Source organism: Streptococcus sp. k-402 (assembly GCF_013277515.1).
GTDB lineage: Bacteria > Bacillota > Bacilli > Lactobacillales > Streptococcaceae > Streptococcus.
In genome coordinates this window covers 74,910-120,858 of the sequence record NZ_VMNB01000008.1, presented here as the reverse complement: position 1 = coordinate 120,858, position 45,949 = coordinate 74,910, and the positions used below count along the sequence as shown (strand labels likewise).

At 37.8% G+C, this 45,949-nt stretch carries 47 protein-coding genes and 4 pseudogenes (1 of these 51 running past the window's edge); 36 read left to right on the top strand and 15 right to left on the bottom strand.

Annotation, left to right across the window (positions count from 1 at the left end; genetic code table 11):
* Positions 1–270: 270 nt before the first annotated feature.
* Both dhaQ and dhaS read right to left on the bottom strand, forming a co-directional pair.
* On the bottom strand, positions 271–1,260 hold the full coding sequence (gene dhaQ, locus HT724_RS06675; protein WP_173276709.1) for a DhaKLM operon coactivator DhaQ: 990 nt from the start codon (positions 1,258–1,260) through the stop codon (positions 271–273).
* On the bottom strand, positions 1,257–1,787 hold the full coding sequence (gene dhaS, locus HT724_RS06670) for a dihydroxyacetone kinase transcriptional activator DhaS (protein ID WP_070527476.1): 531 nt from the start codon (positions 1,785–1,787) through the stop codon (positions 1,257–1,259). The genes dhaQ and dhaS overlap by 4 nt, the downstream gene beginning before the upstream one ends.
* Before the next feature lie 153 nt (positions 1,788–1,940).
* On the opposite strand from dhaS, the gene dhaK reads away from it, so the two are divergent.
* From dhaK to pdrM, 11 genes are all read left to right on the top strand, one after another.
* The gene (dhaK, locus tag HT724_RS06665; protein ID WP_173276710.1) at positions 1,941–2,930 is read left to right on the top strand and encodes a dihydroxyacetone kinase subunit DhaK; all 990 of its coding nucleotides are present in this window, start codon (positions 1,941–1,943) and stop codon (positions 2,928–2,930) included.
* 21 nt (positions 2,931–2,951) lie between these two features.
* The gene (gene dhaL, locus HT724_RS06660) at positions 2,952–3,527 is read left to right on the top strand and encodes a dihydroxyacetone kinase subunit DhaL (RefSeq protein ID WP_173276711.1); all 576 of its coding nucleotides are present in this window, start codon (positions 2,952–2,954) and stop codon (positions 3,525–3,527) included.
* A complete protein-coding gene (gene dhaM, locus HT724_RS06655) occupies positions 3,527–3,901 on the top strand; it encodes a dihydroxyacetone kinase phosphoryl donor subunit DhaM (RefSeq protein WP_173276712.1) in 375 nt (124 codons plus the stop codon). The genes dhaL and dhaM overlap by 1 nt, the downstream gene beginning before the upstream one ends.
* A 595-nt stretch (positions 3,902–4,496) precedes the next feature.
* Positions 4,497–5,498, top strand: coding sequence for a hypothetical protein (locus HT724_RS06650; RefSeq protein WP_173276713.1), 1,002 nt, complete (start codon positions 4,497–4,499; stop codon positions 5,496–5,498).
* A complete protein-coding gene (locus HT724_RS06645; RefSeq protein WP_000658758.1) occupies positions 5,495–5,692 on the top strand; it encodes a hypothetical protein in 198 nt (65 codons plus the stop codon). The genes HT724_RS06650 and HT724_RS06645 overlap by 4 nt, the downstream gene beginning before the upstream one ends.
* 37 nt (positions 5,693–5,729) lie before the next feature.
* On the top strand, positions 5,730–6,422 hold the full coding sequence (locus HT724_RS06640; RefSeq protein ID WP_173276714.1) for a YjjG family noncanonical pyrimidine nucleotidase: 693 nt from the start codon (positions 5,730–5,732) through the stop codon (positions 6,420–6,422).
* Between the two features lie 61 nt (positions 6,423–6,483).
* The gene (locus HT724_RS06635; protein ID WP_173276715.1) at positions 6,484–7,137 is read left to right on the top strand and encodes a uracil-DNA glycosylase; all 654 of its coding nucleotides are present in this window, start codon (positions 6,484–6,486) and stop codon (positions 7,135–7,137) included.
* A gap of 9 nt (positions 7,138–7,146) precedes the next feature.
* Positions 7,147–7,611: an 8-oxo-dGTP diphosphatase gene (locus tag HT724_RS06630; protein ID WP_001135768.1), complete on the top strand. Its 465-nt coding sequence runs from the start codon at positions 7,147–7,149 to the stop codon at positions 7,609–7,611.
* A gap of 12 nt (positions 7,612–7,623) precedes the next feature.
* The gene (locus tag HT724_RS06625) at positions 7,624–8,892 is read left to right on the top strand and encodes a dihydroorotase (protein WP_173276716.1); all 1,269 of its coding nucleotides are present in this window, start codon (positions 7,624–7,626) and stop codon (positions 8,890–8,892) included.
* A gap of 13 nt (positions 8,893–8,905) precedes the next feature.
* Positions 8,906–9,166: a hypothetical protein gene (locus HT724_RS06620; protein WP_001105920.1), complete on the top strand. Its 261-nt coding sequence runs from the start codon at positions 8,906–8,908 to the stop codon at positions 9,164–9,166.
* Between the two features lie 10 nt (positions 9,167–9,176).
* Positions 9,177–10,535: a sodium-coupled multidrug efflux MATE transporter PdrM gene (pdrM, locus tag HT724_RS06615; protein ID WP_173276717.1), complete on the top strand. Its 1,359-nt coding sequence runs from the start codon at positions 9,177–9,179 to the stop codon at positions 10,533–10,535.
* 74 nt (positions 10,536–10,609) lie between these two features.
* Here the strand turns inward: pdrM and HT724_RS06610 are convergent.
* The 3 genes and pseudogenes from HT724_RS06610 to ltrA form a co-directional block, all read right to left on the bottom strand.
* Positions 10,610–11,161, bottom strand: a pseudogene (locus HT724_RS06610) (transposase); the annotation flags it as partial.
* A 155-nt stretch (positions 11,162–11,316) separates the two neighbouring features.
* Positions 11,317–12,842, bottom strand: a pseudogene (locus tag HT724_RS10480) (IS1182 family transposase).
* A 125-nt stretch (positions 12,843–12,967) separates the two neighbouring features.
* Positions 12,968–14,245: a group II intron reverse transcriptase/maturase gene (ltrA, locus tag HT724_RS06600; RefSeq protein ID WP_173276718.1), complete on the bottom strand. Its 1,278-nt coding sequence runs from the start codon at positions 14,243–14,245 to the stop codon at positions 12,968–12,970.
* A gap of 578 nt (positions 14,246–14,823) precedes the next feature.
* On the opposite strand from ltrA, the pseudogene HT724_RS10260 reads away from it, so the two are divergent.
* The 11 genes and pseudogenes from HT724_RS10260 to rlmD form a co-directional block, all read left to right on the top strand.
* Positions 14,824–15,272 (top strand): annotated as a pseudogene (locus HT724_RS10260) (transposase); the annotation flags it as partial.
* Positions 15,273–15,444: 172 nt separating this feature from the next.
* Complete coding sequence (locus tag HT724_RS06590; protein ID WP_001227091.1) at positions 15,445–16,704, top strand: UDP-N-acetylglucosamine 1-carboxyvinyltransferase; 1,260 nt, start codon at positions 15,445–15,447, stop codon at positions 16,702–16,704.
* A 15-nt stretch (positions 16,705–16,719) separates the two neighbouring features.
* Positions 16,720–17,271, top strand: coding sequence for a GNAT family N-acetyltransferase (locus HT724_RS06585; RefSeq protein ID WP_173276720.1), 552 nt, complete (start codon positions 16,720–16,722; stop codon positions 17,269–17,271).
* Positions 17,264–18,541 (top strand): CBS-HotDog domain-containing transcription factor SpxR, encoded by a 1,278-nt coding sequence (spxR, locus tag HT724_RS06580; RefSeq protein WP_173276721.1) that lies wholly within the window; start codon positions 17,264–17,266, stop codon positions 18,539–18,541. The genes HT724_RS06585 and spxR overlap by 8 nt, the downstream gene beginning before the upstream one ends.
* Before the next feature lie 15 nt (positions 18,542–18,556).
* Positions 18,557–19,417, top strand: a complete 861-nt coding sequence (locus tag HT724_RS06575) for a methionyl aminopeptidase (protein WP_173276722.1) — start codon at positions 18,557–18,559, stop codon at positions 19,415–19,417.
* Between the two features lie 445 nt (positions 19,418–19,862).
* The gene (locus tag HT724_RS06570) at positions 19,863–20,087 is read left to right on the top strand and encodes a YSIRK-type signal peptide-containing protein (protein WP_173276723.1); all 225 of its coding nucleotides are present in this window, start codon (positions 19,863–19,865) and stop codon (positions 20,085–20,087) included.
* A gap of 965 nt (positions 20,088–21,052) precedes the next feature.
* Positions 21,053–22,030 (top strand): annotated as a pseudogene (locus HT724_RS10255) (DUF1542 domain-containing protein); the annotation flags it as partial.
* A gap of 426 nt (positions 22,031–22,456) precedes the next feature.
* On the top strand, positions 22,457–22,873 hold the full coding sequence (locus HT724_RS06555; RefSeq protein ID WP_173251698.1) for a hypothetical protein: 417 nt from the start codon (positions 22,457–22,459) through the stop codon (positions 22,871–22,873).
* 229 nt (positions 22,874–23,102) lie between these two features.
* Positions 23,103–23,810: a thiol-disulfide oxidoreductase-associated membrane protein CcdA2 gene (ccdA2, locus tag HT724_RS06550; RefSeq protein WP_173276724.1), complete on the top strand. Its 708-nt coding sequence runs from the start codon at positions 23,103–23,105 to the stop codon at positions 23,808–23,810.
* A gap of 11 nt (positions 23,811–23,821) precedes the next feature.
* On the top strand, positions 23,822–24,379 hold the full coding sequence (gene sdbB / locus HT724_RS06545; RefSeq protein WP_173251673.1) for a thiol-disulfide oxidoreductase-associated lipoprotein SdbB: 558 nt from the start codon (positions 23,822–23,824) through the stop codon (positions 24,377–24,379).
* Between the two features lie 96 nt (positions 24,380–24,475).
* Positions 24,476–25,831: a 23S rRNA (uracil(1939)-C(5))-methyltransferase RlmD gene (rlmD, locus tag HT724_RS06540; RefSeq protein WP_173276725.1), complete on the top strand. Its 1,356-nt coding sequence runs from the start codon at positions 24,476–24,478 to the stop codon at positions 25,829–25,831.
* Positions 25,832–26,106: 275 nt separating this feature from the next.
* Here rlmD and HT724_RS10250 read toward each other — a convergent pair whose 3' ends face one another.
* The 4 genes from HT724_RS10250 to HT724_RS06525 are packed head-to-tail and all read right to left on the bottom strand — an operon-like array spanning position 26,107 to position 29,431.
* A complete protein-coding gene (locus HT724_RS10250; protein WP_240156728.1) occupies positions 26,107–26,226 on the bottom strand; it encodes a S24 family peptidase in 120 nt (39 codons plus the stop codon).
* A 22-nt stretch (positions 26,227–26,248) separates the two neighbouring features.
* Entirely contained in the window at positions 26,249–28,048 is a 1,800-nt protein-coding gene (locus HT724_RS06535; protein WP_173276726.1) for an AAA family ATPase, read from the bottom strand.
* 5 nt (positions 28,049–28,053) lie between these two features.
* Positions 28,054–28,491, bottom strand: coding sequence for an ABC-three component system middle component 2 (locus tag HT724_RS06530; RefSeq protein WP_001059494.1), 438 nt, complete (start codon positions 28,489–28,491; stop codon positions 28,054–28,056).
* Positions 28,484–29,431 carry an ABC-three component system protein gene (locus tag HT724_RS06525; protein ID WP_045615963.1) on the bottom strand — a complete coding sequence of 316 codons (948 nt, stop codon included), beginning with the start codon at positions 29,429–29,431 and terminating at the stop codon, positions 28,484–28,486. Before HT724_RS06525 ends, HT724_RS06530 begins: the two co-directional genes overlap by 8 nt.
* A 371-nt stretch (positions 29,432–29,802) precedes the next feature.
* Here HT724_RS06525 and HT724_RS06520 point away from each other — a divergent pair, with 371 nt between their 5' ends.
* Positions 29,803–30,402, top strand: a complete 600-nt coding sequence (locus tag HT724_RS06520) for a hypothetical protein (protein ID WP_173276727.1) — start codon at positions 29,803–29,805, stop codon at positions 30,400–30,402.
* A 40-nt stretch (positions 30,403–30,442) separates the two neighbouring features.
* Here HT724_RS06520 and HT724_RS06515 read toward each other — a convergent pair whose 3' ends face one another.
* The 6 genes from HT724_RS06515 to HT724_RS10410 all read right to left on the bottom strand — a co-directional run bounded on the left by HT724_RS06515 (position 30,443) and on the right by HT724_RS10410 (position 34,821).
* On the bottom strand, positions 30,443–32,398 hold the full coding sequence (locus HT724_RS06515) for a DNA polymerase (protein ID WP_173276728.1): 1,956 nt from the start codon (positions 32,396–32,398) through the stop codon (positions 30,443–30,445).
* 171 nt (positions 32,399–32,569) lie between these two features.
* Positions 32,570–32,713, bottom strand: coding sequence for a hypothetical protein (locus HT724_RS06510; RefSeq protein WP_173276729.1), 144 nt, complete (start codon positions 32,711–32,713; stop codon positions 32,570–32,572).
* A gap of 17 nt (positions 32,714–32,730) precedes the next feature.
* Positions 32,731–33,276 (bottom strand): DUF2815 family protein, encoded by a 546-nt coding sequence (locus HT724_RS06505; protein WP_173276730.1) that lies wholly within the window; start codon positions 33,274–33,276, stop codon positions 32,731–32,733.
* A gap of 4 nt (positions 33,277–33,280) precedes the next feature.
* A complete protein-coding gene (locus tag HT724_RS06500; RefSeq protein WP_173276731.1) occupies positions 33,281–34,402 on the bottom strand; it encodes a DUF2800 domain-containing protein in 1,122 nt (373 codons plus the stop codon).
* Positions 34,395–34,712, bottom strand: a complete 318-nt coding sequence (locus HT724_RS06495) for a hypothetical protein (RefSeq protein WP_173276732.1) — start codon at positions 34,710–34,712, stop codon at positions 34,395–34,397. Before HT724_RS06495 ends, HT724_RS06500 begins: the two co-directional genes overlap by 8 nt.
* Positions 34,687–34,821 (bottom strand): hypothetical protein, encoded by a 135-nt coding sequence (locus HT724_RS10410; protein WP_275690537.1) that lies wholly within the window; start codon positions 34,819–34,821, stop codon positions 34,687–34,689. The genes HT724_RS06495 and HT724_RS10410 overlap by 26 nt, the downstream gene beginning before the upstream one ends.
* A gap of 305 nt (positions 34,822–35,126) precedes the next feature.
* Between HT724_RS10410 and HT724_RS06490 the strand changes: the two genes are divergently transcribed.
* The 13 genes from HT724_RS06490 to HT724_RS06430 all read left to right on the top strand — a co-directional run.
* Positions 35,127–37,400: a phage/plasmid primase, P4 family gene (locus HT724_RS06490; RefSeq protein WP_173276733.1), complete on the top strand. Its 2,274-nt coding sequence runs from the start codon at positions 35,127–35,129 to the stop codon at positions 37,398–37,400.
* A 279-nt stretch (positions 37,401–37,679) separates the two neighbouring features.
* The gene (locus HT724_RS06485) at positions 37,680–37,961 is read left to right on the top strand and encodes a VRR-NUC domain-containing protein (protein WP_173276734.1); all 282 of its coding nucleotides are present in this window, start codon (positions 37,680–37,682) and stop codon (positions 37,959–37,961) included.
* Positions 37,942–39,309: a DEAD/DEAH box helicase gene (locus tag HT724_RS06480; RefSeq protein ID WP_173276735.1), complete on the top strand. Its 1,368-nt coding sequence runs from the start codon at positions 37,942–37,944 to the stop codon at positions 39,307–39,309. Before HT724_RS06485 ends, HT724_RS06480 begins: the two co-directional genes overlap by 20 nt.
* Before the next feature lies 1 nt (position 39,310).
* Complete coding sequence (locus HT724_RS06475) at positions 39,311–39,793, top strand: hypothetical protein (RefSeq protein WP_173276736.1); 483 nt, start codon at positions 39,311–39,313, stop codon at positions 39,791–39,793.
* 185 nt (positions 39,794–39,978) lie between these two features.
* The gene (locus tag HT724_RS06470) at positions 39,979–40,206 is read left to right on the top strand and encodes a hypothetical protein (RefSeq protein ID WP_173276737.1); all 228 of its coding nucleotides are present in this window, start codon (positions 39,979–39,981) and stop codon (positions 40,204–40,206) included.
* A 55-nt stretch (positions 40,207–40,261) separates the two neighbouring features.
* A complete protein-coding gene (locus HT724_RS06465; protein ID WP_049520278.1) occupies positions 40,262–40,456 on the top strand; it encodes a hypothetical protein in 195 nt (64 codons plus the stop codon).
* Between the two features lie 49 nt (positions 40,457–40,505).
* Positions 40,506–41,543 (top strand): methionine adenosyltransferase, encoded by a 1,038-nt coding sequence (metK, locus tag HT724_RS06460; RefSeq protein ID WP_173276738.1) that lies wholly within the window; start codon positions 40,506–40,508, stop codon positions 41,541–41,543.
* 1 nt (position 41,544) lies between these two features.
* The gene (locus tag HT724_RS06455; RefSeq protein ID WP_173276739.1) at positions 41,545–41,910 is read left to right on the top strand and encodes an HNH endonuclease signature motif containing protein; all 366 of its coding nucleotides are present in this window, start codon (positions 41,545–41,547) and stop codon (positions 41,908–41,910) included.
* Between the two features lie 266 nt (positions 41,911–42,176).
* The gene (locus HT724_RS06450; RefSeq protein WP_173276740.1) at positions 42,177–42,608 is read left to right on the top strand and encodes a helix-turn-helix domain-containing protein; all 432 of its coding nucleotides are present in this window, start codon (positions 42,177–42,179) and stop codon (positions 42,606–42,608) included.
* A 1-nt stretch (position 42,609) separates the two neighbouring features.
* Positions 42,610–43,866: a site-specific DNA-methyltransferase gene (locus HT724_RS06445; protein ID WP_173276741.1), complete on the top strand. Its 1,257-nt coding sequence runs from the start codon at positions 42,610–42,612 to the stop codon at positions 43,864–43,866.
* The gene (dcm, locus tag HT724_RS06440; protein ID WP_173276742.1) at positions 43,863–45,035 is read left to right on the top strand and encodes a DNA (cytosine-5-)-methyltransferase; all 1,173 of its coding nucleotides are present in this window, start codon (positions 43,863–43,865) and stop codon (positions 45,033–45,035) included. Before HT724_RS06445 ends, dcm begins: the two co-directional genes overlap by 4 nt.
* A 59-nt stretch (positions 45,036–45,094) precedes the next feature.
* Entirely contained in the window at positions 45,095–45,304 is a 210-nt protein-coding gene (locus HT724_RS06435) for a DUF4314 domain-containing protein (RefSeq protein WP_173276743.1), read from the top strand.
* Between the two features lie 280 nt (positions 45,305–45,584).
* On the top strand, positions 45,585–45,949 hold the 5' portion of the coding sequence (locus HT724_RS06430) for a phage terminase small subunit P27 family (RefSeq protein WP_001007670.1). 109 nt of this gene lie beyond the right edge of the window; only the first 365 of its 474 coding nucleotides appear in the window; it begins with the start codon at positions 45,585–45,587; its stop codon lies beyond the right edge, outside the window.

Sequence of the window (45,949 nt, the reverse complement as noted above, 5' to 3'; positions counted from 1 at the left end):
TTTACTACTATATCAAATAAAAATCAAACCATAAAGTTATACTCAAATACAGTCTAATACTCTTTGAAAATCACATCAACCAGTTCAGCTTCCATCTGCTACCTCAAAACAGTGTTTTGAGCTGTCGTCGTCAGTCTTATCTACATCCTCAATTCAGTGATTTTCGCTGCCTGCGGCTAGTTTCCTAGTTTGCTTTTTGATTTTCATTGAGTATAAGATAAAAACAAAGGGCCATCAAGTGATGGATCCCTTTTGAGTTATACAAGCAAATTACCATGCAAAAGCTGTCGTTGAAGCATTGAGCGCTTCTAACCACTGTTTATTTTTTACGGGGCAAAGAGTTACGGATATACCTGCCATATCCAGACTGGTCATAAATGTTCCTGATTTTATAAAGGGAATAGTGACTCCTTCAATTTCTAAGAGTTGAAGGAGATCATTGAGAAATATGCCCATTTCTAGGTTGGTAGTAGGGCCTAGATTATTTACAAGCAATATAAATTGATCACCCTTTTTCCAATGATAGTGCAATCTTAATTTACTTATAATTTCATTTGCAAGGATTTCCGATGATTGGAATGGGACGATACGATAGCCTTCTTCGCCATGTATCCCAATACCATAAGAAATATTTCCTTCTTCCAAGTTAAATAGTGGAAAGGTGGCTTGGGGGAGACTAGCAGCTTTCGTTGCAAAGCCAATTGTTGCGATTTCGGGAGCAAGTTCATGACCTAAATCAGTTAGTTGCTCTATGTCGGCACCATTTTGAGCTGCATATCCTAGAACTTTATGAAGTAAAATTGTCCCTGCAAGCCCTCTTCCTCTAATTTGAAATCTATTGTGAGGTTCAATAGAAATATCGTCGTGTGCTAGACTATAGCCGACCTTAATTCCTTCTTGTCTAGCAGTATTAATGGCCCAGCTAAATTCTTTGATGTCTGCTTCGAAATTTTTTACAATGATGAAGACACCGTGACCATTGTTTAAAAAACGAATGGACTCTAAGATTTCAGTTCTTGTAGGAGGAGTAAATAATTGGCCATAGATAGCAGCAGTAAGCATTCCTTCTCCCACATATCCAATATGCGCAGGTTCGTGACCGGAACCTCCACCCGACAATATTGGAACCTGATGGGGATTACGATTTTTTTGATAGACTAATGGTAAGGTAGGGTGTTTTTCTAATTCGAGATGACTGCTGACAGTTGCCGAAATGTAACTTGAAATAATTTTCTGTTTATGATTTGAAATAAATGTCATTGTGGTCTCTTTCCAATAATTGTCATGATTAGAAAGTCTGGTTGTGGAACTGGACTTTTTTTATTGACGTAAGCCTTCACGATTTCTGCTAGAGCATGTGAATGATAGTCTAACAAAAAACAAGTATAAGCAGATGAATCGATATCAATCTGACCGTATTCTCTTAAAATTTTTGATACAAGCAAGCGACAGTAGCTGATAAATTGGTCATAGAAGTTATTTTGCCCTTGAATATCAAAAAGTTGAATATAAAAGTCACGCTCTTGTTCGAAATAAAAAAATAATTCTTGTAATAGTTTTTGGCCTGAAATGAAGTCCAAGTTATTGGTGATATACTCGGTTAAGTCATTTTCAAATATCCAGTCTAGCAGTTCATATTTGTCAAGAAAGTGATTATAAAAGGTCTGTCTACGAATGCCAGCTGATTCCATGATATCTACAATGGAGATTTTGTCAAATTCTCTAGTAGCTAATAGGTCTCTAAATGCCTTGGCAATCCGTTTTTTTGTAATAAGTGATGATGCCATAGGAAGCCTTTCTTTTACTTACTTCATTTTACCAAAAAAATGTTTTAAACGGGTTTAAAAGGGGACAAATAATAGAATCTGTCCCTTATCATCTAGCAATAAAAAATATATAATGAAAGCGAAAACAAAGATACATGCCGAAAGGAGTTTCTCATGAAAAAAATTATAAATGAACCGACACAAGTTGTTGATGAAATGTTGCAGGGATTGTCATTCATGCATGATGACTTGGTAGAACGCTTAGATGGTTTTGATGTCATCGTTAGAAAGGCAGAAAAGACAGGAAAAGTTGGACTCATTTCAGGTGGAGGTTCAGGACATGAACCAAGTCATGCTGGATTTGTAGGAGATGGAATGTTGTCTTCTGCCATTTGTGGAGCAGTCTTTACCTCACCTACTCCGGACCAAATTTTAGAAGCCATTAAGGCGGCTGATGAAGGTGCTGGAGTTTTCATGGTCATTAAGAACTATTCTGGGGACATCATGAACTTTGAAATTGCACAAGAACTTGCTGAAATGGAAGGTATTGATGTAGCAAGTGTTGTGGTTGATGATGATATCGCTGTTGAAAATAGTCTCTATACCCAAGGCCGTCGAGGTGTTGCAGGTACTATTTTAGTTCATAAAATTTTGGGTAATGCGGCTCGTTCTGGTAAATCATTAGCTGAAATGAAGGACTTGGCCGACAAACTTGTCTTAGAAATTAAAACAATTGGGCTGGCCCTGTCTGGAGCAACCGTTCCTGAAGTTGGGAAACCAGGTTTTGTTTTAGAAGATGATGAATTTGAATATGGAGTTGGTATTCATGGTGAGCCAGGATATAAGAAAGAGAAAATGCAACCCTCAGCACAATTTGCCTCAGAATTGGTTGAAAAACTATCTGAAGGTTTCCAACTTAAAGCTGGTGAACGCTATGGGCTTCTCATTAATGGTTTAGGAAGCACGCCTCTTATGGAGCAATATGTATTTGCAAATGATGTGGCAAAATTGCTCCATGAAAAAGGTGTTCAGTTGGCATTTAAGAAAATTGGAAACTATATGACTTCAATCGATATGGCTGGTTTGTCATTAACATTGATTCGATTGGCAGATGATGAATGGTTGGATGCACTAAATGCGCCTGTTACTACCCCAGCTTGGTAAGACTCAAGGAGGAAATGTCGCATGAATGTTGAACAAGCTCTTGAATGGATGAAGCTTTTTAATGAAAAGATTCAAGAACAGAAAGATTACCTTAGTGAGCTAGACACCCCTATAGGAGATGGAGACCACGGTGGAAATATGGCGCGTGGCATGGCTGCAGTTATGGAAAACTTAGAAGGAAAGCAATTTGAGACCAGCAGTGATGTGTTTAAACTTGTCTCAATGCAACTACTGAGTAAGGTTGGTGGTGCTTCTGGTCCCTTGTATGGCTCTGCTTTTATGGGCATGGCCAAGTGTGATTCAAATTCGAAAATAGAGGAAATCTTACAAAGCGGTTTGGATATGATTGTCAAACGTGGGAAAGCAGAAGTTGGAGAAAAGACAATGGTTGATGTTTGGACTCCTGTTATTGCTGCCTTATCTGTTGACCAGTTGACTCAAGAGGTTATTAATCAGGTAGTGAATACTACCAAAGATTTACTTGCAACTAAAGGAAGGGCATCTTATGTAGGAGAACGTTCTCTTGGACATATTGATCCTGGATCATTCTCATCAGGATTACTCTTTACTTCTCTTTTAGAAACTGGGGTGGTTTAATGGGAAGTATTGGTCTTGTTATCGTTTCACATTCCAAACACATTGCACAAGGTGTCGTTGAACTGATTAGTGAAGTAGCTAAAGATGTTCCGATTACTTATGTAGGAGGAACCGAAGATGGAGGAATTGGAACGAGTTTTGATCAAGTAGATAGGGTTGTTTCCGAAAATCCAGCAGATGCTTTATTAGCTTTTTTTGATCTAGGCTCTGCTAAAATGAACTTAGAAATGGTGGCTGATTTCAGTGATAAAAGTATCGTCATCAATAGGGTTCCGATTGTAGAAGGTGCCTATACTGCAGCTGCTCTTCTTCAGGCTGGTGCAGAACTGTCAGTTATTCAAACACAGTTGTCGGATCTTGAAATCAATAAATAAGGAATTTTACTATAACTCTTTTTATAGGTGGGCTATTGATTATCTCAACTATCAAAGTTTAATACTCAATGAAAATTAAAGAGCAAACTAGGAAGCTAGCCGCAGGCTGTACTTGAGTACGGCAAGGTGAAGCTGACGTGGTTTGAATTTGATTTTCGAAGAGTATAAGTAAATAATTTCAAAATCAGAAAAGGATTGCTTTATGCAGTTCCTTTTTATTTTAACAGGAGTAAAGCTAGAGTGTTTCTAAATTGTGAATCATTCAAAACAGATTGTGATGGGACTATTCTAGCTTTAGAATCCTTCAAAAATTAACATTTAAGGTAATCAATGGCTTAGAATAGTGCGAAAACATTTAATTTATAGGGATTCTAGGTCTAGAATTGCATATATATTTATGAAGCTGGGGTGTTCGATAGTTAGGATTGTTCTATTCTGAAGGATTTGAGCTGTCAATTGTATAGAATAGTATTATTCTATGTTAGATTCCAGTAAAAATGATTGGATAAATAATATTAAAGAAAAATCAAAATCATAATTTTGTTTAATATGGTATAATATCTCTAATAATTTAAACATAATGAGGTAGTAGTTTATGGATGAAGTTTTATTTTTTGGCGAAGATGACTTTGATATTCTTGATATTGACGGTTATGAACTAAAACCCTCATCGTTTTTTAATAAGTTACCAGAAATAGCCAAACCTTTAGTCAAAAATGCAAATAAAATCTTATCTGAAGTAGAAAAAATGTTATATTCTGCTCCAGCCTTTATCAATGTTGTCCAATCTAGTATACCTGAAGAGGTTTTTCAGGCAATTCTTTCTCCAGAACAACGGGAAGCAATTGCTCAAGGAGTGTTAAAATTAATGACAAAGAAAGATGGCTCTCTCTTGGCTGTATTAGTAAACACTAATACTAATAAAGTCATTGGAAATGTGCCATTGAAATCTGTTAAGTTGACACCAGAATTAAATAAAGCGTTAGCCGATTATTCGTCACAAATTCAAATGGCTCAGATTGCAGAGGAGATTCAAAATGTACAATATGCTATTGAAGACGTCAGAAAAGGACAGGAGTCAGATAGACTTGCAATAGCCTATAGTTGTCAACAGAAACTCTTGCAAGCTAGAGAGATATCAGATTCAAACATTAGAACAATGATGTTACTGCAAGTTATTTCAGATGCAGAAGATAGTCGAAATCTCTTAATGCTTAGTCAAAAATCAAATGTAAATTTTATTAAAGAACAACCAGATTCTACTTGGGGTAAGTTATTAAAAGGAGATAAACCAGATAAAATTGAAGCTCGTATGAATGAAATTAGAGATGGATTAGCAGCTGTAAATATCGTTTCACTATCAGCAGCAATAGCCTATAATGAGTTGGGCGAGAAAAAAGCTGCTCAAAAAAGTTTGAATTACTTTGGGAAATTTATTAACGAAACTTATCTCAGTTCTCAGGAATTAGTAGAGAGACTTGATTTACTTGATCCTTCTCCTACAAATTACTGGACAAAAGAATTGCCAAAAATTGAAACTTCTATAATGAAATTACCAAATAAACCAGAATCTATTGAGACAGAGGTGCTAGAATGAAAGAAATAAAAAAATGCAAGACATGTACTAGGGATTTACCATCAAGTTATAAGCACAATAAGTGCGAATCGTGTAGAAACAAAAAAATAGATGAAGCAAAAAAGATACTTAAAGTTGTTGGACAAGTTGGAAGTGTGGTTACTCCAGTTGTAGTTGGTATGTTGATGAATAAAACTAAGAAAAAGAAGAAATAAACTAATCTATTAAGTACCTAGAAAGGAAAACCTCAAATTGTCTTACAAATTTCTATTCTTCGACCTTGACCACACCTTGCTTGATTTTGATGTTGCTGAAGATGTGGCTCTAACGCAACTCCTAAAAGAAGAAGGAGTTGCAGATATTCAGGCCTACAAAGACTTTTACGTTCCTATGAACAAATCTCTCTGGAAGGACTTGGAGCAAAAGAAAATTAGTAAACAAGAGCTGGTTAACACGCGCTTTTCTCGTTTATTTGCTCATTTTGGGCTGGAGAAAGATGGTACATTTCTAGCCCAGCGTTACCAATTTTACTTAGCCCAACAGGGACAAACGATTTCGGGCGCTCATGAACTCTTAGACAGCCTTATCGAGAGAGATTACGAGCTATATGCTGCGACAAATGGCATTACTGCTATCCAGACAGGGCGTTTGGTTCAATCGGGTCTAGCGCCTTATTTCAATAAAGTCTTTATCTCTGAACAGTTACAATCACAAAAGCCTGATGCCCTCTTTTATGAAAAAATCGGTCAGCAGATTGAAGGATTTAGCAAAGAAAAGACGCTGATGATTGGAGATTCCCTAACTGCCGACATTCAAGGTGGCAATAATGCGGGGATTGACACTATCTGGTACAATCCTCATCACCTCGAAAATCACACACAAGCCCAGCCAACCTACGAAGCCCATTCTTACCAAGACTTGCTGGATTGCTTAGATAAACTGTAAAAAGTGGTTTCCATAGCCACTTTTTGCTATAATAGAGGCAGTAAAAACGAAGGAGTCAGCTATGGAACACTCGTCTTGGCATGATTTGATAAAGGAACAATTACCTGAAGGTTATTTCGGGAAAATCAATCAGTTTATGGAGCAGGTCTATTCTCAAGGAACTGTTTATCCACCTAAGGAGAAGGTTTTTCAGGCTCTCTTGACAACACCGCTTGAAGAGGTTAAGGTGGTGATTCTGGGACAGGATCCCTATCACGGGCCAGGTCAAGCGCAGGGCTTGAGTTTTTCTGTACCCGACTCTATCCCAGCTCCACCATCCTTGCAAAATATCTTGAAAGAATTGTCAGATGATATCGGGGTTAAGAAATCTCATGATTTGACAGCTTGGGCTGAGCAAGGAGTCTTGCTTCTCAATGCTTGCTTGACGGTTCCTGCTGGACAGGCCAATGGTCATGCTGGTCAGATATGGGAGCCTTTTACTGATGCTGTGATTCAGGTGGTCAATCATCTAGATAGACCAGTTGTTTTTGTACTCTGGGGAGCTTATGCACGCAAGAAGAAGACCTTGGTTACCAATCCTCATCACCTGGTTATCGAATCAGCCCATCCCAGTCCTTTGTCGGTTTATAGAGGATTTTGGGGTTCCAAGCCTTTTTCCAAGGCCAATGCATTCTTAAAAGAGATAGGACAAGAGCCAATCGATTGGCTTAGATAAGGAGAAAATATGCCTCAGTTAGCGACAATTTGCTACATTGATAACGGGAAAGAACTGCTTATGCTCCACCGTAATAAGAAACCCAATGATGTCCATGAAGGGAAATGGATTGGTGTGGGTGGTAAGCTGGAGCGTGGTGAGACACCTCAGGAATGCGCGGCGCGTGAAATCCTCGAAGAGACGGGACTGAAAGCCAAGCCAGTTCTAAAAGGTGTTATCACTTTTCCTGAATTTACGCCAGATTTAGACTGGTACACATATGTTTTTAAGGTGACGGAGTTCGAGGGTGATTTGATTGACTGTAATGAGGGAACGCTAGAATGGGTTCCCTATGACGAGGTTTTGAGCAAGCCTACTTGGGAAGGTGACCATACCTTTGTTGAGTGGCTTTTAGAGGATAAACCCTTCTTTTCAGCCAAGTTTGTCTATGATGGGGATAAATTGTTGGATACCCAAGTTGATTTCTATGAATAAAGGAGAAAGCAGATGCTACTAATCAAAAATGGTCGTGTAATGGATCCTAAGTCTGGTTTGGATCAGGTATGTGATGTTTTGGTCCGAGATGGGAAAATTGTCAAAATTGCACCTGAGATTAAAGAAGAAGGGGCAGAGGTGCTTGATGCTACTGGTCTAGTCGTTGCTCCTGGCTTGGTCGATATTCATGTGCATTTCCGTGAACCTGGTCAAACCCATAAGGAGGATATTCATACTGGTGCCCTAGCGGCCGCTGCAGGTGGTTTTACAACGGTTGTCATGATGGCTAATACTAGTCCAACCATTTCGGACGTGGAGACTTTGCAAGAAGTTCTCCAGTCAGCTGCCAAAGAGAAGATTAATGTTAAGACGGTTGCGACCATTACTAAGAACTTTAATGGCCAAGACTTGACTGACTTCAAGGCACTCTTAGAAGCTGGAGCTGTTGGTTTTTCTGATGATGGTATTCCGCTTGAAAGTAGTAAAGTTGTAAAGGAAGCCATGGAGGAAGCTAAAAAGCTTAATACCTTTATTAGTCTTCATGAGGAAGATCCAGGTTTGAACGGTATTCTTGGATTTAATGAAAATATCGCTAAAGAACATTTCCATATCTGCGGTGCGACTGGGGTAGCTGAGTATGCTATGATGGCGCGTGATGTCATGATTGCCTATGCAACCAAGGCTCATGTCCATATTCAGCATTTGTCTAAGGAAGAAAGTGTTAAAGTAGTGGAGTTTGCTCAAGGGCTGGGAGCGCAAGTCACAGCAGAAGTAGCGCCACAGCATTTTTCTAAGACCGAAGCGCTCCTTTTGACACAAGGAAGTAATGCCAAGATGAATCCGCCGCTTCGTTTGGAATCAGACCGTCGTGCCGTGATTGAAGGTCTCAAGTCAGGTGTCATCACAGTTATTGCGACTGACCATGCGCCTCATCATGCAGATGAAAAAAATGTCGAGGATATTACCAAAGCACCATCTGGTATGACTGGTTTGGAAACATCCCTATCTCTTGGCTTAACCTATTTGGTGGAAGCTGGTGAGTTAAGCTTGATGGAATTACTTGAAAAAATGACATACAACCCATCCAAGCTTTACAACTTTGAAGCAGGTTACTTGGCTGAGAATGGTCCGGCGGACATCACTATTTTTGATGCTAAGGCTGACCGACTTGTGGACTCCCATTTTGCTTCGAAAGCAGCTAATTCACCCTTTATCGGTGAAACCTTAAAAGGGCAGGTTAAATACACCATATGTAAGGGACAAATCGTCTATCAAGCTTGATAGGAGTTAGAATATGAATTATTTTCGAAAACGTAGGGAGAGAAAAGCAAAATCTAATAGCGGAATTTACTGTCCCGCATCTAATCGTTCTAAAATTCAATATGAAACTAAAGAAAAAGCTGATCATGCGGTTCAATATGATAATGGAGGTTTAGTTAGAAGCTATTATTGTCGTACATGTGCGTGTTGGCATACTACTTCAAAATCTAATAACCCTCCGCTAAGTTTGAAAAACTATGGTCTGAAACTCTTTGGTTTAGATAAATCAGAATAGAAAGAGAAGTATGTATAAGACAAAGTGTTTACGAGAGAAGTTAGTATTATTTTTAAAAATTTTCTTCCCAATCCTGATCTACCAATTTGCCAATTATTCTGCCTCTTTTGTTGACACTGCAATGACAGGTCAATACAATACTATGGACTTGGCTGGTGTGTCTATGGCCACCAGTATCTGGAATCCTTTCTTTACCTTTCTGACAGGGATTGTATCAGCCTTGGTGCCCATCATTGGTCACCATCTTGGTCGAGGTAAAAAGGAAGAAGTTGCGTCAGATTTTTACCAGTTCATCTATCTGGCCTTGGGCCTATCCGTAGTCTTGCTGGGGATGGTGCTTTTCTTGGCACCACCAATCTTGAATCATATTGGGTTAGAGGCACCAGTGGCAGCAGTAGCGGTTCGCTATCTCTGGTTTTTATCTATCGGGATTATCCCTTTGTTGCTTTTTAGTGTCATTCGTTCCTTGCTGGATTCGCTGGGCTTGACCAAACTGTCTATGTACCTTATGCTTTTGTTACTTCCTCTCAATAGCGGATTTAACTATCTCTTGATTTACGGTGCCTTTGGTGTTCCAGAACTGGGAGGTGCTGGTGCTGGTTTAGGTACTTCCTTGGCTTATTGGTTTTTGCTTGGGATTTCTGTTCTGGTTTTATTTAAACAGGAGAAGCTCAAAGCCTTACATCTTGAGAAACGAATTCCGCTTAATATGGATAAAATCAAAGAAGGAGTTCGTTTAGGTCTGCCTATTGGGGGAACTGTTTTTGCGGAAGTGGCTATCTTTTCCGTGGTTGGCTTGATTATGGCTAAGTTCTCGTCCTTGATTATCGCTAGTCACCAGTCAGCAATGAACTTTTCAAGTCTCATGTACGCCTTTCCTATGAGTATCTCATCTGCTATGGCTATTGTCGTTTCCTATGAAGTTGGAGCCAAGCGATTTGATGATGCGAAAACCTATATTGGTCTAGGAAGATGGACTGCCCTCATTTTTGCGACCTTCACCTTATCTTTCCTTTACATTTTTAGGGGAAATGTGGCCAGTCTTTATGGTAACGACCCAGAATTTATCGATTTGACAGCGCGTTTTTTGACTTATAGCCTTTTCTTTCAGTTAGCAGATACCTTTGCGGCACCCCTCCAGGGAATTTTGCGTGGTTATAAGGATACCGTTATTCCTTTTTACCTTGGTTTGGTTGGTTACTGGGGGGTGACACTCCCAGTAGCTATAGTATTCGACTCTCTAACAGATTTTGGAGCTTATTCTTACTGGATCGGCTTGATTATTAGTCTAATTGTGAGTGGGGTTCTCTACCGTTGGCGTTTAACTGTGATTATGAAGAGATTTGAATCTTTAGCAAAATCTAAATGATAAAAAGTTTGTGAAAAAATATTCTTGATAAGGAAATCCCGGCTCTTTGTCAACTGTAGTGGGTTGAAGAAAAGCTAATATCTAGAAAGGACAAATTTCGTCCTTTCTTTTTTTATATTTAGAGCGATAAAAATCCGTTTTTTGAAGTTTTCAAAGCTCTGAAAACCAAAGGTATTTCGTTTGATAAGCTTAACGAGATTATTCGTTGCTTCCAATTTGGCGTTAGAATAGTGTAGTTGAAGGGCGTTGACGATTTTCTCTTTATCTTTGAGGAAGGTTTTAAAAACAGTCTGAAAAATAGGATGAACCTGCTTAAGATTGTCCTCAATAAGTCCGAAAAATTTCTCTGGTTCCTTATTCTGAAAGTGAAAAAGCAAGAGCTGATAGAGATTATAGTGGTGTTTCAAGTCTTCTGAATAGCTCAAAAGCTTGTCAAGAATCTCTTTATTGGTTAAGTGCATACGAAAAGTAGGGCGATAAAATCGCTTATCACTGAGTTTACGACTATCCTGCTGGATGAGCTTCCAGTAGCGCTTGACGGCCTTGTATTCATGGGATTTTCTCTCAAATTGATTCATGATTTGGACACGAACACGACTCATAGAACGACTTAAGTGTTGGAGTAAAACAGTTCAGTGGACTGTTTTAGCCTGAGTTTAGAAATGTAATAACGAAGGATGAAAACGATCAAGTACAATTTTTGCATTAGGGAGTGAGCCTGAGACAAAATAGTTCTCGATCACAAAAAGCTAGAGATTTCCAATTGCGGAACGCTAGCTTTTTAATTTTGAGTCGTTCTCTTATTGTATTTTAGGAGGTTATTGGCCATAAGTACCAATCCCATGTCAATTTTCACTTTACGCTTCCCTCTCAGATTACATCTCTTGTAACCCAAACAAGCCTTTATCTGCCCAAAGACAGGTTCCACATCAATCTTGCGTTGAGCGAAAATCTGTCTACCTTCAGGAGATAAAAGCGCCTGACATTCTTTAGCTTTCAAGTTTTGATAGCGTTCGTTCATATACAGTCCCTTTTGAGGGGCTGATTCAGGTTCGTCGGCGTAGTAAACCTTGATTTCTTGTTGAAAGTCCGTCTGTGTTTTCTGATGTTTAATATGGTGAAAACGATAATACCAGCCATCAGGATGTGTGTAGCTATCCTCCTTGTCATTATAGTGCCAATTCGCTAAGTTTATAGCTGACTGTTTATATCCTCTCTTTTGTTCCTTATCAAACATGGCATATTTAATCAGATGGTTTACCTGCTTTTCATCTAAACGAAGGAGATTCTCTTCACTTCCATATCCAGCATCTGCGACAACTGTTTTCAAGTCATGCGGATAGGTTTCAAGGAAGGGCAGAAGAGTCTTGGTGTCTGTCGGATTTGAGAAGACATCATAGTGAAGAACAAATTGGTTTTCAGTAGCGATTTGAAGATTATAAGCAGCCTTGAGTTGACCATTTTTCATATGATCCTCCTTCATCCGCATAAAATGGCCTCTGAATCGGTTTTGGAAAAACTGTTACGCCCTTCAAATGTCTCCTGATAGTTCTCATATTTTTCAGCACGTACTGAAAAATCGTCTTTGACTTTACGCAAGACTTTCTTGAGTTTACGACGTTGGGTCTTACGTTCGTCCTTTCCTTTAACAGGTGTCTCCTCAATGTCCTGGCTCAGTTTTTCCAATTCTTCTTCAAGTACTTGAGAGAATTCAATCAACTGATCTGAGGAGATAGGCTCTTGTGTATCCAGTTCGATAGCTTGATGGATAAGGGGAGTGATTTCTTCTTGAAAATAGACCTGTATCTGTTCTTGAAGTTTGACGGAAAACTTGTCCGTTGCTTTTTTCCACACGAAACTATACTTGTTTGCATTGGCTTCAATCTTAGTCCCATCAATAAACAAGCAATCTAAGGTCACTAACTCTTCCATTTTTAAACGAAGATTGAGGTCGATGAAAAGATCACGAATGAATTCTTCCATCCCTTCAGCGACACGAAAACGATTGATGGTGCGGTAGCTGACAACCAACTGTCCTGTTAGGTACTGCATAGCCAGATTTTCAATCATCATTTTTTCAATTTTTCGACCAGAGAAAATCCCTTGTGAATAGGCAAATAGAAGAGCAGATACAAGCATTTTAGGGTGATAAGACGGGCGACCAAAGGCATGATAGAAGGCGTGGAAGTGACTATCCTCCAAGGTATTTACCACTTTTTCAATAGTAAAGACGAGATGGTCTTGTGGCAAGAAAGAACTGATTTCTAGTGGTAAAGTTGTTTGATTTGTGTTATAGTGAATATGCATGGGATAGTCTTTCTAAATGGTTTATTGTGCAATTCTATTTTACTAAGACTATCGCAACCAATCGAGTAGGGGATAATCTCTAGCCCCTCTCACACCACCGTACGTGCCGTTCGGCATACGGCGGTTCAACTAACTTTTAACGCATGTCGTTCAAGGTAATAATCCAAACACGAAACCAGTCCACGTTTTTCAAGGACTGGTTTTGATATATCACGTTTAAGTACCGACTTCTGAGCTACTAATTGGTAGTGGTCGCCCCAGCCAGATACCTTATCTGCTATCCATTTAGGAACTCCTAACTTAAGCAATCCCCATAATCGTCTCGATTTCTTCTTCCATTGCTTCCAGATAATCACTCGTAGGCGAGTACGCAAGCGCTCATCTATGCTGGCGACTATACTTTTCATATTTCCCAATGAGAAATAGTTTATCCATCCTCGAATAGACAAATTCAGTTGCTCAATACGTCTTGTTAAGTCTATACTCCATTTCCTCTGTGTTAGTTTCTTCAATTTAAGCTTAAATCTCCGAACACTATCTTGATGGGGACGACTTTTCCAACCATCTGATGATTTCCAGAACCCAAAACCTAGATATTTCAACTCTCTTGGTCTGGTAATCTTAGTCTTGGTCATGTTTACTTTCAAACCTAGCCGTTTCTCAATAAAACGACTGACTGAATACATCACACGCTTAGCGGCTGCCTCGCTTCCGACCGTAATCACACAATCATCTGCGTAGCGCACAAATCGAAGTCCCCTCTTTTCTAATTCCTTGTCCAATTCATTAAGCATGATATTGGATAAGAGAGGAGATAAATTTCCTCGCTGTGGCGTGCCAACTAGTGTTTTATAACGTTGACCATTAATGATAACACCTGAATGAAGATACTTACGAATCAAGGATTCCGTATCTCCGTCTTCGATAATGTTATGTACTAAGGACATCAATCTATCTTGAGGAACTGTATCGAAAAATTTCTCTAGGTCTATATCCACTATCCACTCATAGCCGTCATTTAAGTAGTCTAAGAGCTTTATGATGGCTTTTTCACATGACCTATTTGGTCTGAAACCATAACTCGTATCTGAGAAATGGGGTTCACAAATGGGGCTCATGACTTGGACAATGGCCTGTTGAATCATTCTATCCATAACTGTTGGAATTCCTAGTTTACGGATGCCTCCGTTTGGTTTAGGAATCTCAACTCTAAGAACTGGTTGAGGCTTATATTTTCTCTGTTTTATCAGTTCCTTAGTCAAGCGCCAGTTTTGTCTGAAATAATTATCCATCTCTTCGATAGTCATTCCATCAATCCCAGCTGAGCCTTTATTGGATTTTACTTGATTGTAGGCTTCAAGCATATTTTCGCGTGATAATATCTTATCTAGCAATTTTGACATGTGCATATTCCTTTCTTGTTTTGGTGCCTGAGGGACATCTTATATTGGTGAACCTTCATCTAGTCAATACGTGACAGAGGCCAGTTCTATCAGACCGCTTGTTTTACAGACACAAGTGAAGTAGGATTACTTCAATTAGTTGTTCACCCCTTCGCTCCACTTCCATTACAGAAGTTCCCTCACTACTATGGGTTCGGCTGACTTCTCATGATTCGTTGTTACTACGCTTTCAGCGCTCATGAGACCTCACGGGATAAGTCATACATCTTTCCTCGTTTACTCTCGTGATTTACGCATATAGGTTACGACTACCTTTTTGGACTTTAGAGTTTGAAGCCCCCTTATCCGCTATATACGCCTTACTATCACGTTCCTGTTCGTAGAGCCACGATTTCGCTATCCCTTCCTCTCCCCGCTACCTCACGATAGTCAGGCTTGGGAATCGCTATTGGGTTCACCGGTAGCGGGTGCCCACGGAGGACTTACACCTCAGATGCACGACATGCCCGTCGTACTTCAAAAAAGCAACGGAAAATCCGTTGCTTTTTTGGAGATGAGAGACTATTGTCCCAGACTCATATATTGACGAAACGGGAATCGACCGCTACCTCTATCGTCCTTATGCACGGGTTCCTAGAGGGTAAAAAGTCTACGAAAAGATTAGCGGACGGCATTTTGAACGGACTTCGATTGTTGCAGGACAGGTAGACGGATAGTTTATAGCTCCCATGATTTACAAGGAAAGTATGACAAGCGATTTCTTTGTGGAGTGGTTTAAAACGCAACTCCTGCCTGCTTTGAAGACACCTCATGTCATTGTTATGGACAATGCTAGTTTTCATCCCAAGCATATCTTGGATGAACTTTACTTTCAAGATAAACACTTTTTCTTACCTTTACCACCTTATTTACCAGATTTGAATCCTATTGAGCAAGCTTGGCTATCTTGAAAAAGAAAGTGACTGATTTATTAAGGGAAGTTCCAAATATTTTTGAATGTTTAGAGCGCTTTTTAAAAACTAAATGACTATAGTATCAAAAGATGTTTCATAAAATATAGACTCAATCTTTCAACTTAATCCTATTTATTACTTACTATCTCCAATAAAATTGAAAAGGATGGAAAAAAGGATAAATTTATGATATACTTTATTTTAAAGACCTTATTAGAAATCTTGAAAGAGTATTGAAAACTTAGAATGAGAAAAATTGTTATCAATGGTGGATTACCACTGCAAGGTGAAATCACTATTAGTGGTGCTAAAAATAGTGTTGTAGCCTTAATTCCGGCTATTATCTTGGCTGATGATGTGGTGACTTTAGATTGCGTTCCAGATATTTCGGATGTAGCAAGTCTTGTCGAAATCATGGAATTGATGGGAGCTACTGTTAAACGTTATGACGATGTCTTGGAGATTGATCCAAGAGGTGTTCAAAATATTCCAATGCCTTATGGAAAAATCAATAGTCTTCGTGCATCTTACTATTTTTATGGGAGCCTCTTGGGGCGTTTTGGTGAAGCGACAGTTGGTCTACCGGGAGGATGTGATCTTGGTCCTCGTCCGATTGATTTACACCTTAAGGCGTTTGAGGCTATGGGTGCCACTGTTAGCTACGAGGGAGATAACATGAAGTTATCTGCTAAAGATACAGGACTCCATGGCGCAAGTATTTACATGGATACGGTTAGTGTAGGGGCAACGATCAATACCATGATTGCTGCGGTTAAAGCAAATGGTCGTACTATTATTGAAAATGCAGCCCGTGAGCCTGAGATTATTGATGTAGCTACCCTCTTGAATAATATGGGTGCCCATATCCGTGGGGCAGGAACCAATATCATCATTATTGATGGTGTTGAAAGATTACATGGAACTCGTCATCAGGTAATTCCAGACCGTATCGAAGCTGGAACATATATTTCTTTAGCTGCTGCAGTCGGCAAGGGGATTCGTATAAATAATGTACTATACGAACACTTAGAAGGATTCATTGCTAAGCTGGAAGAAATGGGAGTGAGAATGACTGTATCTGAAGACAGCATTTTTGTCGAAGAGCAGTCTAATTTGAAAGCAATCAATATTAAGACAGCTCCTTACCCAGGCTTTGCAACTGATTTGCAACAACCGATTACCCCACTTTTACTAAGAGCGAATGGTCGTGGTACAATTGTCGATACGATTTACGAAAAACGTGTAAATCATGTTTTTGAACTAGCAAAGATGGATGCAGACATTTCGACAACAAATGGTCATATTTTATACACAGGTGGACGTGATTTGCGTGGGGCAAGTGTTAAAGCGACTGACCTACGAGCTGGGGCTGCACTAGTCATTGCTGGGCTCATGGCTGAAGGTAAAACTGAAATTACAAATATCGAGTTTATATTACGTGGTTATTCTGATATTATTGAAAAATTACGTAATCTAGGAGCGGATATTACACTTGTTGAGGATTAAACCGTAGAGGTGTTTATGAATATTTGGACCAAATTAGCAATGTTTTCTTTTTTTGAAACGGATCGCTTGTATTTGCGTCCTTTCTTTTTTAGTGATAGTCAAGACTTCCACCAGATAGCCTCAAATCCTGAAAATTTACAATTTATTTTCCCAACTCAGGCAAGTCTGGAAGAAAGCCAGTATGCACTGGTCAATTACTTTATGAAGGCTCCTTTGGGAGTGTGGGCAATTTGTGACCAGAAAAATCAGCAGATGATTGGTTCTATTAAATTTGAGAAGTTAGATGAAATCAAAAAAGAAGCTGAGCTTGGCTATTTTTTGAGAAAAGATGCTTGGGCGCAAGGATTTATGACAGAGGTTGTTAGAAAAATTTGTCAGCTTTCTTTTGAGGAATTTGGCTTAAAACAATTATCTATCATTACCCACCTCGAAAATGAAGCAAGTCAAAATGTTGCTCTTAAGTCTGGATTTAGTTTGTTTCGTCAGTTTAAGGGAAGTGATCGCTACACAAGAAAAATGCGGGATTATCTTGAATTTCGGTATGTAAAAGGAGAATTCAATGAGTAAGCATCAGGAAATTCTAAGCTATTTGGAAGAATTACCTGTCGGAAAGAAGGTTAGTGTTCGTAGTATTTCCAACCATCTGGGAGTCAGTGATGGAACGGCCTATCGCGCTATCAAGGAAGCTGAAAATCGTGGAATTGTAGAGACTCGTCCAAGAAGTGGTACTATCCGTGTTAAATCTCAGAAAGTTGCTATCGAAAGATTAACATTTGCAGAAATTGCAGAAGTGACTTCTTCTGAGGTTCTAGCTGGACAAGAAGGTTTAGAAAGAGAATTTAGTAAGTTCTCAATCGGTGCCATGACTGAACAAAATATTTTGTCTTACCTTCATGATGGGGGACTCTTGATTGTCGGAGACCGGACCCGTATCCAATTACTAGCGCTGGAAAATGAAAATGCCGTTCTGGTTACAGGTGGATTTCAGGTTCATGATGATGTTCTTAAACTGGCCAATCAAAAAGGAATTCCTGTTCTGAGAAGCAAGCATGACACTTTCACTGTTGCGACTATGATCAATAGAGCCTTGTCAAATGTCCAAATCAAGACTGATATTTTGACAGTTGAGAAGCTTTATCGTCCAAGTCATGAGTATGGTTTTCTAAGAGAAACCGATACAGTCAAAGATTATTTGGATTTGGTTCGTAAGAATCGTAGCAGTCGTTTCCCTGTTATCAATCAACATCAAGTCGTTGTTGGGCTTGTTACTATGCGTGACGCAGGAGACAAGTCTCCCAGCACGACGATTGACAAGGTGATGACGCGCAGTATCTTCGTAACAGGGTTAGCGACCAATATTGCCAATGTGAGTCAACGGATGATTGCTGAAGACTTTGAAATGGTACCGGTTGTCCGAAGCAATCAAACTTTACTTGGCGTTGTAACTAGACGAGATGTCATGGAGAAGATGAGTCGTTCCCAAGTTTCGGCTCTACCAACTTTTTCTGAGCAGATTGGTCAAAAACTTTCTTATCACCATGATGAAGTCGTCATTACAGTTGAGCCCTTTATGCTTGAGAAAAACGGTGTTTTGGCTAACGGTGTTTTGGCAGAGATACTGACTCATATGACCCAAGATTTAGTTGTGAATAGTGGTCGCAATCTCATCATCGAACAAATGCTGATCTACTTTTTGCAGGCTGTTCAGATAGATGATATACTGCGCATTCAAGCACGCATCATCCATCATACTAGACGATCAGCTATTATTGATTACGATATTTATCATGGTCATCAGATTGTTTCAAAAGCAAATGTGACTGTTAAAATTAATTAGAAACTAGGAGAAAAAATGATAACATTAAAATCAGCTCGTGAAATCGAAGCTATGGACAAGGCTGGTGATTTTCTAGCAAGTATTCATATCGGCTTACGTGATTTGATTAAGCCTGGCCTAGATATGTGGGAAGTTGAAGAATACGTTCGCCGTCGTTGCAAGGAAGAAAATTTCCTTCCACTTCAGATTGGGGTTGACGGTGCCATGATGGACTATCCTTATGCTACCTGTTGCTCTCTTAATGATGAAGTGGCTCACGCTTTCCCTCGTCACTACATCTTGAAAGATGGTGATTTGCTCAAGGTTGACATGGTTTTGGGAGGTCCAATTGCCAAATCTGACCTGAATGTCTCAAAATTAAACTTCAACAATGTAGAGCAAATGAAAAAATACACCCAGAGCTATTCTGGTGGCCTAGCAGACTCTTGTTGGGCTTATGCTGTTGGTAAACCGTCCGATGAAGTGAAAAACTTGATGGATGTAACTAAAGAAGCTATGTACAAGGGGATTGAGCAAGCTGTTGTTGGAAACCGTATCGGTGATATTGGAGCAGCTATTCAAGAATATGCTGAAAGTCGTGGTTACGGTGTAGTGCGTGATTTGGTTGGTCATGGTGTTGGCCCAACCATGCACGAAGAACCAATGGTTCCTAACTATGGTATTGCTGGTCGTGGACTTCGTCTTCGTGAAGGAATGGTCTTAACTATTGAACCAATGATTAATACCGGTGACTGGGAAATTGATACAGATATGAAGACCGGCTGGGCCCATAAGACCATCGACGGTGGATTGTCATGTCAGTATGAACACCAATTCGTGATTACGAAAGATGGTCCTGTTATCTTGACTAGTCAAGGTGAAGAAGGAACTTATTAAAATAATCAAAACCAGATTGGAGAAAAAGTGGCTCTTTGGACAATTTTCGGAGAGCCGTTTTTTTTATTTGCTGAGTCTAGGATAGGTCTTTCTGGTGAAAGATGGTGAGATGAAGAGTCTCGCATGAATGTTATATAAATTTAAAATTTCTGAAAATAATGAAAAATATACTAAATTTACAAATAAGGAATCTCTAAATCCTTTAAAACAAACAACTTGCATATATATATATATATATATATATATAATTATCGATTTTCTAAAACAAAGTGAGGTTGAAGGGAGGAGACTAAGTTGATATAATGAAGTGTTAGTAAACACTGGGCTTTTTTGTCATTTTTTCAAGATGAGAAAAGGCCATGTTTTCCTGTTTTTGTAGCGAGTTGATGCTTGCTCAAACATGGATAGATGTGCAAATACAGGGCAGAAAGAAAGGTAAAAAAACATGAAACAGTTTAAAATGAATGAGCGTCAACGCTTTTCTATACGCAAGTTTTCAATCGGAGCAGCCTCAGTCTTGCTAGGGTCTGTCTTTTTTGTGGCTAATCCAGCGACAGAAGTTCAGGCGGCGGAAGCAAGTACAGAAGTGATCAGTCAGGATGGAAATGCTAACACTGGGAATCCATCTGTCTTCCCCCATCAGATACAAGCAGTCAAAATCCAAGCGTAGGACAAGCAGGAACTGAAGCAGAAACTCAAGGAACAGAGAAAAAAGAGCAAGATAGTCTAGTTGAAGGAACTGAACTAAAGAGTGTAAGTGAAGTAAAAAAATCGGAGAAATCAGGTGAAGAAAAAGTTGATGGAGGAACTAAACCTGTATCCGGTGAATTATCTACTGTGTCTGAGGTAGAAAAAGATAAAAAAGAAGCTCAACCAGAGTCGGAAGAAAAATCCTCAATTATCAAAGAAGAAGCTAACAGAGAAGATAAGATAGATCAATCTCAAGAAGAAGACGGGTATCAGTTATATGATAAATTGATAGATGCATCTAAAAGCTTGAAAGAATCCAATCCTGAGTCGGCAGCAGATTTTAAAAACTTAGCAGATACCATCAACGAAAAGTTAGGACTTTCAGACGACGGAAAGATTTCTGGAGAACTTGTCGAAAAAGCTCACAAGTTACTGGATGGTAATCAGATAGACAAAGCCGAAATAGAAGGAGCTAATAACTCTAGGAGAAGAGGAAAACGTGATACAGAATTGACGGATGTTCAGATTGGCTTAACTAAAGGTCAAGGATTTGATAGTTCTAATATTCGAGTAGTACCTCCGGGGCAGGGCTATATAGCAAAAAATTTACAAGTCAAAATAGTATCAAAAAATGAAAAAATTAAGGGAATTACAGTTGATACTACCAATTATCAGGGAGAAAATTTTTTTGACAAGCATACTAAGGACGGTATTAATACAAAACAAGCGACATTATCGTTTGAAGGGAGAACTCCTAAGGGAGAAGGTGTGATTAAGATAACCGTAACAGGAGAGAGTGGTAAGACTAAATCATTTAGTTTCGGCTACTACCAACCTCTTCAACAACCAACCATTACTGCTATTAATAGAACCCAAAATGATAATAATAAACCTGAGGTAAATATTACAGTTGCAAAGTATCTTTCTCTGCCAGGTGATAGCAAAATGAAAGTGTATCTTGTGCGTAATGGAGAGCAGTACGGAATCTATGATCAAGATTACCATAGGAGTGGTGGTAAGAAGGAAGGAGTAAATGCTTATCCATCTAATTATGAAATTATTGCAACCGCAGAGGTAGGTGAAAATGGGAAAGCAATAATTACTGCCGATAATTATGTGTCTGGGAAAGATATTGGTTCGGGTAAGGTAAAAGCTGTAACTGTCTTAGAGATGTCTGGGAAAGTTAATGATACCGATCCGGATGATCGCGGTTCGTGGTTCAGTGACGAAGTGACAGTCCCAGTGTTAACACCACAGATTGATAGAAGTAGTGCGATTAAGGCTGTAGAAGATAAGTTGGGATTAGTAGAATCTGAAATTGGTAAACAGACAGCATTAGAAGAATCCGAGCGAACAGCAGCAATAGTTAAGGCTAAAGCGGAAGCTCAAAAAGCAAAAGATGAGATTAATAAAGCTAGTACAAATGATAGTGTAGGGCAGGCTAAAACTGCGGGCTTAGTCTCTCTTAGCAAAGAAGAAGCTTTAGCAGTTGTTGATAATACGTTACGAGCTAAAGATCAGACTATTTCAGATAATTCTGGCTTAACGACAGAAGAGAAAACAAAAGTTAAATCTTCTACAAAAGCAGCGGCTGATCATGCCAAAGAGGAAATTAATAAAGCTGATAAGAATACAGAAGAGTTAGTTTCTCAGGCTAAAACGGCAGGAGTAAGTGCTATTAACTCTGTAGCAATTCCAACAGAAACAGAAAAAGGCAAAGCGATTAAGGCTGTAGAAGTTGCTGCATTTGCTAAGAAAACAGAAATTTCGAATCGTTTTGATTTGACAAGTGAGGACAAGTCAAGAGCATTGCAACAGGTGGATCAAGAAGCCAAGGATGCTAAGACTGCTGTAGACAAGGGCGTAACAAATAAGGATGTAGAACAGGCAAAAGTGGCAGGAATCGATGCTATCAATAACATCAATCCACAACCATCTCCACGTCCACTTCCTACGCCTCAACCGCAACCTTCTACTCCTACTCAGCCAGACCAAGGAGCTACTGAGACTCCAACAGCTCCATCTGAGCCAGCTCCACAACCGTCTCAACCAACTGCTCCGGGTCAACCTGCAAGTCCTGCCCCAGTTCCAAGTTCAGCTCCGACTCAAGCTCCTAGAGTGGCAGCAAGTTCTTCAGCTAGCTCAACGAGCACGCAAGCTCCAGCTCAAGAGCAAGTCGACAAGTCTGAACTTCGTGCCTTGACTCAAGAGTTAGACCAACGCTTGAAAGCTTTGGCAACAGTATCTGATCCGAAAATCGATGCAGCAAAAGCTGTCCTCCTAGATGCTCAAAAAGCTCTGGAAGATAGTGCCTTGACAGAGCAAGGTCTGCGTACTGCAGTAGAGTCTGTGAAGGTTGCCTTGGACTCTCTCAAAGATGTGAAAGCAAATGCTAGCGACAGCAAGCCTACACAGGACAAGAAGGATGCCAAACAAGGAACGGAAGATAGTAAGGATTCAGATAAGATGGCTGAAACAAACTCAGTTCCAGCAGGAGTGATTGTGGCCAGTCTACTTGCCCTCCTAGGCGTGATTGCCTTCTGGTTGGTGCGTCGTAAGAAAGAGTCAGAAATCCAGCAATTAAGCACGGAATTGACAAAAGTTCTTGGACAGCTAGATGCAGAAAAAGCGGATAAAAAAGTCCTTGCCAAAGCCAAAAACCTTCTCCAAGAAACCCTTGATTTCGTGAAAGAGGAAAATGGCTCAGTAGAGACAGAAGCTAAACTAGTAGAGGAGCTTAAAGCAATCCTTGCCAAACTCAAGTAAAACATGATTTATGAAATGTCAAATCTAAAAGACGTTTCCGTTTACAAAAGCAGCGACGAGTAACCCTTGTCGTTGCTTTTTGGCTATTTTGGGGATAAGATCCGCCTTGACTAGCAAAAGAAAAGATTGGTCCAGTAGTGCCCGATCCGATTTTGCGTAGCAGAAAGCATACAAATTAAATTGAATATAGTAAAATAGGATTAGAAATCTTAAGAAAGTTGGTTCTTTATTGGAAACGCTAGTATTTTCAATCTCCGTTTTTTTAGCAGGGGTCTTGTCCTTCTTTTCTCCTTGCATTTTTCCACTTCTGCCAGTTTATGCTGGGATTTTATTGGATGATCAGGAAAGTGCAAAAAGTTTTTCCTTGTTTGGGAGAAAGGTTCTTTGGTCCGGTTTGATTCGAACGCTTTGCTTTATCGCAGGTATTTCTCTCATTTTCTTTATTCTAGGCTTTGGTGCTGGTTACTTTGGTCATATTCTCTATGCAAATTGGTTTCGATATGTCATGGGAACCATTATTATCATTTTGGGTCTTCACCAGATGGAAATTTTTCATTTTAAGAAATTAGAGGTTCAAAAAAGCTTTACTTTTAAGAAATCAGAAGCCAATCGTTATTGGTCGGCCTTTTTACTCGGTATTACCTTTAGCTTCGGTTGGACGCCATGTATCGGTCCAGTTTTAAGTTCTGTTTTAGCGCTTGCGGCTTCTGGAGGCAATGGGGCTTTGCAAGGAGCTATTTATACCTTGATTTACACTCTGGGGATGGCCATTCCTTTCTTGGTATTGGCGCTAGCTTCAGGAGTCGTGATGCCTTATTTTAGTAAAATCAAGCGTCATATGATGCTACTGAAGAAAATTGGTGGTTTCCTCATTATTTTAATGGGAATTTTGTTACTATTAGGACAAGTAAATGTCCTAGCTGGAATTTTTGAATAAAGGAGAAAAAAATGAAAAAAATTATGTTTGCTGGCTTAAGCCTCTTGTCATTAGTCGTATTGCTGGCTTGTGGTAAGGAAGAAACTAAAAAGACTCAAGCGGCACAACAGCCAAAGCAACAAACGACTGTACAACAAATAGCAGTCGGAAAAGAGGCTCCAGACTTTACCTTGCAATCCATGGATGGCAAAGAAGTTAAGTTATCTGATTATAAAGGTAAAAAAGTCTATTTGAAGTTTTGGGCTTCCTGGTGTGGTCCATGTAAGAAAAGTATGCCTGAGTTGATGGAATTAGCTGCAAAACCAGATCGTGATTTTGAAATTCTTAGTGTCATTGCACCAGGTATTCAAGGTGAAAAAACTGTCGAGCAATTCCCACAATGGTTCCAAGATCAAGGTTATAAGGATATCCCAGTGCTTTATGATACCAAAGCAACCACCTTCCAAGCTTATCAAATTCGAAGCATTCCTACAGAATATTTAATTGATAGCCAAGGAAAGATTGGAAAGATTCAATTTGGTGTCATCAGCAATGCGGATGCAGAAGCAGCCTTTAAAGCAATGAACTAGCATAGATAAAGAGAATCTGATTACAAATTTCATGGTATAATAGATGGTAACCGTAACGTTGCCGTCTTTTTTGTCGGCCAATAGAAAGAGAAGAGAATGTTAAAGAAAAATGATATTGTAGAAGTTGAAATTGTTGATTTGACACATGAAGGCGCAGGAGTTGCCAAGGTGGATGGTTTGGTATTCTTTGTCGAGAATGCTTTACCAAATGAAAAAATCCTCATGCGAGTTCTCAAGGTCAATAAAAAGATTGGCTTTGGGAAAGTTGAAGAATACCTTCTCCAGTCACCATATCGTAATCAAGATCTAGATTTGGCTTACCTGCGTTCAGGAATCGCGGATTTAGGTCATCTTGCCTATCCAGAACAGCTCAAATTTAAAACCAAGCAAGTTAAGGACAGTCTCTACAAGATTGCTGGAATTGCTGATGTAGAAGTTGCTGAAACTTTGGGTATGGAAAATCCAGTCAAGTATCGCAACAAGGCACAGGTCCCTGTTCGTCGAGTGAATGGTGTCTTGGAAACTGGATTTTTCCGTAAGAATTCCCACGACCTCATGCCACTGGAAGATTTCTTTATCCAAGATCCTGTGATTGATGAGGTAGTTGTAGCCCTACGCGACTTGCTCCGTCGTTATGATTTGAAACCTTATGATGAAAAGGAACAAGCTGGCTTGATTCGAAACCTTGTGGTGCGTCGTGGTCATTACTCAGGACAAATTATGGTTATTTTGGTAACAACTCGTCCCAAAGTTTTTCGTGTGGAGCAATTGATTGAACAACTAATCAAGCAGTTCCCAGACATTACGTCTGTTATGCAAAATATCAACGACCAGAACACCAATGCGATTTTTGGTAAGGAATGGCGCACCCTTTATGGACAAAACTATATTACCGACCAGATGTTGGGAAATGACTACCAAATCGCTGGACCAGCCTTTTACCAAGTTAATACAGAAATGGCTGAAAAACTTTATCAAACAGCTATTGACTTTGCTGAATTAAAAGAAGATGATGTGGTTATTGATGCCTATTCTGGTATCGGGACGATTGGTCTTTCGGTTGCGAAACATGTCAAGGAAGTCTATGGTGTTGAAGTCATTCCAGAAGCAGTTGAGAATAGCAAGAAGAATGCTCAACTGAACAATATTTCAAATGCCAACTATGTCTGTGACACAGCTGAAAATGCCATGAAGAATTGGCTCAAGGAAGGAATTCAACCAACCGTTATCTTGGTTGATCCTCCACGCAAGGGCTTAACCGAAAGCTTTATCAAGGCAAGTAGCCAAACAGGAGCTGATCGCATTGCCTATATTTCTTGTAATGTCGCAACTATGGCACGTGATATCAAACTCTACCAAGAGTTGGGATATGAGTTGAAGAAAGTCCAGCCAGTGGATCTTTTTCCACAAACGCATCACGTCGAGTGTGTTGCTCTGCTCGTAAGAGCCTAGAAACCTTGGAACGAAAGGATTTTTAAAACCACTGATAACAGTGGTTTTTTCATTTAAGGGGGTAAGTATAAAAGTAAACACTTGACTTGAATATGTTTGAATGATAGTCTTTGGAAATGAAATCTATTCCCATATACACATAGAGGGTATGTTTTTCTCAATACCGAATGGGTATATGGGAATAGAAACGTCCCCCCTTTTTTTTCCATGCCTAATTTGTTACAGTTTTTCTGATCTTTCATCAACTGAAGTCGGTTTAATAAAAAGGTAGGTTTCTAGAAAGGAGGAAAAACCAATGGTGAGAAGGAATTCAAGGAAACCATACGGAAACCTGTTTCTTCACGATATAGTTGCCTGATATAGACAGAGTCATTTTTTACATTTTTTTGTGCCATAGTTTCTCCTTATTATATAAAGTTAATCATCACTTACACCGTCAAGAAAACCATAGCGCCCATACCTATGATTTTTTGTAAATTCAATATAATTAATGTCATTATAATTAAGCTTTGGTAGATTTCTAGAGTTTTCAATGACGATTAGTTGTCCTTCGTAAGCTGAAGACTTAAAGTATTCAAATAAGGCAATTTGCATACTTTCTGGAGTATCATTTTTTTCCCCTTCATCTAAGCCTAGTAGAGGAGTATCAAAAATGTAGAAGAATGGTTTATATTGAGCCTGTTGAGAGAATATTTTTCTTAAAGCTAAAACTACAACAGTATTTAAATATGCAATAAAACCTTTACCATATCGGGCAATCTTCTTCTCATTCATTAGCATAATATCAAATTCTTTCCTATCAAAACGACTAAAGCTGGCTTTGTCAAAAGCACACTCAGCTAGGATTGATTGTATATTTTTAGTCATATACTGCCAAAACTGAGCTGGGTATTCGTCTTTGGGAAGATACTCGACTTTTTCATTCTTCTCATTTTCTAAATCATCAATATCTTGAGACCAATTTTCTACCAATTTATTTATAGTTTCAATATCACTTTTTGTTTTGATGTATGATTTATACTGCTGAATTCTATAGGAAAGTTTTTTCTCATCAGGTAGCAAGATATTATCAATTTCAGCTGAAATCATTTTCTTTTGCTGTTCAAGTTTATTTTTTGACTCTAATAGTACTGAAATATTTTGTTGTAAATCAGTATTCGTTTTGTTTAGAGTTTCAATTTTACTAATTAAAGTGGTCAATTCCTCACTGAAAGAGTCAAGATGATGTTCCAATGAATCTTGATTGATGTGATTATTACAGACGGGACATAAAGCTGAGTCTGCTACATTTGCTAATTCATTGTGTGACTCTACAATAAACGATAATCTATTGAAGTCAGATTGATATTGACTTGAAAGTTCATTGAAACGATTGAGTAATACGGATTTCTCAGATAGTTCAGAATCAATTTTTGCAATTTGCTGCAGTAGATTTTCATGTTTTGAATTTGTACTAGTGAGAGTATTTCGCAAGTTATGTAACTTTTCTGATAGTTGATCAATTTCAGTTTCAATATCTATGACTGATTTTTGGTCTAATTCTTTTGCTAGTCGATTGTGATGCTCATTAAACTGGACTATCTTTGAGCTAATATAGTTTTTTACAGAGTCATGTCGTATTTTTCTTTCTTCAGCTGATTCTTGTCTCTTGATTTCAGAAAAATCTTTTCCATAAAGCAAGTAAAGAAGTGCTGATAGGTAAGCTGTTCGTTGGTTTGGCATCTGAGGTAGTAAAATTGATGTAGGACGATTCATATCATTTTCATGAATTATCCAAGAATTTATAAAGGTTCTAACCCCAAGTTTTTGTGTCTTAAAGTTTTTATTTTTAACCACTGTAACTGGAGGAGTAATTCCAAAAACTTGAAGCCAGACATTACTTATTGGCTCTTTGTTTTTACTCTTGTTTTTTGAGTAGTATTCCCCTGAAAGAATACTTGGAAGTGTAGATTCAACAATAATGGTATCTTCTTCGAGGTTTCGACTTAAAATAACTAGACTATCGTCAACTGAAATTTCTAAAGTAATGGTATTGTAGTGTGTTGAAGGAGAAAAAGGGAGAGAAGAGCTACCAGTAAGATAGTCGATGCACTTAACAATGCAGGTTTTCCCGACATTGGAAGGTCCTGTGATAATGTTAAGTCCTTTATTAAAATTTATTTCAGATTTTTTATGTATTCCAGTTACAGTTAACTTTTTCAAGTAAGATGCTTCCATAATAATCATTCCTTATTTAGAATATGTTCATGAGTAAATGCGAGCAATTCTAAATCACTCATATTTTTTAAAGTATTGTAGATGCTATTGGTAACTACCTTATAGGAACTAGCAAAATCAGAATTCAGTTTGTCGACTAAATCTTGACCTTTTTGAGTTATAGAAATTTTACCTATTTTCCCTTCATCTAATCTTATAAGATGTTTTGATGCCAATAGTAGAATCGCTTTTTTTACTTTTTCATGCCTGACAGTCAATTGTACTGAAGAATAAATGCTATCTCCATACAGGTTGATTTCACTAAATTTGAAATCCTTAGCATATAAGCTTAAAAAATTAATTAACCAAAGTCTATCGAGTGATAGGCTTTTTTTATTTAGGCAATTAATTGTGATTAAACATTGCATAGCTACTTCTGAAGTAGTATCAAATATATTATTCATTATCATCTACCCAGTTAAATTTGCCATCGTTTACTAGTGAATGACAAAGACCTTTCTTTTCAGAGTTACCAATGAAGTTCTGGATTTGTGTTATCTCAGGTTTTGAAAATGAAACCGTTGTGATATGTTTGAGTGTTTCAGTAACTTTTTTGAATGAAGTTTTGTAATCTTCAAACAGAATATCACTAATTGAATCATAGGTTTCTTGCTTTAGTAGTGCAATTTGTTGTTCACTATCTTTAAAGCCGTCTCTAATAGCCCGTAATACATAATCAGCGTTGAAGAAATTCACTCTTTGATCATGTAAGTGATTTCTGTACTTTTGGGGGAGATTTTGGACATTGTAATAATCTGTTTTTGGATTACCATCATTTTCAGAGTATGCAATTAAAAGTTGCTTACTGTAAACATCTTCAAATTCAACTAGAGAATCAGGAATAGGTCCTTTTTCTGGTAACTGAAGATACTGTGAGCCGATAACTATTTTTCCATTTTCATAACGGACTTTTGTAATTTCAATTTCACCAACAGATGGCAGTTCTTTTTTAAAAGTTTGGATACCTACTTTTCCTTGCAAAAAATTAAGAAAAAGTTGAGCACAAATTTCAGAAATTTCCAGTTCAGAATCATCTGTATAGAGCCCATATTGATGTAAGGTATCAGCTAGTCTATCAATGGTGTCGACTGTTAATTGATTTTCTATATGAGTTGTAAGAGCAGAGAGCTGAATAATTTTGATAAGCTTGTTAGCTTTATTCTTAGATATTGTATTGCCGGATGGCGAGAAATACCTATTAATTGTATCGGGCGCCAAATTGGAGAGGGGATTATCATCAGGATTCTCGATTGAATTTTCAATTAGTGTATTGAGAAATTCACTTTTCGACATCTCTCCCCCTATGTTGACGTATAGCAAATTAAGGAATTCTGCAAATTGCACTCATTATCACCTCCTTTTTTCCGATAGTATCCGAAAGCCTCCGAAACCATACGAGGTTAAACTTACAAATAAAGTATACTTTGTAATGTAAACCTCTCCCTAGATATAGATTTATTTACTAATAATTATATCAGAAAAATAAGGTTTTGTAATTTTATAATGAGTGCGTTTACAAAGTTACTATCCAACCGAAACCTTGCCCTTGATCACGGCCTCTGACTTCAAAGGTGGAAGTTGTGAATAGCAGTTCAGTCTGTGAAGTCGACTGACCATGATTTAGCAAAGGAAATGCTGATGTGGTCAGAAATAAAATTTAATAGTTTTTTTGGCATGAGTTATTCCTTTGTGAACGAAGGAATAGGTGACAAGACATGCCAATTAATGAACAACAACGCAATTCAAAATACACTCCAGATCGCTATAAAAGTGAAAAGGCATATAACGATGTACCTTGTGCACTTAATCAAGTTCTTGCTCCTTTTGTAATTAGAGATAAGGAAATGAGACAGAGCAAAGATATTAACCCTAAAAACTTAAAAACATTTAAGTTTTATGGGAAAGCTGTACTTGTAGGTTTTGTACCAGTCTTTATTGAGGATTTTGACAATGTCATTAAAATCTTCAATATGGATGTTAACGAGTATCTTAATCGTTTTACTAAAGGTAATGACTTATCTTTAGATGAGATGTTGGATAAAATGTCTAATAACGAAGAAGTAGGTTTCGATCCAACTGGTGTAGACTCTCACGAAGAGATTATTATGATGTTAGAAACAATTAGTGAACTAATTGAAGAAGTAGAACGTCGAAATAAGAAATATGGTCAAATTCTAAGACTTATTTATGAGAATATGGATATCGCAAAACAAGATATTATTAATAAACTTGGAATGAAAAAGACTCAAGGTTATGAAGCTATTAAGAAAGCACAAGCAATGGCTAAAGAAGTCTATAGAGAATTAAACCAATAATAAAAGAAGTCCGCTATCCTATTAAGGATGCGGGTTTTCTTTAGTCTTTTTGATAGAAGTAACATTCATACCCTTCAGCTCGTAGATTTATGTCTCTCATCCAGATTGGAGAAATGGACATTTGATTAGATATTTCATCCAGTTTTTGTGTTGGTAAGCACTCGATGATAACCTCATCGTGAATATGGCCAACGATTTTCTTGTCTTTTAGTTGTTCCATTGAATAAGCTAAGATATCTCGACTAATTCCTTGAACGATGTTTTCTACAAACTTTGGACCATAACTTTCTAATCTTTCCCATCGTTTTGCAGTACCGGTTCCCTCATAAGTTATTGATTCGCCTCCAAATTGATTCTCTCCAATTCTTGGTTTCACATAAGCTAATCTTCGTCCAGATGGGAGAGTAATAAATAACATTCCTTTTTCAACACTGAATAGAATTCCATGACTTTCCGTTTCGGTTTCTTCCTTGATAGCAGTTTTGACGGTCTTATCGATATCCCACCACAGAAGGACAATGTTAGGATTGGCTGTTCGCCATGAATCAACAAGTGGTTGTAGTTCTTCTTCAGCTAATCCCATCTCAATAGCTCCCATTGCTTTAAGAGCACCTACAGAACCACCATATCCCAGAGCCAACTCTGCAATCTTTCCCTTTTGACGTAAGTGTGCATTAACTCCATGTTTCTCTACTGGGACATGGAACATTTTACTGGCACTGGCGCAGTAAATGTCCTCCCCTTTATTAAAAACTTTAGTTCTCCACGTCTCACCTGCTAGATGGGATAGAACACGAGCTTCAATAGCAGAAAAGTCGCAAACCATAAATTTCTTATCTTTACTAGGAATAAAAGATGTTCGAATAAGCTGTGACAATGTATCTTGAACATTGTAGAGAAGTTTAACAGTATCACTATCTTCAGTTGTAAAAAGTAATCTTGCTTCATTTATGTCTTTTAAGTGGTTTTGGGGTAGGTTTTGAAGTTGTACCAGTCGTCCAGCCCATCGCCCAGTACGATTTGCTCCATAGAATTGGAACATTCCTCTTACTCGTCCATCCTTACAAACACAATTCATCATTGCTTGATATTTGGATACACTTGATTTTGCTGCTTGCTGACGTAATTTTAGAACCCTTGCAGTTTTTTCATCAACTTTATGTAAAAGGTTATTTACAGTCTTTTTATCTAGTGAATCTGTTTCTATATTGTGCTCACGTAACCAACCAATCATCTGTAGAACAGAGTTGGGATTTTCAAGACCTGTTAAAGCTTTCAATTCTTCTTGGATTTTTGCTTTACTCTCTGCATCAATTTTGATAGCTGATTGGACAAAGTCAACATCAACTCCAATACCGCAGTCATTGATCTTCTGATCAAGATGGTACTCATCCCATACAAAGTCAGGAACTGGGAAGTTTTGCAACCTTTTTTTGATTGCTAGTTCAACTTCTACATCTCGTTTATTATACTCGATGAAATTTTTCCATTTCTCTGGCGCGTGATTTTCATAATTACGTGTTCGACCACCATTTACTTTTGTGGGTTTACAAGGAAGGCAGAAGTAGCGAATTAATTCACTCCCAACTTTTAGTTTTTGTTCACGAAGTTTAAGAACCGTACCTACACCTTCAAGTGACAAGGGCAATCCCAAGTAAGCAGACCAAATCATGCTACATCGCCAAGAGTTTGGGGATAAAAAGTTCTCAGTAAGTAATGTTGGGTAATGTTTCTTAATCCAATTAGACAGGCAAATGCGTTCAAATGTTGCGTTAAAAGCCCACTTAATGACAGTATCATCAAGCAAGGCTTGTAGGATGAGATTTGGAAGTTCATCCTTAGTTATGTCATAAACAATTACAGGAGCATTATTGATAGATACTGCTAGTAGAAGTATTTCAAAAGATTCATCTTCCGCATATCGATAAACTCCAGTTTTCCGTAGGTCTACATCACAATAAGTTTCTATGTCTACTGATAGTTCTTTAATTTGCATAATTCATCCTTTCTTAAAAAGGTGGCAGAAAGAACTGCCACCATGTTTTAGTGTTTATTTCTGCGACTAAAGAATCGTTCTCTCTCATATCTGATGTCATTGCGAATACTAACATATAAAAGATGGCTGAGTAAAGCGATTGTGAGACAAGATGCAACAGTCCATAGGAATTCAATTATTGTCATTTGCATTCACCATTTTTTGTTTTCTCTCTTTTTCTGATCGGATATCATCTCGAATTGTCATAAATGCAGCATATAGTCCAGTGAATAGCCAAACTGCCATTAAGATAGTCATAAAAATTGAAAAAATCATCTTTCATCTCTCCTTTCTTAGTTTAAGAAATCATCATCGTCTGTAGCGAAGTTATCTTCAGCACTTGTACGACCTCCCAGAGGCTCACCATCTCGCAATTTTTGCAGGTTATTAAGACCGCAAGCAATTCCCTTATTTCCGTTTGAATTGAAAGCGTAGAAGGAGATGCTGGCACGTCCATAGATACCGGAGTATAACTCTGAAGTATCAATGATTTCTTGACGGTTAGCATCAACAATACCAGGTTTATGTGGAGAGTTCGCATTTACGAAGTAGGCATTGCGATAAGCTTCATCATCAGGACGTTCCAAGTCCCCATCTCGTAGTGGTGTTTTCAATACTTCTAAAGATGGAACAGACTTTCCATTTCCTTTCAGTTTTGACTCACCTTCTTTGTAGGCCTGTTCAATTGCTGCTTTAATTTTATCAATAGTTTGAACATCATCTTTTGAAATGATGAGTGACACGCTATACTTTGGTTTACCACCATTAATAGCTTTTGGTTCATTAGCGTTTAAATAACTAAAACGTGTATCTTTTCCTGTAATAACTTTTGTTGTCATAAGTTTAGTCCTCTATAAAATCTGTTTTTGCTAGGTTCATTTCTTGACGATTATCATCAATTGGAACGAGTGTAGGTTTTCCATTTGGCTTTATAATTAGATTACCAAGAAGCTCATTAAAGGCTTGTTTTCCAAGCAGTTTAGTCATCCCGGTAATGTTTAGTAGTTTCTTTTCATAGGGGTCAAATCCTGCAGCAGTTACTGTTTGAATTACTTTATTTTCATCTGAGAATTTTCGAATAGAACGTCCTTCAACTAGCTTGTAACCTGGGATTGTATGGCCATTTGTAGCTAGATTTAAAGCATGATTCTTAACATCGTTAGCCCATGTTATCAATAGTTCAATTTTTGGTAAAATCTCCGATATATCTTTATTACTAAGAGTAGCAGGATCAGCAAATTCCATCTTGGCAAGTTCTAGGTTATCTTCTGCACGTTTGCGGCAAATGCTTTTTATTTTGCAGAACTGGCAGTGTTTTCCTGATTTCATTTCTCCTTTACCTCTGAAAGCTAGTTCAGCTTTAGGAGATAGTTCAGTTTCAGCCCAGTGAAGTAGTTTTTCTTTGTCCATTTCAAATGTTGAAACATTTTTCTTTCGTGGTTGGAAAATAGTCATTGTCACTTTATCAAAACTGTATAATCCTTCAAACATTTCTAAAGCACCTAGAGCATAGCACATCATTTGGGGGTTATGGTCAGCATCAACCAGTACACCGAGACCGTGTTTATAATCGATGATTTGTAGCAAACCATCAGCTACAATAATACAGTCTTCTGTTCCAAAACCTTCTGGAACCCATTTTGAGAAATCTAGTCGCTGTTCAACAAGAACGGTTGGATCTCTAGAATATGTTTTTGCAATTTCTATCTGTTCAACTACATAGTTCCGATATTCTTCTGCGCAATGTTGCATTTCCTCGTTATAGAAAGTTAAGTTTTCAGTAGGATCACGCGCCTTACGTCCAAGTGCAGTTTCAACTAAATAGGCACACAACTCATGGGCTTCTGTTCCTTCCAATGCATACGTTGAAACCTTATCTTCTAATTTTTCGGTTAATCTTACTGATGGTGGACAATTTAGCCATCGATGAGAAGCAGAAGCGGATAATACAGCATGATTAGTCAATACCAATACCTCCAGCCTCTTCCATTAAAGCTGAGTAGTTTTTAGGATCTAATTTTGAAAGTGAATCAGCACCATAGGCTTTTAACAAAGCTCGAATCTCATCTTTAAATCCTTCACTAGCTTTTGTAGCAAGCGCACCTCTTAGTTCTTCAAGAGTAACATGTCTTGGTTCTTCCATAACTTTTTCGTGACTTGAAGAAGTGTTTTCCTCAGACAGTAGTTCTTGAAACTCTTCTATAATTCTTAACTGGCACTTTGCTGATTCCTTCATCTCATTTAATAAGTCATTCAGTTGTTTCATTTTGCTCATTTTGTTCGTCCTCCTTGATTTTTTTGGCTAGTTGTTTTGAGATAACACTGATGGCAGTTAGTGTATCTACTAATTGTTCATCATGTTCAATCAATTGTTCTTTTGTCATTTCACATCCTCCTATCTTTATAGGTAAGAATCATTTTAGAATTTCCGGATTTTAAAAAATATTTTTCTATTCGATTTCTAATTCTTACACCTGTATAGGTAAAAAGAGATGATTGAATTCCGGTTTTTTCAAAAATTAATAAAAAATTTAAAACAAAGAAAACTCTCCCTTTGACATATAAAGGAAGAGTATTTTTTTTTGAAATAAATTTCTTCTGAACCGGAAAATAGCAGGCAAATTTTACCTATAAAGATAGATAGAGAAATAGACTCTCAATTTATTAGCAGATTAAGGAGGAGTTGCGGATGCAATTTTCGTTATGTCATTCTGGAAAGACAGGTATCCAAACAAGTACTGTATATCCCAATAAAGTCAGAATAACAGATGATAAATCATTATTGAATGTAGTTCAATACGATCATGTAGGTGCAGAGTTTATCAATCATACTCGCTCAAACTCAAATTTTATAAAATCAGATGTTATTGTCATGGATATTGATAATGACAAGACTGATAACCCTAACGAGTGGATTACAGAAGAGAACATTAAAGAAATCTTTATTGATTATGACTTTGCTTTGGTTACTAGCCGAAATCATATGTTGTCTAAGGGTGCAATGATAGCACGTCCAAAGTTTCATATTTATTTTCCAATTAAAGAAACAAACGATAGGGAAGCTTATGTTGCTATGAAAGAAGAGCTAACGAATAGGTATCAATTTTTTGATGATAATGCAAAAGATGCGGCAAGGTTCTTCTTTGGTAATCCGAAAGCTAAAGTTATATGGAATGATTCATGGATGACTATCGATGAAGATTTACTACAAGAAGTAGAAGAAGATTTTGATTCTGACTTTTATAGAACACCTAAAAGACCTATCGCTGAGGGAAGTCGAAATTCAACCATGTCAGTTTTTGCGGCTAAAATTCTTAAAAGATTAGGAGTTACACAAGAAGCAAGGAGTGGTTTTGATGAGCAGGCATCTAGATGTGAACCACCATTAGAAAAATCTGAACTAGACACAATCTGGGGAAGTGCGGTTCGATTTTACAATAGGACTATTAAAGCTTCAGATGATTATATTGCACCAGATAGTTTCAATAGGCCTTCTTTAAAACCGGATGATTTTTCTGATATCGGAGAAGCTGGAGTATTAGCTAGAGAGTATGGCGATGTTTTAGCTTATACAAATGCGACAGACTATTTAACTTTTAATGGTCAGTATTGGAAAGAAGATAAACAATTGGCCATAGGAAAGGTTCTTGAGTTTATGGACTTTCAACTAGCAGATGCTCTTGAACAATACGAAAAGTCCGTTATAGAGTTAGTTAACTCCGGAATTGATGAATCAGTAGTTCGTGAAGGTGGTAAAGCTCTTACTAAAGTGATTGAAACACCGATTCAACAAAAACTTCATTCTATTTATCTTTCCTCAAAAGCTTATTATCAGTTTGTTATGAAGCGAAGAGATTATCGATATATTACTGCAACTCATAATACTGCAAAACCAATGCTAGCCATTGATTTATCAGAACTTGATAAGGACGATATGTTGCTCAATACTCCCAACGCTACCTACAACTTAAGAAATGGACTTAGAGATTATCATGAACATGACCCAAAAGACTACATCACTAAGATAACCACTGTATCTCCAGGTGATGAAGGTATGGGATTATGGAAGGAAACTTTAGCTACTTTTTTCTGTAATGACCAGGAGTTGATTGATTATGTACAGGAAATCATCGGTATGACAGCAATCGGAAAAGTCTATCAAGAACATATGATTATTGCTTATGGCGGAGGAGCAAATGGGAAATCAACCTTTTGGAATACAATCGCTAGAGTACTTGGAAGCTATTCTGGCAAATTATCTGCAGATGCTTTAACAATGAATAATAAACGAAATGTGAGTCCAGAACTGGCTGAGTTAAAAGGAAAACGTCTTGTTATTGCTTCTGAAATGGCAGAAGGAATGAGATTGAATACTGCAGTTGTGAAGCAAATTACCTCAACTGATGAAATTCAAGCAGAAAAGAAGTATAAGGATCCATTCCATTTTGTTCCATCTCATACGCTGGTACTTTATACGAATCATTTACCAAAAGTTGGAGCGAACGATGATGGAACTTGGCGACGTTTGGTTGTTATTCCATTTAATGCCAAAATTACTGGTCGTTCAGATATCAAGAATTTTGCGGATTATCTGTATGATAAAGCTGGACCAGCAATTTTATCGTGGATTATTGAAGGAGCGGAAAAAGCCATCAAAGCAAATTTTAAAACATCAGTTCCAAAAGCAGTAACAAACTCTGTTAAATCTTATCGTGAAGCTAATGACTGGTTAGGACATTTCATCAATGAAAGTTGTGAAGTGGGAGAAACATTAAGTGAGAAATCAGGAGAACTGTACAGCAAGTATCGTGCATATTGCCTTCAAAATTTAGAATACACACGAAGTACAACTGATTTCTATGCTGCACTTAATCAAGCTGGTTATGAACGAAAACGAACTAATAAAGGGAATTTTATTATGGGGTTATCATTAAAAGCTGATAACGACGATTTTCTAAACTAATGACTTACACAAGTGAGGGTGTACCTCCACTTGATTTTAAATCAAGTATTTTTGGAGTGTAAGTCGTTGAAGTATTCAGTGAAAAATAATTTGTGAAGTTTGGTCAAAAATTTTATGGATTAAGTTCCACGACTTCCATTTCATTGTTTAGTGTAAGTCAATGATGGTCTTTTCTAAAACTATCTCTATAGGAAATTTAACTAATAAAAAGTATATAAGGAAAGTTTAGTAAATGACCTCATTAGACCTCCACCATTTAAATCTGATGAGAGGACAAGTATGAGAGAAAAAGTGATTGAACAAAAATTAGCAAGCGAGGTTAAAAAGCGTGGTGGTATCTGTCCAAAGTGGGTATCACCTTCCTTTTCAGGAGTACCTGACCGATTGGTATTCTTACCCAATGGCAAGTTTGGTTTGGTGGAAGTAAAAGCACCTAATCAACATCCTAGAGCTTTGCAGGTTTCACGGCATAAGCTATTTGAACGTTTAGGATTTCGAGTCTATGTTTTAGATAATAAGAATGATATTGAGGGGATATTGGATGAAATTGAAACTGCATGACTATCAAGAAGTCACCAAGGACTTCATCATAAAAACTCCTTATGCAGCAGTCATTTTAGACATGGGGATGGGAAAAACAGCTACAACCTTATCAGCTATTAATGAACTGATGTTTGATCGCTATGAAATTCATAAAGTACTGGTAATTGCTCCACTTAGAGTCGCAAATACAGTATGGAGTGACGAAATAGAGCAATGGACAGAACTGTCTCATTTGAGATATTCAAAAATTGTAGGCAGTCCCAAACAACGACAAGAAGCACTCCATAAAGATGCGGATATCTACATCGTCAATCGTGAAAATCTCCCTTGGTTAGTTGAACAGTGTCATCCTCATTTCAAGTGGGATATGATTGTCATTGATGAATTAAGTTCATTTAAATCATGGCAATCAAAACGTTTTAAAGCTTTTATGGCCATGCGCCCTTACATGAAACGAGTGGTAGGTTTAACAGGCACACCAAGTTCTAATGGATTGATGGATTTGTTTGCGGAGTTTAAAGTCATTGATGGCGGTGTCCGTTTGGGACGTTTTATTGGAGAATATCGAAGTCGTTATTTTAGAGAGGGACGCAGAAATGGAAATGTCGTTTATGAATATATTCCAATGGACTATGCAGAGTGTCAAATCTTTGACAAGATTGACGACATCACAATTTCTATGAAAGCAATGGATTATCTACAAATGCCAACATTAATCTCAACGAAAAAATCAGTTCATCTCACAAATGCAGAAGCAAAAAGATATAAAGAGTTTAAAAAGGATTCTGTTATTTCTGATTCTAACGAAATTGAAATAACAGCAGCAAATGCTGCTAGTTTATCCAATAAACTGGTTCAAATGGCTAATGGTGCAGTTTATTCTGATGATCATAAAATTATCAAGTTACATGATCAAAAACTTGATGCACTTGAAGATATTATTGAAGCCGCAAATGGAGAACCAGTTCTGGTCGCTTATTGGTTTAAGCATGATTTACTTCGTATTCAAGAACGATTGAACAAGCTTAGGGTTAAAAGTACAGTTCTTAAAAGTGAAACTGATATTCATGAATGGAATAAAGGGAACATCACTGTTGGTTTGCTACACCCAGCTAGTGCAGGACATGGTCTAAATTTACAAAAGGGAGGTCATCACTTAGTGTGGTTTGGATTAACTTGGTCACTTGAACTGTACCAACAAACCAATGCTCGACTTTGGCGACAAGGACAACAAGCAAATACAGTTATTATTCAGCATATTGTAACGGAAGGTACAATTGATGCTGATATTCTAAAAGCTTTAACTGCCAAAGACGCACAACAATCACGTTTGATTGAAGCAGTAAAAGCGCAAGTAGGAGGTTGATATGGATAAAGTAGACTACTATTTTCAACACTATCAAGATGCAAAAAGAGATTTAACAATTGCAAAGAACTTGATTGAAAACTATAAACCCATTTCAGAAGATGCTTTTCTCTATTCTCTTGCTACTAGACAGACAAATGAAGAACGTGTTAAAACGAGTAAAACTAATGTTAGAACAGAAAATATGGCTCTATCTTTTCATGATAAGTTCTTAGCAGAGGAAAAAGAATATCAGGAGTCACTGTTTGAAAAGTACTGTCATTTAAAAACTGATCTCGATTTTTTTGAACTTGCTGTTTCTTCTGTTGATGAAATTATGAGGGATGTAGTAGTTGATTTAGTCTTAGCTGGATTGACATGGGATGAGTTACTACCTAAACATAATGTTTCTAGAATGACAGTTAGTCGATATAGACAAAAAGCCTTAAGACAAGTAAAAGAATATTACCGTTTTGCTGGTAAAACCTTGAGTATAAATGGATAATGATACTAGGGTGTTACTAAGGTGGTACTACCCTGTTACTAAGTTGTTACTAAGATGGTACTGCTTTTTAAAAATGACTGTGTTATACTTAAGATGTCAAAAAAGATAGAAAATCTGCTAATTTTACTGGATAAAATCCTGGTTCTACGGTAATATACACCTAGAAAAATAAGAGGAGAATAACCATGTGGACCAGAGGGCAGATTCATTATCACGGACAAATAGTTGATTACATAGCAAAAGTCAGTGTCCAACCATCAGATGTAGGTATTGATTTAGGATGTGTATTCAAATTAGAGGTTGAGGTTGCTGAAAATACTATCATTTCTTATGACAGAGGATGGGATATCTACCCAGAATCTGATGAACAAGAAGCTATTCTTGAAGTGATTTTGAAAACTTTAAAAGTTTAAAATATCTTTAAAATAATGCACAAATGACTGGATATATCCCGCTCTTAGAGGTAATATGGTTACAACAAAAAAGAAAGAGGATAAAACCATGAAGAAAGAGGATATTTTAACAAAAATCGCAAAAAATAGAATTGGCGCTGAAACGCTAGAAACGAGAAATAGCGACAGCCTTGACTTTTATGACATCAGCGTTTGGGCATTGAAAGAAATGCTTGAACAAGCCTATGAAGCAGGTAGAAAAGCAAAATAAATAAACAGAGCCTTACCCAAATGGGAAGGCTTTTTTCGTGGAGGAAAGAATGATTATTACGAGTGAACAAGTATCTAATGGCCATCCAGATAAAATTTGTGACCAGATTTCAGATGCTGTTCTAACAGTATGTTTAGAACAAGATAAGAATAGTAGGGTTGCAGTAGAAACTCTTATCAAAGATAATCATATAGTGGTTGCAGGTGAAATGAAAACAACAGCCTTATTTGATTTAAAAACTGTTGTTCGAAATGTCGTTAAACCACTAGGAATGGAAAACATCATTGTGACAAATCTTATCGGATTACAAAGTGATGATATTTCTCAAGGTGTTGATACAGGTGGTGCTGGAGATCAAGGGGTGATGTATGGCTATGCAACTGATGAAACTGACGAATACTTGCCACTTCCCTACGTTTTAGCAACTCGTGTTCTTGAGAATCTTATGGAACTTCAGCATCCGCTCTTAGGGAAAGATGCTAAGGCACAAGTTTCTTATGATTATGACAATAAAAGAATTACAACATTCTTAGTGTCAATTCAGCATAGCGATGAAATGACAATTGAGAATTTAAGAGCTATTGTTAAAGAATCTATGATGAAAGTTGCAAAACAGTATAGACAAAACCTTGATTTTAACATTTTAGTGAATCCAACTGGTCGTTTCGTTCTTGGTGGTTCTTATGCCGATGCTGGAGTTACTGGAAGAAAAATTATCGCTGATACCTACGGTGGATTTGCTCATCATGGTGGTGGTGCATTTTCAGGAAAGGATCCAAGTAAAGTAGATCGCTCAGGAGCTTATATGGCACGTAAGATTGCAAAAGACATCGTTCGTGAAGGATATGCTAAACAATGCGAAGTTCAATTAGCTTACGCTATAGGGGTCGCAGAACCGGTTTCTATTCATGTAGAAACATTTGGAACAAGTAACTATAAGAGCAAACAATTGGTAGGAATGATTAGAGAACGGTACGATTTAACACCGAAAGGAATTATCAATGAGTTGAATCTTCTAAATGTAGACTACACTCAAACTACATGTTTTGGCCATTTTACGAAACCAACTCTTTCTTGGGAGCGGTAAGATGCCACGTAGACCAAGTACTCCCTGCAAGCAGAATGGTTGTCCAAACCTTGTGACCTATGGAAACAAGTACTGCGATGATCACAAGACTAACCACTCACTTGATACCAAGACAACCAAAGCTAAAGGTTATAATTCACGGTGGAACAAAGCACGGATTCGTTATTTAAAGCTCAATCCCCTCTGTGTTTACTGCCAAAGAAATGGTCGACTGACCAAGGCGACAGTGGTTGACCATATCAGTCCCCACCGAGGTGACCAAGAACTCTTTTGGAATCAATCCAACTGGCAAGCTCTTTGTAGATCTTGTCATGATAGGAAGACCAAGACGACTGACAGATATGTGGAATATACCTATCGATTTTAATATTGAATTTTCGTTCTAAAAGTATCTCTTTTTTATAATTTGGTGGGGTAGGGGGGGATAAAATCTCTAAATCCTTGTCCCTAAAAGACCGACGCCCCCCTAAACGTAAAATTTCGCAAAATTGATAGGGTGGGATATAAAAATCAATTCAAAATAGTAAAGAATCCAGTAAGAATATAGAATTAAGTGAGTGTTATTTTCGTAAATTTGTTTAAATTTAGGTACGAAAATAACCTTATTTTTTTGTATAAAAGTGAGGAACAGGTATGAATAACTTTCAACGAGAACAAATTTGGTTACTTAGAAAAAATGGCTTAGGATACGGTGAAGTTGCTAAAGCAATTGGTCTATCTAAGGACTCTGTTAAGAAGTATTGTAAAAGACATCCTGAGTTAAAGGGACAAGGGACATTACCGTATTTGATGGTTGAGAAACGAGTTCAAGATGGTACAAACTGTCCTCAATGCTTTCAACCTATGGTTCCTAATAAAACTGGACGACCGAAGAAATTTTGCTCAGACAGGTGCAGAATAAATTGGTGGAAAAATCATCAAGAGGAGCATGATAAGGAACAAACTGCATATGAAGAAATGACTTGCCATTGTTGTGGTAGGTCATTTTTATCCTATGCCAATCCTAATAGAAAGTATTGTAGCCATGCCTGCTACATACAGATAAGATTTTACAAAGGAGTCTAAAATGACGAACCAACCAACAATGGAAATAAAAGAACTCTCTCTGAAAGAATTAAAGCCTGCAGCTTATAATCCTCGAAAGAAACTCAAAAAAGGGGATAAAGAATATGAGAAGATAAAACAGTCGCTTCTTAAGTTTGGATATGTGGATCCAATCATCGTAAACAAGGACATGACAGTCATCGGAGGGCATCAGCGCTTGACAGTTCTTAAAGATTTAGACTATGAAACTGCCAAGTGCGTCATCGTTGATTTACCCAAAGAAGATGAGAAAGCATTGAACATTGCACTCAATAAGATTACCGGTCAATGGGATGAAGCTCTCTTAGCGGACTTACTTTTGGATTTACAGGAGTCTGATTTTAATCTAGACCTGACTGGTTTTGAACCGCCAGAGATTGATGATATCCTCTCTAATGTCCATGACAAGGAGTTGTCTGAAGATGAGTTTGATGTGGAAGAAGAATTGAAGAAACCAACGGTATCAAGACAAGGGGACATTTGGCAATTGGGAAAACATAGAGTCATTTGTGGTGATTCTACAAAAGCTGAAACCTATAAGCAGTTGCTAGATGATAGGAAAGCTAATTTAGTTGTAACAGATCCGCCTTATAATGTGGACGTTGAAGAGACGGCTGGGAAAATCCTAAATGATAATATGTCTGACGGAGACTTCTATCAGTTTCTCCTTTCTATGTTTACTCAAGTAGAAAATCACATGGAAGATGATGCGTCTATCTATGTTTTTCATGCAGATACGGAAGGACTCAACTTCCGTAAAGCTTTTAAAGATGCTGGTTTCTATTTGAGTGGGTGTTGCATCTGGAAAAAGAACTCACTTGTATTAGGTCGTAGCCCATATCAATGGCAACATGAACCTTGTTTATATGGTTGGAAGAATAAAGGAAAGCATCAATGGTTTAGTGATCGGAAGCAAACTACCATTTGGGAATATGACCGTCCTAAGTCTAGTAAAGACCACCCAACCATGAAACCGATTCAGCTTATGGCTTACCCTATTCAAAACTCTTCTATGCGTGGAACAATAGTTTTAGATCCATTTTTAGGTTCTGGTTCTACTTTAATAGCTGCAGACCAAACTGGACGTGTTTGTTATGGAATTGAGCTTGATGAAAAGTTTGTGGATGTCATTGTTAAACGCTATATAGAAGTTACAGGCGATACTGAAGTAACCGTTCAACGTAATCATGAGGTTCTAACTTATAACCAAGTGTTAAAGGAGTTGGAGGAACAAGTATGACACTAACATTTCTAGATTTCTTTTCCGGAGTTGGTGGCTTTCGACATGGGCTAGAATTAGCAGGAATGAAGTGTGTAGGATTTTGTGAAAAAGATAAGTTTGCACGCAAGTCTTATGAAGCAATGTATGATACGAAAGGAGAATGGTTTCATGACGATATTACAACAATCGAACCAACACGATTACCAAAAGCAGATCTCTGGTGTGCGGGAAGCCCTTGTCAAAATGTGTCTATCGCAGGGAAACGAGCCGGCCTATACGGTGAGCGAAGTGGACTTTTTTTTACATTTGTTGAACTCATCAAAAGCCAAAAAGAAGAAGATAAACCCGAATGGGTTCTCCTTGAAAATGTTAAAGGACTTTTATCAAGTGGTGGGGGACGAGATTATCTCGATTATCTCTCTATCTTGGATGAATCAGGGTACGACCTTGAATGGCAAGTGTTCAACTCAAAAGATTACGGAGTACCACAAAATAGAGAACGCATCTATACTATCGGACATCTTAGAAGAAAAGGTCGACGACAAGTACTACCTATCAGCAGAGAAAGCAGTAGCCATCTTAAGCAACTTGTAGGCGGTATGCAGAGCTACCGTGTCTATGACCCTAGTGGTATTGCAACAACACTTGTTGGAGAGGGTGGGGGACTAGGAGCTAAGACAGGTCTTTATCTGATTGACCAATCACTAACTGAACCAAAGTTAACTGAAGAAGCAAGATGTTTAACTGCTCGTTATACTGCTGGTGCAACAAAGCGTACAGCAATGAACTCTGGAGTGCTTGAGGTCCAACCAATTTTGACACAAGGTATCAAGGTTAGGAACGGAACAAAGCAAGGTTATCAATTGGCGGTGGTTGGTGACTCGGTTGATCTTTCTTATCCAAGTTCATTAACGAGAAGGGCAAGAGTAGGGAGAGGAATAGCTCACAACCTTTCATGTAGCTGCCAGATGGGCGCAGTAGTTTGGAATGGTCGTGTTATCAAAATTAGAAGACTTACTCCAAAAGAGTGTTTTAGACTTCAAGGTTTCAGTGATGACTTATTTGAAAAGGCAAAAGCTGTAAATTCAGATGCACAACTTTATAAACAAGCAGGAAACGGAGTCACAGTACCAGTTGTGTATGCTATTGGTTGTGCTATATTATCTTCAAAATATCATCAAAAATAACTGGATAAAGATGAACTTTAGAGTTAATATGTACTAAAAGAAAGAGAAGAGGTTGTATTATGGATGGCTTAAAAGTCAAGACTTTGAAAAAATTGTATCCAAATGGAACTCGAGTCAAATTACTCGAAATGGAGGATCCATTTGCACCACCTATAGGTACTCTCGGTACGGTAATTGGTGTTGATGATATTGGTTCAATTTTAGTAAGTTGGGATAATGGACAAAGTTTAAATGTACTTTACGGAATTGATAAAATAATGAAATTGTGATAGTTATGTGGGAAATGATAACTAGAGAATTCAATGGTCGGCACTATCATATTGAGTTTCTTAGGGAATATAGTACCTATGACCGACATATTGATGGCGCTTGGATAGCAATCCTAAAAATTAAACGAAATAAAGAAATAGTTTTTCATTATGAATATGGTAAAATCATTGATCAATTGGATGATTTTGACAAGATTATCTATCAGGAAATAGTGGATACATACAATAAATTATAATTTGGAACTCAATCTGAGTTCTTTTTATTTTAGGAGGTGAATTAGTGGCAATTAGAGGACGTAAACCGAAACCTACAAATTTAAAAGTTCTAGAAGGTAATCCTGGTAAACGGCCTCTCCCAACGAATGAAGTAAAACCTCAAAAGAAGGCTCCACGTTGCCCCCAGTGGCTTGAAGAAGATGCTAAGAGGGAATGGAAACGGATGGGAAAAATATTGGAACAAATGGGATTACTGACGGAAATGGATATGACTGCATTTGCAGGTTATTGTCAAGCTTACGCACGATGGAAAGAAGCAGAGGAATTTTTATCAAAACATGGTTCTATCTTAAAGACACCAAATGGGTATTTACAGCAAGTTCCACAAGTTTCAATTAGTCAAACTAATTTAAAAATCATGCTGAAGTT

Coding starts and splice junctions, on each gene's coding strand:
- dhaQ (WP_173276709.1), bottom strand. CDS start 1,260: ATGACATTTATTTCAAATCATAAACAGAAAATTATTTCAAGTTACATT.
- dhaS (WP_070527476.1), bottom strand. CDS start 1,787: ATGGCATCATCACTTATTACAAAAAAACGGATTGCCAAGGCATTTAGA.
- dhaK (WP_173276710.1), top strand. CDS start 1,941: ATGAAAAAAATTATAAATGAACCGACACAAGTTGTTGATGAAATGTTG.
- dhaL (WP_173276711.1), top strand. CDS start 2,952: ATGAATGTTGAACAAGCTCTTGAATGGATGAAGCTTTTTAATGAAAAG.
- dhaM (WP_173276712.1), top strand. CDS start 3,527: ATGGGAAGTATTGGTCTTGTTATCGTTTCACATTCCAAACACATTGCA.
- HT724_RS06650 (WP_173276713.1), top strand. CDS start 4,497: ATGGATGAAGTTTTATTTTTTGGCGAAGATGACTTTGATATTCTTGAT.
- HT724_RS06645 (WP_000658758.1), top strand. CDS start 5,495: ATGAAAGAAATAAAAAAATGCAAGACATGTACTAGGGATTTACCATCA.
- HT724_RS06635 (WP_173276715.1), top strand. CDS start 6,484: ATGGAACACTCGTCTTGGCATGATTTGATAAAGGAACAATTACCTGAA.
- HT724_RS06630 (WP_001135768.1), top strand. CDS start 7,147: ATGCCTCAGTTAGCGACAATTTGCTACATTGATAACGGGAAAGAACTG.
- HT724_RS06625 (WP_173276716.1), top strand. CDS start 7,624: ATGCTACTAATCAAAAATGGTCGTGTAATGGATCCTAAGTCTGGTTTG.
- HT724_RS06620 (WP_001105920.1), top strand. CDS start 8,906: ATGAATTATTTTCGAAAACGTAGGGAGAGAAAAGCAAAATCTAATAGC.
- pdrM (WP_173276717.1), top strand. CDS start 9,177: ATGTATAAGACAAAGTGTTTACGAGAGAAGTTAGTATTATTTTTAAAA.
- ltrA (WP_173276718.1), bottom strand. CDS start 14,245: ATGTCAAAATTGCTAGATAAGATATTATCACGCGAAAATATGCTTGAA.
- HT724_RS06590 (WP_001227091.1), top strand. CDS start 15,445: ATGAGAAAAATTGTTATCAATGGTGGATTACCACTGCAAGGTGAAATC.
- HT724_RS06585 (WP_173276720.1), top strand. CDS start 16,720: ATGAATATTTGGACCAAATTAGCAATGTTTTCTTTTTTTGAAACGGAT.
- spxR (WP_173276721.1), top strand. CDS start 17,264: ATGAGTAAGCATCAGGAAATTCTAAGCTATTTGGAAGAATTACCTGTC.
- HT724_RS06575 (WP_173276722.1), top strand. CDS start 18,557: ATGATAACATTAAAATCAGCTCGTGAAATCGAAGCTATGGACAAGGCT.
- HT724_RS06570 (WP_173276723.1), top strand. CDS start 19,863: ATGAAACAGTTTAAAATGAATGAGCGTCAACGCTTTTCTATACGCAAG.
- sdbB (WP_173251673.1), top strand. CDS start 23,822: ATGAAAAAAATTATGTTTGCTGGCTTAAGCCTCTTGTCATTAGTCGTA.
- rlmD (WP_173276725.1), top strand. CDS start 24,476: ATGTTAAAGAAAAATGATATTGTAGAAGTTGAAATTGTTGATTTGACA.
- HT724_RS10250 (WP_240156728.1), bottom strand. CDS start 26,226: ATGGCACAAAAAAATGTAAAAAATGACTCTGTCTATATCAGGCAACTA.
- HT724_RS06535 (WP_173276726.1), bottom strand. CDS start 28,048: ATGGAAGCATCTTACTTGAAAAAGTTAACTGTAACTGGAATACATAAA.
- HT724_RS06530 (WP_001059494.1), bottom strand. CDS start 28,491: ATGAATAATATATTTGATACTACTTCAGAAGTAGCTATGCAATGTTTA.
- HT724_RS06520 (WP_173276727.1), top strand. CDS start 29,803: ATGCCAATTAATGAACAACAACGCAATTCAAAATACACTCCAGATCGC.
- HT724_RS06515 (WP_173276728.1), bottom strand. CDS start 32,398: ATGCAAATTAAAGAACTATCAGTAGACATAGAAACTTATTGTGATGTA.
- HT724_RS06510 (WP_173276729.1), bottom strand. CDS start 32,713: ATGATTTTTTCAATTTTTATGACTATCTTAATGGCAGTTTGGCTATTC.
- HT724_RS06505 (WP_173276730.1), bottom strand. CDS start 33,276: ATGACAACAAAAGTTATTACAGGAAAAGATACACGTTTTAGTTATTTA.
- HT724_RS06495 (WP_173276732.1), bottom strand. CDS start 34,712: ATGAGCAAAATGAAACAACTGAATGACTTATTAAATGAGATGAAGGAA.
- HT724_RS10410 (WP_275690537.1), bottom strand. CDS start 34,821: ATGACAAAAGAACAATTGATTGAACATGATGAACAATTAGTAGATACA.
- HT724_RS06490 (WP_173276733.1), top strand. CDS start 35,127: ATGCAATTTTCGTTATGTCATTCTGGAAAGACAGGTATCCAAACAAGT.
- HT724_RS06485 (WP_173276734.1), top strand. CDS start 37,680: ATGAGAGAAAAAGTGATTGAACAAAAATTAGCAAGCGAGGTTAAAAAG.
- HT724_RS06480 (WP_173276735.1), top strand. CDS start 37,942: ATGAAATTGAAACTGCATGACTATCAAGAAGTCACCAAGGACTTCATC.
- HT724_RS06475 (WP_173276736.1), top strand. CDS start 39,311: ATGGATAAAGTAGACTACTATTTTCAACACTATCAAGATGCAAAAAGA.
- HT724_RS06470 (WP_173276737.1), top strand. CDS start 39,979: ATGTGGACCAGAGGGCAGATTCATTATCACGGACAAATAGTTGATTAC.
- HT724_RS06465 (WP_049520278.1), top strand. CDS start 40,262: ATGGTTACAACAAAAAAGAAAGAGGATAAAACCATGAAGAAAGAGGAT.
- metK (WP_173276738.1), top strand. CDS start 40,506: ATGATTATTACGAGTGAACAAGTATCTAATGGCCATCCAGATAAAATT.
- HT724_RS06455 (WP_173276739.1), top strand. CDS start 41,545: ATGCCACGTAGACCAAGTACTCCCTGCAAGCAGAATGGTTGTCCAAAC.
- HT724_RS06450 (WP_173276740.1), top strand. CDS start 42,177: ATGAATAACTTTCAACGAGAACAAATTTGGTTACTTAGAAAAAATGGC.
- HT724_RS06445 (WP_173276741.1), top strand. CDS start 42,610: ATGACGAACCAACCAACAATGGAAATAAAAGAACTCTCTCTGAAAGAA.
- dcm (WP_173276742.1), top strand. CDS start 43,863: ATGACACTAACATTTCTAGATTTCTTTTCCGGAGTTGGTGGCTTTCGA.
- HT724_RS06435 (WP_173276743.1), top strand. CDS start 45,095: ATGGATGGCTTAAAAGTCAAGACTTTGAAAAAATTGTATCCAAATGGA.